54 protein-coding genes (2 of these 54 running past the window's edge) are annotated in these 55,648 nt (G+C 67.4%); 31 read left to right on the top strand and 23 right to left on the bottom strand.

Features of this window, described 5'->3' with window-relative positions; translation table 11 throughout:
• Positions 1–123 carry the 3' end of a response regulator transcription factor gene (locus DOM66_RS01245; RefSeq protein ID WP_110675183.1) on the top strand. Its footprint begins 639 nt before the window's first position, so 123 of the gene's 762 nt are visible here — the last part of the coding sequence; the start codon falls outside the window, past its left edge; its stop codon occupies positions 121–123.
• Positions 124–141: 18 nt separating this feature from the next.
• Here the strand turns inward: DOM66_RS01245 and acnA are convergent, their stop codons facing one another.
• Positions 142–2,904, bottom strand: coding sequence for an aconitate hydratase AcnA (gene acnA, locus DOM66_RS01240; protein ID WP_110689018.1), 2,763 nt, complete (start codon positions 2,902–2,904; stop codon positions 142–144).
• 220 nt (positions 2,905–3,124) lie between these two features.
• On the opposite strand from acnA, the gene DOM66_RS19410 reads away from it, so the two are divergent.
• The 4 genes from DOM66_RS19410 to trxB all read left to right on the top strand — a co-directional run bounded on the left by DOM66_RS19410 (position 3,125) and on the right by trxB (position 5,408).
• The gene (locus DOM66_RS19410; protein ID WP_157958957.1) at positions 3,125–3,280 is read left to right on the top strand and encodes a hypothetical protein; all 156 of its coding nucleotides are present in this window, start codon (positions 3,125–3,127) and stop codon (positions 3,278–3,280) included.
• Positions 3,281–3,301: 21 nt separating this feature from the next.
• The gene (locus DOM66_RS01235) at positions 3,302–3,508 is read left to right on the top strand and encodes a CPXCG motif-containing cysteine-rich protein (protein WP_106419440.1); all 207 of its coding nucleotides are present in this window, start codon (positions 3,302–3,304) and stop codon (positions 3,506–3,508) included.
• A 160-nt stretch (positions 3,509–3,668) separates the two neighbouring features.
• Positions 3,669–4,271 carry a peroxiredoxin gene (locus tag DOM66_RS01230; protein ID WP_110689017.1) on the top strand — a complete coding sequence of 201 codons (603 nt, stop codon included), beginning with the start codon at positions 3,669–3,671 and terminating at the stop codon, positions 4,269–4,271.
• A 183-nt stretch (positions 4,272–4,454) separates the two neighbouring features.
• Complete coding sequence (gene trxB, locus DOM66_RS01225) at positions 4,455–5,408, top strand: thioredoxin-disulfide reductase (protein ID WP_110675180.1); 954 nt, start codon at positions 4,455–4,457, stop codon at positions 5,406–5,408.
• A 133-nt stretch (positions 5,409–5,541) separates the two neighbouring features.
• On the opposite strand, the gene DOM66_RS01220 is transcribed toward trxB, so the two are convergent.
• Positions 5,542–5,817 carry a SlyX family protein gene (locus DOM66_RS01220; protein ID WP_110675179.1) on the bottom strand — a complete coding sequence of 92 codons (276 nt, stop codon included), beginning with the start codon at positions 5,815–5,817 and terminating at the stop codon, positions 5,542–5,544.
• Between the two features lie 301 nt (positions 5,818–6,118).
• On the opposite strand from DOM66_RS01220, the gene DOM66_RS19985 reads away from it, so the two are divergent.
• The gene (locus DOM66_RS19985; protein ID WP_035472481.1) at positions 6,119–6,601 is read left to right on the top strand and encodes a cold-shock protein; all 483 of its coding nucleotides are present in this window, start codon (positions 6,119–6,121) and stop codon (positions 6,599–6,601) included.
• 105 nt (positions 6,602–6,706) lie between these two features.
• Here DOM66_RS19985 and DOM66_RS01205 read toward each other — a convergent pair whose 3' ends face one another.
• The 7 genes from DOM66_RS01205 to map all read right to left on the bottom strand — a co-directional run bounded on the left by DOM66_RS01205 (position 6,707) and on the right by map (position 14,473).
• A complete protein-coding gene (locus tag DOM66_RS01205) occupies positions 6,707–7,678 on the bottom strand; it encodes a cation diffusion facilitator family transporter (protein WP_245392334.1) in 972 nt (323 codons plus the stop codon).
• A 163-nt stretch (positions 7,679–7,841) separates the two neighbouring features.
• Positions 7,842–8,234 (bottom strand): hypothetical protein, encoded by a 393-nt coding sequence (locus DOM66_RS01200; protein WP_110675178.1) that lies wholly within the window; start codon positions 8,232–8,234, stop codon positions 7,842–7,844.
• A 7-nt stretch (positions 8,235–8,241) separates the two neighbouring features.
• On the bottom strand, positions 8,242–9,399 hold the full coding sequence (dapE, locus tag DOM66_RS01195; protein ID WP_110689016.1) for a succinyl-diaminopimelate desuccinylase: 1,158 nt from the start codon (positions 9,397–9,399) through the stop codon (positions 8,242–8,244).
• A 16-nt stretch (positions 9,400–9,415) separates the two neighbouring features.
• Entirely contained in the window at positions 9,416–10,438 is a 1,023-nt protein-coding gene (gene dapD / locus DOM66_RS01190; RefSeq protein WP_110689015.1) for a 2,3,4,5-tetrahydropyridine-2,6-dicarboxylate N-succinyltransferase, read from the bottom strand.
• 73 nt (positions 10,439–10,511) lie between these two features.
• On the bottom strand, positions 10,512–10,859 hold the full coding sequence (locus DOM66_RS01185; protein WP_110689014.1) for an ArsC family reductase: 348 nt from the start codon (positions 10,857–10,859) through the stop codon (positions 10,512–10,514).
• 85 nt (positions 10,860–10,944) lie between these two features.
• Positions 10,945–13,617, bottom strand: a complete 2,673-nt coding sequence (locus tag DOM66_RS01180; RefSeq protein ID WP_110675174.1) for a [protein-PII] uridylyltransferase — start codon at positions 13,615–13,617, stop codon at positions 10,945–10,947.
• 64 nt (positions 13,618–13,681) lie between these two features.
• Complete coding sequence (gene map / locus DOM66_RS01175) at positions 13,682–14,473, bottom strand: type I methionyl aminopeptidase (RefSeq protein ID WP_110689013.1); 792 nt, start codon at positions 14,471–14,473, stop codon at positions 13,682–13,684.
• Between the two features lie 389 nt (positions 14,474–14,862).
• Between map and rpsB the strand changes: the two genes are divergently transcribed.
• The 18 genes from rpsB to tilS all read left to right on the top strand — a co-directional run bounded on the left by rpsB (position 14,863) and on the right by tilS (position 35,767).
• Entirely contained in the window at positions 14,863–15,597 is a 735-nt protein-coding gene (rpsB, locus tag DOM66_RS01170) for a 30S ribosomal protein S2 (protein ID WP_035472496.1), read from the top strand.
• A 166-nt stretch (positions 15,598–15,763) separates the two neighbouring features.
• Positions 15,764–16,630: a translation elongation factor Ts gene (tsf, locus tag DOM66_RS01165; protein WP_110689012.1), complete on the top strand. Its 867-nt coding sequence runs from the start codon at positions 15,764–15,766 to the stop codon at positions 16,628–16,630.
• A gap of 159 nt (positions 16,631–16,789) precedes the next feature.
• The gene (gene pyrH, locus DOM66_RS01160; protein ID WP_110675171.1) at positions 16,790–17,536 is read left to right on the top strand and encodes a UMP kinase; all 747 of its coding nucleotides are present in this window, start codon (positions 16,790–16,792) and stop codon (positions 17,534–17,536) included.
• A gap of 10 nt (positions 17,537–17,546) precedes the next feature.
• Positions 17,547–18,104 (top strand): ribosome recycling factor, encoded by a 558-nt coding sequence (gene frr, locus DOM66_RS01155; protein ID WP_106419449.1) that lies wholly within the window; start codon positions 17,547–17,549, stop codon positions 18,102–18,104.
• 63 nt (positions 18,105–18,167) lie between these two features.
• Positions 18,168–18,929 carry a polyprenyl diphosphate synthase gene (uppS, locus tag DOM66_RS01150; RefSeq protein ID WP_110689011.1) on the top strand — a complete coding sequence of 254 codons (762 nt, stop codon included), beginning with the start codon at positions 18,168–18,170 and terminating at the stop codon, positions 18,927–18,929.
• The gene (locus DOM66_RS01145) at positions 18,922–19,722 is read left to right on the top strand and encodes a phosphatidate cytidylyltransferase (protein ID WP_110675320.1); all 801 of its coding nucleotides are present in this window, start codon (positions 18,922–18,924) and stop codon (positions 19,720–19,722) included. The genes uppS and DOM66_RS01145 overlap by 8 nt, the downstream gene beginning before the upstream one ends.
• Positions 19,723–19,728: 6 nt before the next feature.
• Positions 19,729–20,928 (top strand): 1-deoxy-D-xylulose-5-phosphate reductoisomerase, encoded by a 1,200-nt coding sequence (gene ispC / locus DOM66_RS01140; RefSeq protein WP_110675169.1) that lies wholly within the window; start codon positions 19,729–19,731, stop codon positions 20,926–20,928.
• Between the two features lie 28 nt (positions 20,929–20,956).
• The gene (rseP, locus tag DOM66_RS01135; RefSeq protein WP_110689010.1) at positions 20,957–22,312 is read left to right on the top strand and encodes a sigma E protease regulator RseP; all 1,356 of its coding nucleotides are present in this window, start codon (positions 20,957–20,959) and stop codon (positions 22,310–22,312) included.
• Positions 22,313–22,460: 148 nt separating this feature from the next.
• Positions 22,461–24,797, top strand: a complete 2,337-nt coding sequence (gene bamA, locus DOM66_RS01130) for an outer membrane protein assembly factor BamA (protein ID WP_232825184.1) — start codon at positions 22,461–22,463, stop codon at positions 24,795–24,797.
• A gap of 203 nt (positions 24,798–25,000) precedes the next feature.
• On the top strand, positions 25,001–25,468 hold the full coding sequence (locus DOM66_RS01125; RefSeq protein ID WP_232825183.1) for an OmpH family outer membrane protein: 468 nt from the start codon (positions 25,001–25,003) through the stop codon (positions 25,466–25,468).
• Positions 25,469–25,490: 22 nt separating this feature from the next.
• On the top strand, positions 25,491–26,531 hold the full coding sequence (gene lpxD, locus DOM66_RS01120) for a UDP-3-O-(3-hydroxymyristoyl)glucosamine N-acyltransferase (protein ID WP_110675166.1): 1,041 nt from the start codon (positions 25,491–25,493) through the stop codon (positions 26,529–26,531).
• 149 nt (positions 26,532–26,680) lie between these two features.
• Positions 26,681–27,124, top strand: coding sequence for a 3-hydroxyacyl-ACP dehydratase FabZ (fabZ, locus tag DOM66_RS01115; protein ID WP_110675165.1), 444 nt, complete (start codon positions 26,681–26,683; stop codon positions 27,122–27,124).
• Positions 27,121–27,888, top strand: a complete 768-nt coding sequence (lpxA, locus tag DOM66_RS01110) for an acyl-ACP--UDP-N-acetylglucosamine O-acyltransferase (RefSeq protein ID WP_110675164.1) — start codon at positions 27,121–27,123, stop codon at positions 27,886–27,888. Before fabZ ends, lpxA begins: the two co-directional genes overlap by 4 nt.
• Before the next feature lie 16 nt (positions 27,889–27,904).
• Positions 27,905–29,071, top strand: coding sequence for a lipid-A-disaccharide synthase (lpxB, locus tag DOM66_RS01105; protein WP_110675163.1), 1,167 nt, complete (start codon positions 27,905–27,907; stop codon positions 29,069–29,071).
• Positions 29,072–29,081: 10 nt separating this feature from the next.
• On the top strand, positions 29,082–29,708 hold the full coding sequence (gene rnhB / locus DOM66_RS01100) for a ribonuclease HII (RefSeq protein ID WP_110675162.1): 627 nt from the start codon (positions 29,082–29,084) through the stop codon (positions 29,706–29,708).
• A 97-nt stretch (positions 29,709–29,805) separates the two neighbouring features.
• Positions 29,806–33,312, top strand: coding sequence for a DNA polymerase III subunit alpha (gene dnaE / locus DOM66_RS01095; protein WP_110675161.1), 3,507 nt, complete (start codon positions 29,806–29,808; stop codon positions 33,310–33,312).
• Positions 33,313–33,411: 99 nt separating this feature from the next.
• Positions 33,412–34,365, top strand: coding sequence for an acetyl-CoA carboxylase carboxyltransferase subunit alpha (locus tag DOM66_RS01090; RefSeq protein ID WP_110689009.1), 954 nt, complete (start codon positions 33,412–33,414; stop codon positions 34,363–34,365).
• 58 nt (positions 34,366–34,423) lie between these two features.
• Complete coding sequence (gene tilS, locus DOM66_RS01085) at positions 34,424–35,767, top strand: tRNA lysidine(34) synthetase TilS (protein WP_110689008.1); 1,344 nt, start codon at positions 34,424–34,426, stop codon at positions 35,765–35,767.
• 28 nt (positions 35,768–35,795) lie between these two features.
• Here tilS and DOM66_RS01080 read toward each other — a convergent pair whose 3' ends face one another.
• The gene (locus DOM66_RS01080) at positions 35,796–37,304 is read right to left on the bottom strand and encodes a Ppx/GppA phosphatase family protein (RefSeq protein ID WP_110689007.1); all 1,509 of its coding nucleotides are present in this window, start codon (positions 37,302–37,304) and stop codon (positions 35,796–35,798) included.
• 184 nt (positions 37,305–37,488) lie between these two features.
• Here DOM66_RS01080 and DOM66_RS01075 point away from each other — a divergent pair, with 184 nt between their 5' ends.
• From DOM66_RS01075 to folM, 5 genes are all read left to right on the top strand, one after another.
• The gene (locus DOM66_RS01075; RefSeq protein ID WP_157958814.1) at positions 37,489–37,818 is read left to right on the top strand and encodes a thioredoxin family protein; all 330 of its coding nucleotides are present in this window, start codon (positions 37,489–37,491) and stop codon (positions 37,816–37,818) included.
• A gap of 381 nt (positions 37,819–38,199) precedes the next feature.
• Entirely contained in the window at positions 38,200–39,459 is a 1,260-nt protein-coding gene (rho, locus tag DOM66_RS01070) for a transcription termination factor Rho (RefSeq protein WP_035472528.1), read from the top strand.
• 215 nt (positions 39,460–39,674) lie between these two features.
• The gene (gene ubiD / locus DOM66_RS01065) at positions 39,675–41,183 is read left to right on the top strand and encodes a 4-hydroxy-3-polyprenylbenzoate decarboxylase (protein WP_110689006.1); all 1,509 of its coding nucleotides are present in this window, start codon (positions 39,675–39,677) and stop codon (positions 41,181–41,183) included.
• A 121-nt stretch (positions 41,184–41,304) separates the two neighbouring features.
• Entirely contained in the window at positions 41,305–42,111 is an 807-nt protein-coding gene (locus DOM66_RS01060; protein WP_110675155.1) for an FAD-binding oxidoreductase, read from the top strand.
• Positions 42,108–42,794, top strand: coding sequence for a dihydromonapterin reductase (gene folM / locus DOM66_RS01055; RefSeq protein ID WP_110675154.1), 687 nt, complete (start codon positions 42,108–42,110; stop codon positions 42,792–42,794). The genes DOM66_RS01060 and folM overlap by 4 nt, the downstream gene beginning before the upstream one ends.
• Positions 42,795–42,877: 83 nt before the next feature.
• Here the strand turns inward: folM and DOM66_RS01050 are convergent, their stop codons facing one another.
• Both DOM66_RS01050 and DOM66_RS01045 read right to left on the bottom strand, forming a co-directional pair.
• Positions 42,878–43,585, bottom strand: a complete 708-nt coding sequence (locus DOM66_RS01050; protein WP_110675153.1) for an anti-sigma factor — start codon at positions 43,583–43,585, stop codon at positions 42,878–42,880.
• Positions 43,564–44,118, bottom strand: coding sequence for a sigma-70 family RNA polymerase sigma factor (locus DOM66_RS01045; protein ID WP_110675152.1), 555 nt, complete (start codon positions 44,116–44,118; stop codon positions 43,564–43,566). Before DOM66_RS01045 ends, DOM66_RS01050 begins: the two co-directional genes overlap by 22 nt.
• A gap of 185 nt (positions 44,119–44,303) precedes the next feature.
• Between DOM66_RS01045 and DOM66_RS19980 the strand changes: the two genes are divergently transcribed.
• Complete coding sequence (locus DOM66_RS19980; RefSeq protein ID WP_280951245.1) at positions 44,304–44,435, top strand: hypothetical protein; 132 nt, start codon at positions 44,304–44,306, stop codon at positions 44,433–44,435.
• Positions 44,436–44,548: 113 nt separating this feature from the next.
• Positions 44,549–45,613 carry a 3-deoxy-7-phosphoheptulonate synthase gene (locus tag DOM66_RS01040; protein WP_110689005.1) on the top strand — a complete coding sequence of 355 codons (1,065 nt, stop codon included), beginning with the start codon at positions 44,549–44,551 and terminating at the stop codon, positions 45,611–45,613.
• Between the two features lie 37 nt (positions 45,614–45,650).
• On the opposite strand, the gene DOM66_RS01035 is transcribed toward DOM66_RS01040, so the two are convergent.
• From DOM66_RS01035 to gspD, 11 genes are all read right to left on the bottom strand, one after another.
• Positions 45,651–46,379, bottom strand: coding sequence for a type II secretion system protein N (locus DOM66_RS01035; protein ID WP_110689004.1), 729 nt, complete (start codon positions 46,377–46,379; stop codon positions 45,651–45,653).
• Positions 46,379–46,897, bottom strand: a complete 519-nt coding sequence (locus tag DOM66_RS01030) for a hypothetical protein (RefSeq protein WP_110689003.1) — start codon at positions 46,895–46,897, stop codon at positions 46,379–46,381. The genes DOM66_RS01035 and DOM66_RS01030 overlap by 1 nt, the downstream gene beginning before the upstream one ends.
• On the bottom strand, positions 46,894–48,216 hold the full coding sequence (locus DOM66_RS01025; protein ID WP_110689002.1) for a type II secretion system protein GspL: 1,323 nt from the start codon (positions 48,214–48,216) through the stop codon (positions 46,894–46,896). Before DOM66_RS01025 ends, DOM66_RS01030 begins: the two co-directional genes overlap by 4 nt.
• Positions 48,216–49,307 (bottom strand): type II secretion system minor pseudopilin GspK, encoded by a 1,092-nt coding sequence (gspK, locus tag DOM66_RS01020; RefSeq protein ID WP_110689001.1) that lies wholly within the window; start codon positions 49,305–49,307, stop codon positions 48,216–48,218. The genes DOM66_RS01025 and gspK overlap by 1 nt, the downstream gene beginning before the upstream one ends.
• On the bottom strand, positions 49,304–49,912 hold the full coding sequence (locus DOM66_RS01015) for a prepilin-type N-terminal cleavage/methylation domain-containing protein (RefSeq protein ID WP_110689000.1): 609 nt from the start codon (positions 49,910–49,912) through the stop codon (positions 49,304–49,306). The genes gspK and DOM66_RS01015 overlap by 4 nt, the downstream gene beginning before the upstream one ends.
• Positions 49,909–50,283 carry a type II secretion system protein gene (locus tag DOM66_RS01010; protein WP_110688999.1) on the bottom strand — a complete coding sequence of 125 codons (375 nt, stop codon included), beginning with the start codon at positions 50,281–50,283 and terminating at the stop codon, positions 49,909–49,911. Before DOM66_RS01010 ends, DOM66_RS01015 begins: the two co-directional genes overlap by 4 nt.
• Positions 50,280–50,756: a GspH/FimT family pseudopilin gene (locus tag DOM66_RS01005; RefSeq protein ID WP_157958956.1), complete on the bottom strand. Its 477-nt coding sequence runs from the start codon at positions 50,754–50,756 to the stop codon at positions 50,280–50,282. Before DOM66_RS01005 ends, DOM66_RS01010 begins: the two co-directional genes overlap by 4 nt.
• Positions 50,753–51,193: a type II secretion system major pseudopilin GspG gene (gene gspG, locus DOM66_RS01000; protein WP_110675143.1), complete on the bottom strand. Its 441-nt coding sequence runs from the start codon at positions 51,191–51,193 to the stop codon at positions 50,753–50,755. The genes DOM66_RS01005 and gspG overlap by 4 nt, the downstream gene beginning before the upstream one ends.
• A 91-nt stretch (positions 51,194–51,284) precedes the next feature.
• Positions 51,285–52,490: a type II secretion system inner membrane protein GspF gene (gspF, locus tag DOM66_RS00995; RefSeq protein WP_110688997.1), complete on the bottom strand. Its 1,206-nt coding sequence runs from the start codon at positions 52,488–52,490 to the stop codon at positions 51,285–51,287.
• Positions 52,491–52,616: 126 nt separating this feature from the next.
• Complete coding sequence (locus DOM66_RS00990) at positions 52,617–54,128, bottom strand: GspE/PulE family protein (protein WP_110688996.1); 1,512 nt, start codon at positions 54,126–54,128, stop codon at positions 52,617–52,619.
• Positions 54,125–55,648, bottom strand: partial view of a type II secretion system secretin GspD gene (gene gspD, locus DOM66_RS00985; RefSeq protein ID WP_110688995.1) — the 3' portion only. 717 nt of this gene lie beyond the right edge of the window; 1,524 of the gene's 2,241 nt are visible here — the last part of the coding sequence; its start codon lies off the right edge, out of view; it ends in the stop codon at positions 54,125–54,127. The genes DOM66_RS00990 and gspD overlap by 4 nt, the downstream gene beginning before the upstream one ends.

The raw sequence follows: 55,648 nt of genomic DNA, 5'->3' as shown, positions 1-55,648 counted from the left end.
TCCACGCGTACGCTCAACCTGGAGAGGCTGGAGACCGCGCAGCACGATCTCGAGTGCTGGCTGGCCGCACGGCCTGCCGATGAAAAAGCCCCGCCGACCCAGGGGGCCGACGGGGCTCTGTAGCAGCGAGGCGTCAACGCCTCACAGCATGCTGCGCAGCACGTAGTGGAGGATGCCGCCGTGGCGGTAGTACTCCAGCTCGTTGGCGGTATCGATACGGCACAGGGCGTCGATCTTCTTGGTGCCCTTGTCGCTTTCGATGGTCACCTTGACGCTGCCACCCGGGCTCAGATCCGCCAGGCCCTCGACGGAGACGATCTCGTCACCGGTCATGCCCAGGGATTCGCGGCTTTCGCCCTCGGGGAACTGCAGCGGCAGCACGCCCATGCCGATCAGGTTGGAGCGGTGGATGCGCTCGTAGGACTCGGTGATGACCGCACGCACGCCGAGCAGGCGGGTGCCCTTGGCGGCCCAGTCGCGGGAGGAGCCGGTGCCGTACTCCTTGCCGGCGATCACCACCAGCGGGGTGTCGTCCTCGGCATACTTCATCGCCGCGTCGTAGATCGACATCTGTTCGCCGCTGGGCACGTGGCGGGTATAGCCGCCCTCGACGTCGTCGAGCATCTCGTTGCGGATACGCACGTTGGCGAAGGTGCCGCGCATCATGACTTCGTGATTGCCCCGGCGCGAACCGTAGGAGTTGAAGTCCTTCACCGCCACCCCGTGCTCCTGCAGGTACTTGCCGGCGGGGCTGTCGGGCTTGATCGAACCGGCCGGCGAGATGTGGTCGGTGGTCACCGAGTCACCCAGCTTGGCCAGAACGCGCGCACCCTGGATGTCCTCGACCGGCTTGGGCTCCTTGCCCATGTCCTCGAAGAACGGCGGATGCTGGATGTAGGTGGAGTCCTTCGACCAGGCGTAGACCTCGCTCTCCGGTACCTCGATCGACTGCCAGATCTCGTCGCCGTCGAAGACCTCGGCGTACTCCTTGCGGTACATCTCGGTCTTGACCTTCTCTACCGCCTCGGCGATCTCGGCCTGGGAGGGCCAGATATCCTTGAGGTAGACGTCATTGCCGTCCTGATCCTTGCCCAGCGGCTCCTTCGACAGATCCTTGCGCACGTTGCCGGCCAGGGCGTAGGCAACGACCAGGGGCGGCGAGGCGAGCCAGTTGGTCTTGACCAGCGGATGCACGCGGCCCTCGAAGTTGCGGTTGCCCGACAGCACCGAGGCCACGGTGAGATCGCCCTCGTTGACCGCTTTCTCGATCGGCTCGGGCAGCGGCCCGGAGTTGCCGATACAGGTGGTGCAGCCGTAGCCCACCAGGTTGAAGCCGAGCGCATTGAGATCGTCCTGCACGCCGCCTGCGGCCAGGTAGTCGGTGACCACCTTGGAGCCGGGGGCGAGCGAGGTCTTGACCCATGGCTTGGTGGTCAGCCCCTTCTCCTTGGCCTTCCGCGCCAGCAGGCCGGCGGCCATCATCACGCTGGGGTTGGACGTGTTGGTGCAGGAGGTGATCGCGGCGATCACCACGGCGCCGTGATTGAGCGAGAAGGTTTCGTCGTCGTAGGTCACCTCCTGGCTGTCACCGGTACGGTAATCGGCACCGCTGTTGTAGGCCTCGCCGTCGGCGGGCGGCGCGCCGATGGCGGTATCGCCGCCTTCGCCGGTCCACTTGGCTTTCTCTTCGTGGGAGGCATCCGGCTGCTCGCCGGCCATCAGGGATTCGAAGGTCGCCTTCATGTCGGAGAGCGCGACCCGGTCCTGCGGGCGCTTGGGTCCGGCCAGCGAGGCTTCGACCTCGCCCATGTCCAGGTGCAGGGTGTCGGTGAAGGTGGGCTCGGCGCCGGCTTCACGCCACAGCCCCTGAGCCTGGGTATAGGCCTTCACCAGTTCGATCTGATCTTCGTCACGGCCGGTCAGGCGCAGGTAGTTGAGGGTCTCCTCGTCGACCGGGAAGAAGCCACAGGTGGCGCCGTACTCGGGGGCCATGTTGGCGATGGTGGCGCGGTCGGCCAGCGGCAGATCCTTGAGGCCGTCGCCGTAGAACTCGACGAACTTGCCCACCACACCCTTCTTGCGCAGCATCTGGGTTACCGTCAGCACCAGGTCGGTGGCGGTGATGCCCTCATTGAGCTTGCCGGTCAGCTTGAAGCCGACCACCTCGGGGATCAGCATCGATACCGGCTGGCCGAGCATCGCCGCCTCGGCTTCGATGCCGCCGACGCCCCAGCCGAGCACGCCGAGACCGTTGATCATGGTGGTGTGGGAGTCGGTGCCCACCAGGGTGTCGGGGAAGGCGTAGGTCTTGCCGTCGACCTCCTTGGTCCACACCGTCTTGCCCAGGTACTCCAGGTTGACCTGGTGACAGATACCCGTGCCCGGCGGCACCACGCGGAAGTTGTCGAAGGCGTTCTGGCCCCAGCGCAGGAACTCGTAGCGCTCCTGGTTACGCTCCATCTCGATGGCGACGTTGTCCTTGAACGCGGACTTGTCGCCGAAGTGGTCGACCATCACCGAGTGGTCGATGACCAGATCCACCGGCGACAGCGGATTGATGCGTTCGGCCTTGGCGCCGAGCTTCTTCACCGCGTCGCGCATGGCGGCGAGATCGACAACGCCGGGCACACCGGTGAAGTCCTGCATCAGCACGCGGGCGGGGCGATAGCCGATCTCGCGGGTCGACTTGCCCGCTTTCAGCCACTCGGCGAGGGCGACGATATCCTCCGCGGCGACGCTCTCGTCGTCGGCATAGCGCAGCTGGTTCTCGAGCAGCACCTTGAGCGTCATCGGCAGCTTGTCGATGTTGCCGAGGCTCTCCGCCGCCTTGGGCAAACTGTAGTAGTGGAAGGTCTTGCCGTTGACGTCGAGGGACGTCAGCGTCTGGCCGGGGGCGTTAGACATGGATCATCCTCCTCATTGGGCGGCGCGGCCATGGATCTTTCGATGGCTGCCGGTCCGGTTCCTTAGCGACGGTCCGACGGCATCGTGGCCGTCGGGGGCTCCTGGCTGGCGGCCGTCTTGGCGGCGCGCTCTATACATTTTCCAATCTTTGCGTGGGGTCGTTTCTGCGACATGACGCGGTCGATACAAAGTTGTCGACAATAAGCATGGGCACCATAGCATGTCTTTTCAATCCCGCGCGCCTCTCGATCGTCTGCACGCCGATGGCAGTGGGGCCTTGAAAGTCGCGCCTGCCGACACCAATTCAAGCTTAGCTCAGCTCAGCGACGATGCAGCCCGCGACGATGGCGTCGGTGACGACGCGAAAGTGTCGTGATGGCATGGATGAGGAGGCGTGATGGCATATGAAGCGCTACGCGAATGGCCGGTGCACTGCCCCTACTGCGATGCGCCATTCACGCTGCTGCTCGACGTGAGTGCTGGCGGCCACGTGACCTGGGAAGATTGCGCGGTGTGCTGCCAGCCGATTCAATTGCGCGTCGACGTGGATGCCGAGGGGGAGCTGGAGACAGTCACCCTGGCCACCGACGATGACGTGCTATAGGTGACGGCGGTCGGCGACACGGACGCCGACGTCACATGATCGATAGTGATTGCCTATATCCTTGATTGTGGCAATTAAATTGAAGTATCAAGGAGTCAGTCGTTAGTCTAATCGGCTTCGATTTCTCTACTCCCCACCCACGCTACGACAGGAGAAGCCCATGAGTGTACTCGTAGGACGCCAAGCCCCGGATTTCGAAGCCGCTGCGGTCATGCCCGACGGTGCCATCAAGGACGATTTCCGGCTCTCCGAGACCAACGGCAAGCTGCGCGTGCTGTTCTTCTGGCCGCTGGACTTCACTTTTGTCTGCCCGTCCGAGATCATCGCGCACGACAACCGTCTGGCGCAGTTCAAGGAGCTCGGCGTGGAAGTGATCGGGGCCTCGATCGACTCCCAGTTCACCCACTACGCCTGGCGCAAGACCTCTCCGGACGCCGGTGGCATCGGCGAAGTCGGCTTCCCGGTGGTGGCTGACGTCAAGCACGAGATCTGCCAGGCCTACGGCATCGAGCATCCGGAAGCCGGCGTTGCCCTGCGCGCCTCCTTCCTGATCGACGAAGAGGGTGTGGTACAGCACCAGACGGTCAACAACCTGCCGCTGGGCCGCAACGTCGACGAGATGCTGCGCATGGTCAAGGCGCTCAAGTATCACCAGACCCACGGCGAAGTGTGCCCGGCGGGCTGGGAAGAGGGCCAGGAAGGTATGAAGGACACCGCCGAAGGCGTGGCCAAGTACCTCGGCGCCCACGCCGACCATCTGTAAGCAGTCACACGACGGAGGCGACCCAGCGGGTCGCCTCCGGCGTCTGGGCTCGCCGCGGCGAGTCCTCGATTGGCGTCCTGTGGCATGATTCGGTCAGCGGATCATCCCACAGGGCGTTTTGCCTTATCACGCCGACTGTATAGCGTACCCACCGTTCAACCGTTTCATTCAACCGAGGTAGCCATGAGCGACGCGCGTCACGAACGTCTGATCATCCTGGGATCCGGCCCGGCGGGCTACACCGCGGCCGTCTATGCGGCACGCGCCAATCTCAAGCCGCTGCTGATCACCGGCATGCAGGCGGGTGGTCAGTTGACCACCACCACCGACGTCGACAACTGGCCCGGCGATGATGCCGGGGTGCAGGGGCCGGAGCTGATGGAGCGCATGCGCAAGCATGCCGAGCGTTTCCAGACCGAGGTGCTGTTCGACCATATCCACGAGGTCGAGCTGCGCCAGCGCCCGTTCACGCTCAAGGGCGACAACGGCACCTATACCTGCGACGCGCTGATCATCGCCACCGGGGCCAGCGCCCGCTACCTGGGCCTGCCCTCCGAACAGCAGTTCATGGGGCAGGGCGTCTCGGCCTGTGCCACCTGCGACGGTTTCTTCTATCGCAACCAGGAAGTGGTGGTCGTGGGCGGTGGCAACACCGCGATGGAGGAGGCGCTCTATCTCTCCAACATCGCCTCCAAGGTCACCCTGGTGCACCGCCGCGACGGCCTGCGCGGCGAGAAGATCCTCCAGGATCGGCTGTTCGAGAAGGTCGAGAACGGCAACATGGCCGTCGAGTGGAACCACACCCTCGACGAGGTGCTGGGTGACGGCAGCGGTGTCACCGGGGTGCGTCTGCGCTCGACGCTGGATGGCGAGACCAAGCAGCTCGATGTCATGGGCGTGTTCATCGCCATCGGCCACACCCCCAACACCGGTATCTTCGAGGGCCAGCTCGAGATGGCCAACGGCTATATCCGTGTCCACTCGGGGCTCGAGGGCAATGCCACCGCCACCAGCGTGCCCGGTGTCTTCGCCGCCGGTGACGTCATGGATCACGTCTATCGCCAGGCGATCACCTCCGCCGGCAGCGGCTGCATGGCAGCGCTCGATGCCGAGCGCTATCTCGACGGCCTGGAGTGATGGCGCCGCTGCGCATGGCGCGGCGGTAAACGACAAGCGGCCCGGCATTTGCCGGGCCGCTTGCGTTAGATAGGGCACCCCGTCGGGGGACGACCGCTGCGAGCGCCGAGAGGCGCCCGCCTAGCCGCTGCGCTCAGTAGTGGGGTGGGCGCTCGTGGGCGCTCTCGCTGCCGCCGTCGAGGGCATCCAGGGCGCTGCGCTGTTCCCGCAGGCGCTGCTGCATCAGGGCGTTGATCCGGGTCAGCCGCTCGATCTCGGCGGACTGCTCACGCACCCGTGCATCCAGCGTTTCCAGCCAATCCTCCTGATAGGTCAGACGACTCTCCAGCGCCTCCAGGCGCGCCTCGGCCGACCTGAGCGAGGCGGGATTTGCCGTGTTAGACTTCGAAGGCTGTGTCTCATCATTCATTCACGGCACCTTTGGCATGTCTGTTCGAGGATCGTCAGCCGGCGCTATATGAGGCCGGTCATTGGTAATACAAGTAGTCAGTATCACAACCTTAGGAACCACTGCATAAATGCCTGCACGAGCGAATGGCTGCGTTGCGCGGTACTCGAAGGCTCGCCTAACCCCATGTTATGTCTCGCCTTCTGAGCTCCGTGCGCGTTGTCTTTCATCTCGCTCGGCGATTTATTCAGCGCTTCCCTTACCTGCCCGCCCCTGGGCGGTGCGCGTTCCGCTATCCCGACGTCTAGAGATATGAGAATCCATGAATAGCAAGGTCTTTCTACGCTGTACGTTGATCAGTCTACTCCTCTCCATTCCCTCGCCACTGCTGATCGGTCTGCTGATCACCCTGATCAGTAGCGTCCTGGCCACCGATCTCACCTGGTTTCTGAACGTCGAGGGTGTCTCGGCAATGTATGCGGCCACGGTCCTGGCGGTCTTCATTGTCCTGCTGCTGGCGACGCTGACGGTCTCGCTGTTGTCGCCGGCAACGCCCAAGGCGGTGACTGCCGCCATGCTGGCAGACGTCGAGAACGACGACCGCGAGCTGGGCGAAGTGAAGTGGTTCAACGTCAACAAGGGCTACGGCTTCATTACCCGCGCCAGCGGCGAAGACGTCTTCGTCCACTTCCGCGCCATTCGCGGCAAGGGCCACCGTACCCTCGCCGAGGGGCAGAAGGTGCGCTATCACGTGATCGAGAACGATCGCGGGCTGCAGGCCGACGACGTCACCGTCATCACCTGAGCACCAGCCACCATCTCAACGACCCCAACCGCCTCCGGCGCCTGACGTCGGGGGCGGTTTTTTTATGTCCGGCGGAGGGGTACGGCCCGGCGTGACGCCGCGGTATCAGCCGGCAGGGGCGGGCATCTCGCCACCGCCGCCGCCGGGCTTGTTCTCTTGCGCTCTGTTGTCCACCCCGGCGCGCGCCTCGGCCTCGACGAAGATGCGCTTGACCGCGTCATGGCGCTGCTTGATCTTGCGGTCGAGCTCGACAATGGTGCGTTCGATCTGCTCCGCCCGGGCGTTACGCGCGAAACGCACGCTCAGATTGACCAGGACGAAGTCCGGGCCCATGTGCATGGTCAGCACCTCGTTGACCTGCTCGATCCCTTCGGCGTCACGCGAAAGCTGGCGAATGTCGTCGACCACATGGCGGTTGGCCGCTTCGCCGATCAGTAGCCCCTTGGTCTCCATCGCCAGCCAGATCGCGGTGCCGCCGAGAATCAACCCGATGACCACCGAGGCGATGCCATCGAAGATGGCCAGCCCGGTCCACTGACTGAGGCCGATCCCGGCCATGGCGACCAGCAGGCCGAGCAGGGCGGCGGAGTCCTCGAACACTACCACGAACATCGACGGGTCCTTGCCGCGGTGGACCGCTTCGAGATAGCCCCACTTGCCCTTGGTCTTGCGAAAGGCGTGGAGCGCGAAGGCCCAGGAGGCGCCCTCGAAGAGAATGCCGAGGCCCAGGACGATGTAGTTGATCAGCGGGGATTCGATCGGCTCGGGGTGAATAATGTGCACCACCCCTTCGTAGAGCGAGACCCCGGAGCCCACCGCAAAGATCAGCAGCGCGACCACGAAGCTCCAGAAGTAGACCTCCTTGCCATGGCCGAACGGGAACTGCTCGCTGGGTGGCCGCTTGGCCCGCTGCATGCCGAGCAGCAGTAGGATCTGGTTGCCGGTGTCGACCACCGAGTGAATGCCTTCGGAGAGCATGGCCGAGCTGCCGGTGATGGCGGCGGCGACGAACTTTGTCACGGCGATGGCGAGGTTGCCGCCCATGGCCGCGAAGATGACCGCTTTGGATTCTGCCACGCGGGACCTCCTTGTCCTGATGTGGCCCGGTTATTGATGGGCCTGAACGCGAATGGGGCGCCGTCGCCGAGGTCACCGCTACGGGCGGGCCCGTGCGGCGCCATGGCGACAGCGCAGTGTGCGCAGTATAGAGGATGCCCGCGGCCCGGGACGGGCCTTGGGCTCACTGGCCGGGGTCGGGCCAGTCGATGGTGCCTTCCTGGCCTTCGGGCAGCACCTGCCAGAAACGGTCCGGGTCGTCGCCCGGCTGCCAGCCGCCGAGCGAACAGCGCGCTTCGCAGCCGAGCTGGGCCGCGGCGTCCCGGGCGCAATCGGTGTCGCGGGGCCAGGGCGTGGCGTCGCAGTCGAACCACAGGCTGGCGAAGTGATCGGCGGCGCGCTCCACCAGCATGATGTTGATCGGGCGCGCCTCGCGTGTCGCCTTGCCGCGCCAGATGCCCTTGCCGCTGCGTGCAAGCGTCAGGGCGTCGTCGTCCAGCGCCTCGCGCAGCCAGGCGGTGATGGCGTCGACGTCGGCCTGGGCCAGGTAGATCTCGATGTCGGGAAAACGCTGCATGGCTTCCTCAGGTGAACAGCCGCACCAGCGTCGCTTCATAGACGCGGCTCAGGATATCGAGGTCTTCGGCACGGATGCGTTCGTTGACCTGGTGGATGGTGGCGTTGACCGGGCCCAGTTCGATCACCTGGGTGCCCAGGGTGGCGATGAAGCGCCCGTCGGAAGTGCCCCCCGAGGTGGAGAGCGTCGGGGTGATGCCGGCTTCCTGTTCGCAGGCCGCCCGTGCGGCTTCGAGCAGCAGGCCGCCGGGGGTGAGGAAGGGCTTGCCGTTGAGCGTCCACTCCAACTGGTAGTCGAGGCCGTGGGCGTCGAGCAGGGCGGCGACGCGCTCGCGCAGTCCGGCCTGGGTGACCTCGGTGGAGTAGCGGAAGTTGAAGGTCACCTCCAGCTCTCCGGGCACCACGTTGGTCGCGCCGGTGCCGGCATGCAGGTTGGAGATCTGGAAACTGGTGGCGGGGAAGAACTCGTTGCCCGTGTCCCAGTGCTCGTCGACCAGTGCCTGCAGTGCCGCCAGCGCCTGATGGATCGGGTTGCGCGCCAGGTGCGGGTAGGCCACATGGCCTTGAATGCCGTGCACCCGCAGCAGGCCACCGAGGGAGCCGCGCCGGCCGTTCTTGATCACGTCACCCAGGGTGCGGGTCGAGGAGGGCTCGCCGACGATGCAGTAGTCGAGCGGTTCGGCGCGTTCGCGCAGACGCTCGACCACGGCCCGCGTGCCGTGGATCGCCGGACCCTCCTCGTCGGCGGTGATCAGAAAGGCGATACGTCCGGCGTGGTCGGGGTGGTCGGCGACGAAGCGCTCCACCGCGGTGACCATCGCCGCCAGGCTGCCCTTCATGTCGGCGGCACCGCGGCCGCACAGGAAGCCCTCGGCATCGATGCGTGGAGCGAACGGCGGATACTGCCAGGCGCCCTCCGGACCGCTGGGCACCACGTCGGTGTGGCCGGCGAAGGCCAGCACCGGGCCGTGCTGGCCGCGGGTAGCCCAGAAGTTGTCGATACCGCCGATGGTCATGCGCTCGACGTTGAAGCCGAGCCGCGCCAGGCGCTCGATCATCAGCGCCTGGCAGCCGTGGTCGTCCGGCGTGACCGACGGCCGCGCGAGCAGCTCGAGGGCCAGGGCCTGGGTGGCAGAGGGCGCGGTCGTCGATGGTGCGTCAGACATGGTGGCTCCGGCCGGATCAGTTATGGGCGTGCAGGGCTTCGTTGAGTGCCACGGCACTCTTGTTGGTCCGGCACTCCAGGCGCCCGCTCACCGAGTGGCGTACGAACAGCAGATCGCTCTGACCGGCGAGTTCGCGTGCGGCCACGGTCTCTACCGCCTCGCCCTGATCGTCGAGCACGGTCACCTTGGCGCCGGCGGTGACATAGAGCCCGGCCTCGATGGTGCAGCGGTCGCCGAGCGGGATGCCGAGGCCGGCATTGGCGCCGATCAGGCAGTTCTCGCCGATGCTGATGACCACGTTGCCGCCGCCGGAGAGGGTGCCCATGGTGGAGCAGCCGGCACCCAGGTCGGACCCCTTGCCGACGAATACGCCGGCGGAGATGCGGCCTTCGATCATGCCCGGCCCTTCGGCCCCGGCGTTGAAGTTGCAGAAGCCCTCGTGCATCACCGTGACACCCTCGCCCAGATAGGCGCCCAGGCGCACCCTCGCCGTGTCGCCGATGCGGATGCCCTTGGGCACCACGTAGTCGGTCATCTTGGGGAACTTGTCGACGCAGTCGACCGAGAGCGGGCGGCCGGCCAGGCGTGCCTGGAGACGGCGGGCGGGCAGCTCCTCGACATCAATGGCGCCTTCGCTGGTCCAGGCGACGTTCTTGAGCAGGCCGAACATGCCGTCGAGCTGGATCCCGTGCGGCTTGACCAGGCGGTGCGAGAGCAGATGCAGCTTGAGATAGACCTCGGGCACGCTCGCCGGCGCGTGGTCCTCTGCCAGGAACACCGCGACCAGCGGCCGCTGGGCCGTGGCGAACGCCTCGGCGACCTCCGCCTGCTCGGGTGCGCCGGCATCCCGCAGTGCCTGGGCCAGTTCGGCGCAATGCTCGGGCAGGAAGCTCACCACTTCATCCTCGCCGCCCTTCAGTGCCTGACGCGCGGCGCTGACCACGGCCTCGGCAGGCTGGTAGAGCGGTGCCGGGTAGTAGACCTCGAGCCAGTCGCCCTGGGTGTTCTGGGTGCCGGTTCCTAGTGCGAAGCTCAGCATCGCGAAATCCTCTTGATCATGAAGGCGGTGAGTGGGGTTGTGAGAGTGGCGATATCGGGTGGTATGGCGGCTGTCACGACCCCAGGGCGGCGTAGCGTGCCGAGTCGAAGCCGACGATCAGCCTCTCGTCCTGGGCCAGCAGCGGACGCTTGATCAGCGTGGGGTGGGCCAGCATCAGCTCGCGTGCTCGCACCGCGTCGACGTTCTGCTTGTCGCTATCGTCGAGCCCGCGCCAGGTGGTGCTGCGGGTGTTGAGCAGCGTCTGCCAGTCGGCCGCGGTGAGCAGGCGATCGAGCAGCTCGGCATCCAGGCCATCCTCGCGCAGGTCGTGATAGCGGTATTCGATGCCCTGGTCGGCGAGCTGGCGCCGCGCCTTGCGGCAGGTATCGCAGGTCTTGATGCCATACAGGGTGGTGGTCATGGTCGCCGGCCGCTCGCAGTGTCGCAAAGCCGCCGATTATAGGCGCCCCGGCACCACGGCTCAAACCGGGTCGTCATGACCCGGGTCAGACGTCGAGCGCCTCGCACAGGCGCTCGCGCAGGCGGCGCTGGGCTTCGGGGTCGGTCAGTTGGCGGCCCTGCTTGTCGGTAATGAAGAAGACGTCCTCGACGCGTTCGCCCAGGGTGGCGATCTTGGCCGCCGACAGCGCGATGTTCTGCTCCATGAAGATGCGCCCGACCCGCGCCAGCAGGCCTGGTCGGTCGGGGGCGATCAGCTCCAGCGAGGTGCGCTCGTTGGCCGGGTCCTGCTCGATGATCACCTCGATCGGCACCTTGAAGTGCTTGAGCTGGCGCGGCGTGTGACGGCTGACGATCTGCGGGTAGTCGTCGGGGTCGTCGAGCTCCTCCACCAGATAGCGGCGCACCTCCTCGAGTCGCGCCGGATCGCGGATCGCATCGCCGTCGTCGTCGAGCAGAATGAAGGTGTTGAGCGTCCAGTCGTCGCTGGAGGTGGCGATGCGTGCGTCGTGGATCGATAGCCCCAGCTGCTCCATCGCCGCGGCGGTGGCGGCGAACAGGTCGTCCACCGAGCGTGTGTGAATGAAGATCTTGGTGCCGCCTTCCGTCATGTCGGCGCTGGGGGCGCTGACCAGGATCAGCGGCAGCGCTTCCTGATGGGCGAGGATGCCCTGGGTCTGCCAGGCGATCTCGCTGGCGGTGTACTGCAGGAAGTAGTCCTCGCCGAAGGTCTGCCACAGCGCCTCGACCCGCTCGCTGTCGGCGCCGATGGCGCGCAGCAGGCCGAGCGCCTCCTCACGGGTTTCGCTGACCCAGCCCTGGCGGTCGATCGTGTTGTCGAGCCCGCGCCGCAGCACTCGCCGGGTCTCGGTGTAGAGCTGGCGCATCAGCGAGGCACGCCAGCCGTTCCACAGCGAGGGGTTGGTGGCGCTGATGTCGGCCACGGTGAGCACGTAGAGATAGTCGAGATGAACTTCGTCGCGCACGGTGCGGGCGAAGGCGTGGATCACGTCGGGGTCGGAGATGTCACGCTTCTGCGCGGTCTTCGACATCAGCAGATGGTGCTCTACCAGCCACGCCACCAGGCGCGTGTCCCAGGGCGACAGGTCATGGCGGGTGGCGAAGTCGGCGGCATCCACCGCGCCCAGTTGGGAGTGGTCACCGCCGCGGCCCTTGCCGATGTCGTGATAGAGCCCGGCGATCCACAGCAGCTCGAGCTTGGGCAGCTTCTGGATCACCTCGATGGCGACGCTGTACTCGTCACTGTCGCGGGCCTCGCGGAAGCGCTGCAGAAAGCTCAGCAGGCGCAGGGTATGGGCATCGACGGTATAGATGTGGAACAGGTCGTGCTGCATCAGCCCCACCGCCTCGCCGAACTCGGGCAGATATTTGCCCAGCACGCCGTAACGGTTCATCCGCGTCAATTGGGTGGGGACGTCGCCGCCGCTGCGCAGCAGCTCCATGAACAGGCTCTGGTGGCGCAGGTCCTGACGGAAGGCGTCGTCGATCAGGTGGCGATGGTCGCGGATCTGGCGGATGGTGTCGGCACGCACGCCCTCGATCTCGGGGTGCTGGGCCATCACCAGGAACAGCTCGAGCAGCGCCCCCGGGCGGCGCACGAAGACGTTGGGGTGGCGCAGCTGGATATAGCCGCCCTTGGTCTCGAAGCGTGGGTTGATCGGCTTCACCTCGAGCGCTTCACCGGCGCGCAGGATCACTTCGTCGAAGTGCTGCAGCAGCATGTCGTTGAGGCCGGCCAGGGCGGTGACGTGGCGGTAGTAAGCCTTCATGAACTGCTCCACCGCCAGCCGCTCGCGGGTGTCGACATAGCCGAACAGCGCTGCCAGGGCGCGCTGATGGTCGAACAGCAGGCGATCCTCGGCGCGCCCGGTGAGCATGTGCAGGGCGTAGCGCACCTGCCACAGGAAGGCCTGACCCTGGCTCAGGATGCGCAGCTCGGCATCGTTCATGAAGCCCTGGGCGACCACGTCCTCGTAGCGCAGCGGGCCGAAGTGGCGCTTGGCGACCCAGCCGATCATCTGGATGTCGCGCAGCCCGCCCGGGGCGCTCTTGATATTGGGCTCGAGGTGATACTCGGAGTTGTTGTGCTTGTAGTGGCGGCTGATCTGCTCCTGCCACTTGCCCTCGAAGAACGCCGCCGACGACCACATGTGGCGCGCCGACAGACGCTCGCGCATGGCCCCGCGCAGCCGCTCGGGGCCGGCCAGGGTGCGGGTCTCGAGCAGGTTGGTGATGACCGTGATATCGGCGCGGGCCTCGCGCTCGCAGTCGTTGAGCGAGCGCACGCTCTGGCCGATCTCCAGGCCGATGTCCCATAGAAAGGTGATGAAGCCGGTCAGCGACTCGCGATAGGGGGTGTCGTCGTCGTGCTCGAGCAGCAGCAGCAGGTCGATGTCGGAGTAGGGGTGCAGCTCGCCGCGGCCATAGCCGCCCACCGCGAGCAGGGCGATGCCGTCGTCGGGCCAGTCGAAGCGTTCCCAGGCCACCTCGAGCAGCCGGTCCAGGCACCAGGCGCGGCCGTGAACCAGGTCGCGGATATCGCTGCCCTGGCGGAAGCGCGCATCGAGACGTTGGTGGAGAGTCGCCAGGGCCTGCTTGAACGCCGGGATGGGCTGGCGCTCACGGGCGAGCTCGGCACGGAACGCGGCGACGTCGAACAGGGACTCGTCGGGCTGGAACCGGTAGTGATGCAGCAGCATGAACGCGAGCGCTCCCGATCAATGAAGGGGGTCGCCAGGCGACCCCCGGGCGGGCAGGGGCCGGTCAGGCGGAGAGGAAACTCAGGTCTTCGTCGGCGCGGGCGGTGAGCACCTCGACGCCCGTGTCGGTGACCAGCAGGGTGTGCTCCCACTGTGCCGACAGGCTCTTGTCCTTGGTCACTGCGGTCCAGCCGTCACGCAGCACCTTGGTGCGATAGCCACCGGCGTTGAGCATCGGCTCGATGGTCAGGCACATGCCGGGCGCCAGCTCGGCGTCGGCCTCGGGCGCATAGCCGTCATAGTGCAGCACCTGAGGCTCCTCGTGGAAGCCGGCGCCGATGCCGTGGCCGCAGAAGTCACGCACCACCGAATAGCCGAAGCCTTCGGCGTGGGCCTGGATCACCCGGGCGATGGTGGAGAGGCGCACACCCGGGCGCACCTCGGCCATGGCCTTGTAGAGGCACTCCTGGGTCACTCGGCAGAGGCGCTCGCCCTGGATCGTCTCGCCGATCACGAACATCACACTGCTGTCGCCGTGATAGCCGTCGGCGGTCTTCACGGTGATGTCGATGTTCATGATGTCGCCATGCTTTAGCTTCTTGTCGAAATCGGGGATGCCATGGCAGACGACGTGGTTGAGAGAGGTGCAGATCGACTTGGGGAAGCCGTGGTAGTTGAGCGGTGCCGGGGTCGAGCCGAGTTCCTTGACGATGAAGTCGTGGCACAGGCGGTCGAGCTCGCCGGTGGAGACGCCGGCGACGACGTGGGGGGTGATCATGTCGAACACGGCGGCGGCCTGACGGCCGGCTTCGCGCATTTTTTCGATTTCGTCGGGTGTCTTGCGTGGAATGTTCATGCGCTCTCGCAGCGGAGTTCGGTGGGTGTCGCAGGCCGTGGTGAAGAGACGACGGAGACGGCGTCGAGGCAGTGGCTTCGACGACCGGCGACTTCATCTTGCGTGGGTTCTATGGTATAAAGCCGCGCGCTCGACTGCAATTCCCGTCCTGACGCGGCACGAGATAGAAGATGCCTCATGCCCCAGGGACGCGAAGCGACCCCACTGCCTATAAGGCGAGTGCGGTACGTGCGGTCGACGCGACAGTGGCGGTGAACGCACTCGTCTGGGGGCGTCACCGGAAAAAACACACACGCACCGACACATGGTCCCGGGTGCCGTGACGGCAACGCCGAACGGTCGGATCCATGGGGTGTGTGGAGGCCCAACCCGATTCTTCAGGAGTCACCATGGCACAAGTCAACATGCGCGACCTGCTCAAGGCAGGTGCACACTTCGGTCACCAGACCCGTTACTGGAACCCGAAGATGGGTCAGTACATCTTTGGCGCGCGTAACAAGATTCACATCATCAACCTCGAACATACCCTGCCGGCGCTGCTCGAAGCCACTGGCGTGGTCGAGAAGATGGCCGCTTCCAACAACAAGATCCTGTTCGTCGGTACCAAGCGTTCCGCCAGCAAGATCATCAAGGAAGAGGCGAATCGTGTCGGTCAGCCGTTCGTCAACCACCGCTGGCTGGGCGGCATGCTGACGAACTACAAGACCATCCGTCAGTCGATCAAGCGTCTGCGTGAACTCGAGACCATGCGTGAAGATGGCACCTTCGAGAAGCTGACCAAGAAAGAGGTCCTGATGGCGACCCGCGAGCAGGAGAAGCTCGAGCGTTCCATCGGCGGTATCAAGGAGATGGGTGGCCTGCCCGACGCGCTGTTCGTGATCGATGTCGACCACGAGCGCATCGCGATCAACGAAGCCAACAAGCTGGGCATCCCGGTCATCGGTGTGGTCGACACCAACTCCAACCCGGACGGCGTCGACTACGTCATCCCGGGTAACGACGACTCCATCCGCGCGATCCAGATCTACGTGCAGGCGATCGCCGATGCCTGCGCCAAGGCGAAGGAAGGTCGTCCGGACGAGTTCGTCGAAGTCAGCGAGACCAGCGACGCCGCGGCCGAGTAACGCCGCAGGCATCGCGTCTGCGTTGAGCGTGCTCCCGCAGGGCGGTCACCGGATCGCCGACATCAGCGCAGACACAGGGGGCTATCGAGCCCCCTTTTTACACCCGCAGCGGTGCCCCCGCGGGCGCCGTTCGTCAGACGAAACAGCGATTCTCAGAGGGACTCACATGGCAGCTATCAGCGCTTCTCTAGTCAAGGAACTGCGTGAGCGTACCGGTCTCGGCATGATGGAGTGCAAGAAGGCACTCACCGAAGCCGAGGGCGACATCGAGCGTGCGATCGAAGATCTGCGCAAGAACTCTGGCCTCAAGGCAGCCAAGAAGGCCGGCCGTACCGCCGCCGAAGGCGCCATCCTCACCCGTGTGGCCGCCGACGGCAGCTACGGTGCGATGCTCGAAGTCAACTCCGAGACCGACTTCGTGTCCCGCGACGATAACTTCAAGAGCTTCGCCGACAAGGTGCTGGCCAAGGTGTTCGAGGCCAAGTCCGAAGACATCGCCGCGATCATGGACGGTGAGCTGGAAGACGCCCGCAACCAGCTGGTGCAGAAGATCGGCGAGAACATCTCCGTGCGCCGCGCGGTGATCGTCGACGCGCCGGAAGGTGGCGTGGTCGGTGCCTACGTCCACGGCGACCGTATCGGTGTGCTGACCGTGCTCAAGGGTGGCAACGCCGAGGTGGCCAAGGACATCGCCATGCACGTGGCCGCGATCAACCCGGTCGTCGCCCGTCCGGAAGAGATGCCGCAGGAGCAGCTCGACCAGGAAAAAGCGATCATCCTGGCGCAGCCGGACATGGCCGGCAAGCCGAGCGAAATCGCCGAGAAGATGGTCCAGGGCCGTCTGAAGAAGTACCTGGCCGAGAACAGCCTGACCGAGCAGCCGTTCGTCAAGGACCCGAACCAGTCCGTGGCCGAATACGCCAAGACTGCTGGCGGCGAAGTCGTCGGCTTCACGCGCTTCGAGGTCGGCGAGGGCATCGAGAAGGAAGAGGTCGATTTCGCCAAGGAAGTCATGGAACAGGCTCGCCGCTGAGCCCCATGCTTTCTGTCGGGAGCGGTGGTCGCCAGGCGTCCGCTCATGCTCCCTGTGATGGCGTGCGCGAGAGCGCACGCCTTCGCGTATCCGCTGGATGAGAATCGCGCTCCTCCATCGGTCCTGCCGACACGCCCCGCAATCACCAGGAGAGACCCCATGTCCGACGTCGTCGATCGCTCGAACAAGCCCACCGAAAAGTCGAAGTACAAGCGCATCCTGCTCAAGCTTTCCGGCGAGGCGCTGACCGGAGAGCAGGAGTTCGGTATCGATCCCAAGGTGCTCGACCGCATGGCACTGGAGATCGGCCAGCTGGTGGGGATCGGCGTACAGGTGGGCATGGTGATCGGCGGCGGCAACCTGTTCCGCGGCGCGGCACTGCATGCCGCCGGCATGGAGCGGGTCACCGGCGACCATATGGGGATGCTGGCGACGGTGATGAACGCGCTGGCGATGCGTGATGCGCTGGAGCGCTCCAACATCCGCTCGCGGGTGATGTCGGCGATTCCCATGAGCGGCGTGGTCGAGCACTACGATCGCCGCACCGCGATTCGCTATCTCACCTCCGGCGACGTGGTGATCTTCTCCGCGGGCACCGGTAACCCCTTCTTCACCACCGACTCCGCTGCCTGTCTGCGTGGCATCGAGATCGATGCCAACGTGGTGGTCAAGGCCACCAAGGTCGACGGCGTCTACGACAAGGATCCGGTCAAGCACCCGGATGCCATCAAGTACGAGCGCCTGGGGTATGATGACGTCCTCGACCAGAAGCTCGGTGTGATGGATTTGACCGCCATCTGTCTGGTGCGTGACCATGACATGCCGGTTCGCGTCTTCGACATGACCAAGCCTGGCGCGCTGTTGAATCTGGTGGTCGGTGGACGAGAAGGCACGCTGATTGATTGAGGTTTAGGACATGATCGACGATATCAAGAAAGACGCCGAAGGGCGCATGAAGAAGAGCCTGGAGTCGCTCCAGACCAACTTCCACAAGATTCGTACCGGGCGCGCCCACCCCAGCATTCTGGATGCGGTGATGGTCGAGTACTACGGCAGCGACGTGCCGCTCAATCAGGTCGCCAACGTCAACGTCGAGGACGCGCGTACGCTCGCCGTCACGCCGTGGGAACGCACCATGGTGCAGAAGATCGAGAAGGCGATCATGACTTCCGATCTGGGCTTGAATCCGGCCACTGCGGGTACTGTCATCCGCGTGCCGATGCCGCCGCTGACCGAAGAGACGCGCCGCAACTACATCAAGCAGGCCCGCGCCGAGGCCGAGAACGCCCGCGTGGCGGTGCGTAACGTGCGCCGCGACGCCAACAGCGACCTCAAGTCCCTGCTCAAGGACAAGGAGATCACCGAGGACGACGAGCGTCGCGGTGAAGAGGAGGTCCAGAAGCTGACAGACAAGTACGTCAGCGAGATCGACAAGCTTCTGGAAACCAAGGAACACGACCTGATGCAGGTGTAAGGTTCGACGGCGGCACGGGCATGAGGCGCGTGTCGCCGCCGCCCATCCGGCTTGCGAGATATCATGACAGACATGCAGTCGCGTGACGCTTTAGCGACGTCGTCGGTGCCTCGCCATGTGGCGATCATCATGGACGGCAACAATCGCTGGGCGCGCGCCCGGGGGCTCTCCAGTGCGCAGGGACATCGCGCTGGGGTCGAGTCGTTGCGCAGTGTGATCCGCCGGGCGGCGGAGCTCGGCATCGGCACCCTCACACTGTTCGCCTTCTCCAGCGAGAACTGGCGCCGGCCCTCGGCCGAAGTCAGTGCCTTGATGGAGCTCTTCATGCTCGTGCTCAAGCGCGAGGTCAAGAAGCTCGACGACAACGGCATCCGGCTGTCGATCATCGGCGACCGCCGGCGCTTCTCCAGTTCGCTGCAGAAGCAGATGGCGCGTGCCGAGGCGCAGACCCGTGACAATCCGGGATTGCACTTGGTGGTGGCGGCCAACTACGGCGGCCGCTGGGACATCGCCCAGGCCTCGCGCCGGCTGGCCCGGCGGGTGGCTGACGGCGAGCTGGCCCCGGAAGAGATCGACGAGACGCTGCTCGATAGCGAAATCTGCCTGGCTGGCGAGCCGGCGGTGGATCTGTGCATCCGTACCAGCGGCGAGCAGCGCATCTCCAACTTCCTGCTGTGGCAGCTGGCCTACGCTGAACTGGTGTTTTCGCCGCAGCTATGGCCCGATTTCGACGCCGCCGCGTTCGATGCCGCGCTGGGTGATTTTCGCCAGCGCCAGCGCCGCTTCGGCATGAGCCAACAGCAAGTCGAGGCGAATGGTGCTTAGGCAACGGATTCTCACCGCACTGATACTGGCGCCGCTGGCGCTGGCTGGCCTGTTCGGACTCGACGGCGGCGCCTTCGCGCTGTTCACCGCCCTGGTGCTGCTGCTCGGCGCCTGGGAGTGGGCACGTCTCGCTGGCTTCGCCGCTACCGCTCCGCGCCTGGCCTACACGGCCGCGCTGGCGCTGCTGCTGCTGCTGGCGTGGTTTGCCGGCTGGGCATCCGCCCACTGGCCACTCTGGCTGGGCGTGCTCGGCTGGTTGGCCAATGCCCGCTGGGTCATCCGCTATCCCGATGCCACCCAGGAGTGGCAGCGCCCCGGCGTGCGTCTGGCGATGGGAGTGTGGGTACTGTTCCCGTGCTGGGTCGGTTTCTATCAGCTGCGCCAGGAGGGCAGTGAGTGGCTGCTGTTCGTGCTGCTGCTGGTGTGGCTGGCGGATATCGGCGCCTACTTCTCCGGACGCCGCTTCGGTCGTCGCAAGTTGGCCCGGCACGTCAGCCCCGGCAAATCCTGGGAAGGGGTCTACGGCGGCTGGGTGGCGGTGGCGCTGCTGGCGCTCGCCTACGCGCTGTGGCTGCCCTTCGATCTGGGGCAGGCCCTAGGGCTTTTGTTGCTGGCACTGCTGGTGGCAATGGTCTCGGTGGTGGGCGATCTGTTCGAGAGCATGCTCAAGCGCTTCAGTGGCCTCAAGGACTCCAGCCATCTGCTCCCCGGGCATGGCGGTATCCTCGATCGCATCGACAGCCTGACAGCGGCAGTGCCGCTGTTCGCGCTGATTAGCCCCTGGCTGGGATAACCCCGCATGACCGTATCCTCCCCCCTGAAGGTCAGCGTGCTCGGCGCGACCGGCTCCATCGGGCGCAGCACCCTGGACGTGCTGGCGCGTCATCCCGAGCGCTACCGGCTGCACGCGGTGACTGCTCAGCGCTCCCGCGAGGCGCTGCGCGACCTGTGTCTGGCGTGGTCGCCGGCGCGTGCGGTGATCGGCAGCGCCGCGGACGCCGAGTGGCTGCGCGCCGAACTGGGCGCTGCCGGCCATGTCGCCACCGAGGTGAGCAGCGGCGAGCAGGCGCTGATCGAGGTCGCCGGTGATCCCGATGCCGACGTGGTAATGGCGGCGATCGTCGGCGCCGCGGGACTGCTGCCGACGCTGGCGGCGGTGGAGGCGGGCAAGCGCGTGCTGCTCGCCAACAAGGAAGCGCTGGTGATGTCCGGCAGTCTGTTCATGCAGGCGGTGGCGCGCGCCGGGGCGACACTTTTACCGATCGATTCGGAACATAATGCGATCTATCAGTGTCTTCCTATGCAGCATCGCGGCGGGCTCGAGCGCCTTGGCGTCTCGCGCCTGCTGCTGACCGCCTCCGGTGGCCCTTTCCGCGAGTGGGCCAGTGCCGACCTGGCCGAGGTGACGCCGGCCCAGGCTTGCGCTCACCCCAACTGGTCGATGGGGCAGAAGATTTCGGTCGACAGTGCCACCCTGATGAACAAGGGGCTGGAACTGATCGAGGCGTGCTGGTTGTTCGATGCCACCCCGGCCCAGGTCGAGGTGGTGGTGCACCCCCAGAGCATCGTTCATTCGATGGTGGGCTACAGCGACGGCTCGGTGCTGGCGCAGTTGGGGAATCCCGACATGCGTACGCCGATCGCCTACGGACTGGCCTGGCCCGAGCGTATCGATGCCGGGGTCGCAGCGCTCGATCTGTTCACGGTCGGGCGGCTCGACTTCGAGCCGCCCGACGAGCAGCGCTTTCCCTGCCTGCGCCTGGCGCGCCAGGCGATGGCGGCGGGCGGCACCGCGCCGGCGGTGCTCAACGCCGCCAACGAGGTCGCAGTGCAGGCGTTTCTCGCCGGCCGGCTGTCGTTTCCGGGGATCGCCAGGGTGGTGGCGGCGACCCTCGAGGCGCTCGAGGTGCACGCGGCCGATTCGCTCGACGTGATAATGTGCGAGGATGCACGCGCCCGGCGTACCGCCGAGGCGCTGCTGCAACAACGATCCGGCTGACCGGATCCTTCTAGAGGGGGCGGGCGTGATGGATGCGCTCCAGAATGTGCTGGCCGTCATCGTCGTGCTCGGCCTGTTGATCACCTTTCACGAGTTCGGCCACTTCTGGGTCGCGCGTCGCTGCGGGGTCAAGGTGCTGCGCTTTTCGGTCGGTTTCGGCAAGCCGCTGTGGTCGCGCCGCGATCGCCATGGCACCGAGTTCGCGCTGGCCGCGATTCCGCTCGGCGGCTACGTCAAGATGCTCGACGAGCGCGAGGGGCCGGTGGACCCGGCCGAGCGCGAGCACGCCTTCAATCGCAAGAGCGTGTGGGCGCGGATCGCTATCGTCGCCGCCGGCCCGATCGCCAATCTGCTGCTGGCGGTGGTCGCCTACTGGGCGCTGTTCGTCTACGGCACGACCACGGTGGCACCGGTGGTGGGCGAGGTGGTGCCCGGGTCGCCGGCGGCCGAGGGCGGGCTGCGTCAGGGCCAGGAGATCGTCAGCGTGCAGGGCGAGTCGACGCCCTCCTGGAACGACGTCAATCTGCAGCTGATTGCGGCGATCGGCGCCGATGGGGCGCTGAGCGTGACCACCCGTGAACGCGCCGAAGGCCCGACCCATGTCCATCGCGTGCCGGTCAGCGGCTGGCTGGTGCGCCAGGATCCGCCGCAGCCGCTGGCCACCCTCGGCGTGGTGCCGTTCCGGCCCACCGCGCCGGCGGTGCTGGGGCAGGTGCTCGAGAACGGCCCGGCGGCCAAGGCCGGGCTCCAGGCCGGCGACCGCCTACTGCGCGTCGACGGGCATGAGCTCGACGACTGGACGGGCTTCGTCGACGCGGTGCGCGCACACCCGGGCCGGCCGCTGCAGGTGACCCTGTCGCGGGGTGGCGAGACGCGCACCCTGACCCTCACCCCGGCGGTTCGCGAGGGTGAGGATGGCGAGCGCATCGGCTATGTCGGCGCGGCTTCCGAGCGCGTCACCTGGCCGGCGGAGTATCGCCGTGAGATTCGTTACGGGCCACTGGCCGCGGTCGGTCAGGCGCTCGAGAAGACCGGCGAGATGACCTGGCTCACTGCCGATTCGATCCGCAAGATGGTAGTGGGCTGGATTTCGCCCTCGAATCTCTCCGGGCCGATCACCATCGCGCGTATCGCCGGCGACTCGGCGCGCAGCGGGGTCGAGACCTTCGTCGGCTTCCTCGCCTACCTGTCGATCAGCCTGGGGGTGCTCAACCTGCTGCCGATCCCGGTGCTCGATGGCGGTCATCTGGTCTACTACCTGATCGAGCTGGTGCGCGGGCGGCCGGTGTCGGAGAATGCCCAGGCCATGGGGCTCAAGATCGGCGTGGCGCTGGTCGGCTGTCTGATGGTAATGGCCCTCTATTTCGATCTGATGCGGCTCTAGCAGGCAGGGCTGTGCCCGCCGAGGGATGACGACGGGCGGCGAAGGAAAGACCTCGGTGATCGGCGGGCCTGGCCTTGTCAGTCACTGGGGGAAATGTATAAGGTGCCTGTTCGATACGCGGGCGGACCCCAGAGAAGCGACTGATTGCATGAAACTCAAGACCATCGGATTGGCAGGACTGTTGCTGGCCAGCTCGCCTGTGGCGCTGGCTGCACCATTCGAGATTTCGGATATTCGCGTGGAGGGGCTGCAGCGCGTTTCGGCGGCATCGGTATTCAACGCCTTTCCCGTCAGCGCCGACCAGCGGGTCGACGATCAGCAACTGGGCGACGCCGCGCAGAAACTGTTCCAGACCGGGCTTTTCGACGACATCCGTCTCTCGCGCGACGGCGACGTCCTGATCATCAACGTGGTCGAGCGTCCCTCGATCGCCGAGATCAACATCGAGGGCAACTCGCAGATATCCGACGACGACCTGCGCAAGGGGCTGCGTGACGCCGGCATCGCCGAAGGGCAGGTGCTGCAGCGCTCCACTCTCGAGGAGATGCAGCGCGAACTCGAGCGCCTCTATCAGTCTCAGGGCCGTTACAGCTCCAACATCGAGACCTCGGTCGAGCAGCTCGAGCGCAACCGCGTACGCGTCAATATCAATATCAACGAGGGTGAAGTCGCCAAGATTCGCCAGATCAACGTGGTCGGCAATCAGGCCTACGACGACGATACCCTGCGCGATCTGTTCAAGCTGGAGGACAAGCCGGGCTGGTTCTTCGGCTGGTTCTCCGACGACAAGTACTCCCGCGAGGCGCTCTCCGGTGACCTGGAGACGCTGCGCTCCTGGTATCTCGATCGCGGCTACGTCAACTTCCGCATCACCTCGACCCAGGTCTCGATCAGCCCCGACAAGTCGCGCATCTTCGTTACCATCAACGTCGACGAGGGCAAGCGCTACAAGCTCGACCAGATCCGTTTCGACGGCGATCTCAAGATGGACGAGTCGGTGGCGCGCTCGCTGGTGACCGCCAAGCCCGGCGAGTATTTCTCCCAGAGCAAGCTCACCGCCTCCTCCGAGGCGCTGCGCCAGAAGCTCGGCGCCGAGGGCTTCGCCTTCGCCGACATCAAGGCGGTGCCCACGGTGCACGAGAGCAGCGACACCGTCGACGTGACCTTCCGCGTCGATCCGGGCCGTCGCGCCTACGTGCGTCGGATCAACTTCGAGGGCAACACCACCACCCAGGACGAGGTGCTGCGCCGCGAGATGGTGCAGATGGAAGGGGCGCCGGCCTCCACCGACCAGATCTCGCAGTCGCGTCAGCGGCTCGAGCGGCTCGGTTTCTTCAAGCAGGTCGACGTCGACACCCGTCCGGTCGCCGGCGAGCCGGACCAGCTCGATGTCACCTACAACGTCCAGGAGCAGCCCTCCGGGTCGATTTCGGCCAGCGTCGGCTTCTCCCAGAGCGCCGGGGTGATCTATGGCGCGGCACTGGCCCAGAACAACTTCCTGGGGACCGGCAACCGCGTCAACATCGGCGCCCAGCGCAGTGACACCTTCACCAATATCAACTTCGGCTATACCGATCCGTACTGGACGCTGGATGGTATCTCGCGCGGCTACAACGTCTTCTACCGCGAGACCAACTACGAAGACTCCGACATCTCGACCTACTCCACCGACTCCTACGGCGGCAACATCAACTTCGGCTATCCGATCAACGATCTGTCGCGGTTGAACTTCGGTGTCGGCCTCGAAAGTCTGTCGATCGATACCTACGACGACACCCCGGCCGAGATCGTGCAGTACGTCGATGACCAGGGTTCGGACTTCCTCAACTACAAGCTGACCGCGAGCTGGACCCGCAACAACCTGAACCGGGGCATCATGCCCACCGCGGGCAGCTATCAGCGCGTCTCGCTGGAGACCGCGGTGCCCGGCTCCGACGCCGAGTACTACAAGCTGCGCTATCGTGGCCAGAAACTGTTCGAGCTCAACCCGGACTGGTCGCTCAAGTTCAGCAGCAACCTGGGCTACGCCGACACTCTGGGCTCCAACGACCCCTATCCGTTCTACGAGAACTTCTACGCCGGCGGCCTGGGCTCGGTGCGCGGTTACACCGGCAACACGCTGGGACCGAAGACCACCAAGCGCGGCAATGGCGATGACGATACCCTGGGCGGCAACGTGCTGGTCGAGGGCTCGGCGGAGCTGATCTACCCGTTCCCGTGGGTCGAAGATCGGCGCTCGCTGCAGACCAGTATCTTCCTGGACGGGGGCAACACCTTCCTGACCGACTGCTACGACGTGCCCGAGGGCATGACCTCCAGCTGCAAGAGCGGCGTCGACCTGGGCGATCTGCGCTACAGCGTCGGCCTGGGGCTCTCCTGGCTGACGCCGGTGGGGCCGCTGACCTTCAGCGTGGCCAAGCCGCTCAACGAGAAGGATGGCGACGACCCGCAGGTATTCCAGTTCTCGCTGGGTCAGACCTTCTGACGGGAGGCTTTCGCCGATCGACGCCCCCGGTGGCGCCCCGTAACGGGCGCCGCCAGGGGGCAGGGCGACTCCCGCGAAGCGCCACGGCAGTCTCTGCCGGGGCGAGATGTACCAAGCTCCACTCATCAAGCTCCATTCATCGAGAGCGTAGGCTCAAGGAGGCGCGGATGCGCAAGGTAATAGGTGCCCTCGGGCTAGGGCTCATGACGATGGTTTCCCTGCCGGCGATGGCCACCGACGTTGGCGTGCTCGACTGGCGCCAGGCGCTGATGTCCTCACAGTCGGCACAGGCATCGATGAACCAGCTGAAGAATCGCATCGGGCCGCAGCAGAAGCAGGCCGAGGCGCTCGGTCAGCAGCTGCAGCAGCTGCAGGAGAAGCTGCAGAAGAACGGTGACGTGATGTCCGAGTCCGAGCGCAACTCGGTGACGCAGCAGCTGCGTCAGAAGGGCAGCCAGTTCCAGCAGCTGCGCGGCCAGATCGCCCAGGCTCAGCAGCAGGCCGAACAGCAGTATCTGAAGAGCGCCAAGCCCAAGCTCGACCAGGCAATCCAGCGTGTGGTCAAGCAGCGTGGGCTCGACATGGTCGTGGATCGCGACGCGGTGGTCTACTCCGGCGACAGCCTGGACATCACCAACGAAGTGACCAAGATCTTCAACTCACTCAACTGACGATCGAGAACGGCCCCCGTTCATGAAGAGTGCTGCCCCCGCTTCCTACACGCTCGGCGAACTCGCCGAGCGCATCGAGGCTCGTCTGGTCGGTGATCCCGACCTCCGCGTCAGCGGCCTGGCGACCCTGACCGATGCCGCTCCGGGCGATCTGGCGTTTCTCGCCAATCGCGCCTATCTCAAGTATCTGGCCGATACCCGGGCCAGTGCGGTGCTGGTGCACCCGGCCCACGGCGAGACCTGCCCGTGCCCGCGCCTGGAGCTCGACAATCCCTATCTGGGCTACGCGAAGCTGTCGCGGCTGTTCGACCCGCTGACCAACCGCGACCCGCAGGGCGTCCACCCCAGCGCGGTGGTCTCCCCCGATGCGGTGATCGGGGCGCGGGTCGAGATCGGCGCGCACTGCGTGATCGAGGCCGGGGTCGAGATCGCCGATGACTGCGTGATCGGTGCCGGCAGCTTCATCGGTGCCGACACTACCCTGGGCCAGGGCTCGCGTCTGCACGCCAATGTCACCCTCTATCACGGCGTCAGCGTGGGACAGCGGGCGATTCTCCACAGCGGCTGCGTGATCGGCGGCGATGGCTTCGGCTTCGCCCACGACGGCGCCCACTGGGAGAAGATCGCTCAGCTCGGTGGAGTGTGTCTGGGGGACGACGTCGAGGTGGGCAGCTGTTCGAGCATCGACCGCGGCGCGCTGGGTGACACCCTGATCGGTAACGGGGTCAAGATCGACTCCCAGGTGCAGATCGCCCACAACGTGCAGATCGGCGATCACAGCGCGCTGGCCGGTTGTGTCGGCATCGCCGGCTCGACCAAGGTCGGCCGTCACTGTCTGCTGGGCGGCGGGGTGGGGCTCTCGGGCCATCTGACCCTGGCCGACGGGGTCCAGGTGACGGGCATGAGTCTGGTCACCAATTCGATTCTCGAGCCGGGTGTCTACTCCTCCGGCACGGGCTCGATGTCGAATAGTCAGTGGCGCAAGAACGCGGTACGCTTCAAGCAGTTGGACGAGATCGCCAAGCGTCTGACACGACTCGAGCGTGGCCGACGCGATGCGTGAACGGGGGCAGAACGGCAACCGGCGCGGGGGTGAAAGACTGGCAGCCATGTAGTGCGCCTGTATAATGCCCGCCCACATGGGTGAACGCCGCTTTACCTCCGTGTGCCTGCCTTTATGGCAGGCATTTCGTTATTTCAGAGGTCGTATTGATGATAATGGACATCAACCAGATTCGTGAGTATCTACCGCATCGTTATCCGTTTCTGCTGGTAGATCGCGTGATGGAGATCACGCTGGGCGAATCGATCGTGGCGTACAAGAACGTCAGCATCAACGAACCCTTCTTCAACGGCCACTTCCCCCATCATCCGATCATGCCGGGTGTGCTGATCATCGAGGCGCTGGCCCAGGCCTGCGGTATCCTCGGCTTCAAGACGGTCAACAAGTTGCCCGCCGACGGTTACGTCTACTACCTCGTGGGCAGCGACAACATGCGCTTCAAGCGCCCGGTGATGCCGGGCGACCAGCTCAAGCTCGAAGCCGACGTGATCAAGGGCAAGCGCGGCATCTGGAAGTTCGCCTGTCGCGCCAGCGTCGACGGCGAGCTGGCCTGCGAGGGCGAAATCATCTGTGCCGAGAGGAAAATCGCTTGATTCATCCCACCGCCATCGTCGATCCCTCTGCGCGTCTGGCCGCTGACGTCGAGGTCGGCCCGTACAGTGTGATCGGTCCCGATGTCGAGATCGATGCGGGCTGCGTGATCGGCCCGCACGTGGTGATCAAGGGGCCGACACGCCTGGGCCAGCGCAATCGCATCTTCCAGTTCGCCTCCGTGGGCGAGGAGTGCCAGGACAAGAAGTACGCCGGTGAACCCACCCGCCTGGAGGTGGGTGACGACAACGTCATCCGCGAGAGCGTGACCATCCACCGTGGCACGATGCAGGATCGTGGCGTCACCACCATCGGCAGCCGCAATCTGTTCATGGCCTACTCCCACGTCGGCCACGACTGCCTGATCGGCGACGACTGCATCCTGGCCAACCAGGCCACCCTGGCCGGCCACGTCACCCTGGGGAACCACTCCATCCTGGGCGGGCTGTCGGCGATCCACCAGTTCTGCCACATGGGCGAGCACGCCATGGTCGGCGGTTGCTCGGCGATCACCAAGGATATCCCGGCCTTCATCATGGTCAGCGGCAATCCGGCCGCGCCCCACGGGCTCAATTCGATCGGACTCAAGCGCCGTGGCTTCTCCGCCGAGGCGATCAAGGCCCTCGGTGAGGGGTACCGGCTGGTCTACCGCAAGGGGCTGACCCTGGAGCAGGCGATCGCCGAGATCGAGAGCCGCTTCGCGCTCGAGGAGACCCAGCGCTTCGTCGATTCGCTCAAGGTCTCCCAGCGCGGCATCATCCGCTAGCCGGTCCGGGGGCAGGATGCGTGTCTATCTGGTGGCCGGCGAACTCTCCGGCGACATCCTCGGTGCCGGGCTGATGCAGGCGCTGCGTCAGCGCCGCCCCGACGTCGAGTTCCGCGGCATCGGCGGCCCGCGCATGCAGGCCCAGGGGCTCGAGTCCCTCTATCCGCTGGAGACTCTGTCGGTGATGGGGCTGGTCGAGGTGCTCAAGCACCTGCCGGGGCTGATCAAGGTGCGCCGCCATCTGAAGCGCGATGCACTCGCCTGGCGGCCCGACGTGATGATCGGCATCGACGCCCCGGACTTCAATCTCGGCCTCGAGCTTCAGCTGCGCCAACGCGGCATCCGCACCGCCCACTATGTCAGCCCCTCGGTCTGGGCCTGGCGTCAGGGCCGGGTCAAGAAGATCGCGCGGGCGGTCGATGCCATGCTCACCTTTCTGCCGTTCGAGGCCGCGTTCTACGCCGAGCATCGGGTGCCGGTGGCCTATGTCGGCCATCCGCTGGCCGACGAGCTGCCGCTGGTCAACGATCGCGGCGCCGCGCGCGAGGCGCTGGGGCTCGACCCGGTCACGCCGACCCTGGCGCTGCTGCCTGGTTCGCGCAGCAACGAGGTGCGCTTCCAGGGCGAGATCTTCCTGCGCGCCGCCGCCGCGTTGCGCGAGCGCTTGGGTGAGTTGCAGGTGGTGATCCCCGCGGCCTCGCCGCAGCGTCGGCGCGAGCTCGAGGCACTGCTCGAACGTTTTCCGCCGCTGGCCGACCGGGTCACGCTCTGCGATGGCCGCTCGCGCGAGGCGATGACCGCCGCCGACGCGGTGCTGCTGACGTCGGGCACCGCGGCGCTGGAGACCATGCTGTGTCACCGTGCCATGGTGGTCGCCTATCGCATGGCGCCGGCCACTTACTGGCTGGCTCAGCGGTTGGTCAAGACACGCTGGATCTCGCTGCCCAATCTGATCGCCCAGGAGGGGCTGGTGCCGGAGCTGATTCAGGACGCGGTCGATGCCGAGCGCCTGGTCGAGACACTGACGCCCTGGTTCGAGGAGAGTGCCCGGCGTGAGGCGCTGGAGACGCGCTTCGCCGAGCTGCATGCCGGACTGCAACGCGGTGCCAGCGAGCGCGCCGCCAGTGCGGTGCTCGAACTGGTCGAGCAGGGTGCGCTCAGCGTCACCGCCACCTCCGCCTGAGAGACCAGCCATGCCCGCCAAGCGCGCCCCCCGGACCTATCCCGAACTGGTGATCGACTACCATGGCGAGCGTCTCGCCGGCGTCGACGAAGTCGGTCGCGGCCCGCTGGTGGGCGCGGTGGTGGCGGCCGCGGTGATCCTCGATCCGGCGCGCCCCATCGATGGGCTGACCGACTCCAAGCGGTTGAGTGCGGCCCGTCGCGAGGCGCTGGATCTACGCATCCGCGAGCAGGCGCTGGCGTTCGCGGTGGCCGAGGCCTCGCCGGAGGAGATCGACCAGCTCAATATCTATCACGCCACGCATCTGGCGATGCGCCGCGCCATCGATGCGCTGCCGCTGGCGGCGGAGTATCTGCTGGTCGACGGCAACCGCCTGCCGGGCCACGTCTGTCCGGGGCAGGCGGTGGTCAAGGGCGATCTGCGCCACCCCGCGATCAGCGCCGCGTCGATTCTGGCCAAGGTGGCACGCGACGCCCAGATGACCGAGCTGGATGCGCGTCATCCCGAGTATGGCTTCGCCCGCCACAAGGGCTACCCCACCCGCGAGCACCTGGATGCGCTCGTCCGCTGGGGGCCGCTCGCGGCGCATCGGCGCTCGTTCGCCCCGGTACGCGAGCAGCTGGCACTGTTCTCCTGACCCTTGGCCGGTCCTATTCCCGGGAGTCTCTGCTTGCCCGGGGCCAAGCTGGTATCCTGTCGCGGTCACTCATTCGCCGCCCGATCTCGAGTTCGTCATGACTACACCTTTCGTTCATCTCCGTGTTCACAGCGAGTACTCCCTGGTCGACGGCCTGGTTCGCCTCAAGCCGCTGATCAATGCCAGCGTGGAGGCCGGCATGCCGGCCGTGGCGGTCACCGACGACACCAACCTGTTTGGCCTGGTGAAGGTCTACAAGGCGGCCCAGGGGGCCGGCCTGAAGCCGGTCATCGGCGCCGACTTCTGGCTCCACAACGCCCACGACGAGAGCCACCCCTACCGGCTCACGCTGCTGGCGATGAACGACACCGGCTACCGCAATCTGACCGAGCTGATCTCGCGCGCCTGGACCGACGGCCAGCGCCAGAACCAGGCGATCCTCGACAAGCAGTGGGTGTTCGAACAGAGCGAAGGGCTGATCGCGCTCTCCGGGGCGCGCGAGGGCGAGATCGGGCGCTTTCTGATCGCCGAGCACGTCGATACCGCGCGCACCCTGCTGGCGGAGTGGAACCAGCACTTCCCCGGGCGCTTCTATCTCGAGCTGCAGCGCACCGGGCGGCAGTACGACGAGGAGTGCGTCTACCACTCCGTGCGCCTGGCCAGCGAGACCGGTACCCCGGTGGTGGCCACCAACGACGTGCGCTTCCTCGCCCGCGAGGACTTCTGGGCCCACGAGACCCGAGTCTCGATCGGCGAGGGCAAGGCGCTGGAGGATCCGCGGCGCGAGCGCAAGTACACCGAGGAGCAGTATCTCAAGACCCCGGAGGAGATGGCGGCGCTGTTCGCCGATATCCCCGAGGCGCTGGAGAACAGTGTGCTGATCGCGGCGCGCTGCAACGCCACGGTGCGCCTGGGGGAGATCTTCCTGCCGGAGTATCCGATTCCCGAGGGCATGACCCAGGACACCTTCTTCCGCAAGATCTCCCATGACGGTCTCAGCCAGCGCCTGCAGCAGCTGTTCGAGGGCGACAACCCGATCTATCCCGGCCGCGTGCTCGCCGAGTACGAGCCCGAGTACCGCAAGCGCCTCGACTTCGAACTCGACATCATTCTCAAGATGGGCTTCCCCGGCTACTTCCTGATCGTGATGGACTTCATTCAGTGGGCCAAGGACAACGACATCCCGGTGGGGCCGGGGCGTGGTTCCGGGGCCGGCTCGCTGGTCGCCTACGCGCTCAAGATCACCGATCTCGATCCGCTGGAGTACGACCTGCTGTTCGAGCGCTTCCTCAACCCCGAGCGTGTCTCGATGCCCGACTTCGATGTCGACTTCTGCATGGAGAAGCGCGACCGGGTGATCGACTACGTGGCCGACCGCTACGGCCGCAACGCGGTATCGCAGATCGTCACCTTCGGCACCATGGCGGCCAAGGCGGTGGTGCGCGACGTGGCACGCGCCCAGGGCAAGCCCTACTCGATGGGCGACAAGCTCTCCAAGCTGATCCCGTTCGAGGTCGGCATGACCCTGGCCAAGGCGATCGAGCAGGAGCCGCAGCTCAAGGAGTACCTCGAGTTCGACGAGGAGGCCGCCGAGATCTGGGAGATGGCGCTCAAGCTCGAGGGCATCACCCGCGGTACCGGCAAGCACGCCGGCGGGGTGGTGATCGCGCCGACCAAGCTCACCGACTTCTCGCCGCTGCTGTGCGAGCCGGACGGCTCCGGGCTGGTGGTGCAGTTCGACAAGAACGATGTCGAGGACGCCGGGCTGGTCAAGTTCGACTTCCTCGGCCTGCGCACGCTCACCATCATCGACTGGGCGCTGGAGATGGTCGATGTGGTGCGCGGCCGCGAGGGCCAGGGGCCGCTGGATATCGGCACCATCCCGCTCGACGACAAGCCGACCTTCGACATGCTCAAGAAGGCCGAGACCACGGCGGTGTTCCAGCTCGAATCCCGCGGCATGAAGGAGCTGATCAAGCGCCTGCAGCCCGACTCGCTGGAGGACATGATCGCCCTCGTCGCACTGTTCCGCCCGGGGCCGCTGCAGTCGGGCATGGTGGATGACTTCATCAACCGTAAGCACGGCCGTGCCGAGCTGGCCTATCCCCACCCGGACTACCAGCACGAGTTATTGAAGCCGGTTCTCGAACCCACCTACGGCATCATCCTCTACCAGGAGCAGGTGATGCAGATCGCCCAGGTCCTGGCCGGCTACACCCTGGGGCAGGCGGACATGCTGCGCCGCGCCATGGGCAAGAAGAAGCCGGAGGAGATGGCCAAGCAGCGCGCCGGCTTCATGGAGGGGTGTGCCAACAACGGCATCGATGCCGACCTCGCCGGCAACCTGTTCGACCTGGTGGAGAAGTTCGCCGGCTACGGCTTCAACAAGTCACACTCGGCGGCTTACGGGCTGGTCTCCTATCAGACCGCCTGGCTCAAGGCGCACTACCCGGGGCCGTTCATGGCCGCGGTGCTCTCCACTGAGATGGACAACCTCGACAAGGTGGTGCCGCTGATCGAGGAGTGTCGCCATATCGGACTGACGGTGACCCCGCCGGACGTCAATGTCGGCGCCTACAAGTTCACCGTCGATGACAACGCCCGGGTGGTCTATGGCCTGGGGGCGATCCGCGGCGTGGGCGAGGGCCCGATCGCGGCGATCGTCGAGGCTCGTCAGGCCGAAGGGCCGTTCACCGATCTGTTCGACTTCTGCCGCCGCATCGACGGCAAGCGCATGAACAAGCGCACCCTCGAGGCGCTGATCCGCTCCGGCGCGCTCGACAACCTGGGGCCGTCGCGGGCGGTGATGGCGGCCTCGCTGGACGCCGCACTCAAGGCCGCGTCGCAGAACCAGACCAACCAGAATCTGGGCATGATCGACATGTTCGGCGAGGCCTTCGTCGATACCGCCGATGGCGACGTCTATGCCGACTATCGTCACGCCCGCGACTGGAGCGACAAGGAGCGCCTGGCCGGTGAGAAGGATACCCTCGGGCTCTATCTCACCGGCCACCCGATCGACGAGTACGAGCACGAGCTCAAGCGCTTCGTGGCCACCCGGATCGTCGATCTCAAGCCGTCGCGGGAGCCGCAGCGCGTGGCCGGGCTGGTGGTGGCGATGCGTACCATGAAATCCAAGCGCGGCGACACCATGGCCTTCGTCACCCTCGACGACCGCACCGGGCGCATCGAGGCGTCGCTGTTCGGCGAACTGTTCGATCAGGTGCGCGGCCAGCTCAACGCCGACCAGGTGCTGATCATCGAGGGCGAAGTCTCCAGCGACGACTACTCCGGCGGTCTGCGTCTGCGCAGCAAGGAGGTCACGCTGATGGCGGACGCCCGCGCCCGCTTCGGCGAAGCGATCGAGCTCAGCGTCGACGGCGCGCGTCTCAACGGCCGCTTCTCGCGCTCGCTCCACGACAGCCTGACGCCGTGGCTGAGTGAGCGCGGGCTGCCGGTGCGGGTGCGCTATCGCAACGCCAGTGCCAGCGGCTGCTTCGAGCTCGCCGAGGCGTGGCGGGTATCGCCCAGCGATGAGCTGATCACCGCGCTGCGCGACGTCGAGGGCCACGAATCGGTCGCCCTGCGCTACCGCGGCGGTTGACGGCGGTTGCTAACACTCGTGAGGGTGCGATAATGACGCGTTTTCGCCGCAGCGTACGCCGCACGCTTCAGGTTGCCAGGACATCACAGTAGACGCCCTATGAATCCCAACTATCTGGACTTTGAACAGCCGATTGCCGAACTTCAGGCCAAGATCGAAGAACTGCGCCTGGTCGGGAACGACAGCCGCATCAGCCTGAGCGACGAGATCGGCAAGCTCGAAGAGAAGAGCCGCAAGCTCACCGAGCAGATCTTCCGTGACCTGACCGCCTGGCAGGTGACGCAGCTGTCGCGGCATCCGCAGCGCCCCTATACGCTGGACTATCTCGACAGCATCTTCACCGAGTTCGACGAGCTGCACGGTGACCGCAACTTCGCCGACGACGCCGCCCTGGTCGGCGGCGTGGCGCGGCTCGATGGCAAGCCGGTGATGGTGATCGGTCATCAGAAGGGGCGCGACGTCAAGGAGAAGGTGCGCCGCAACTTCGGCATGCCGCGCCCGGAAGGCTACCGCAAGGCGTGCCGTCTGATGGAGATGGCCGAGCGCTTCAGGATGCCGGTGCTGACCTTCATCGACACCCCGGGTGCCTATCCGGGGATCGACGCCGAGGAGCGCGGCCAGTCGGAAGCGATCGCTTATAACCTGGCAGTGATGTCGCGGCTCAAGACGCCGATCATCGCCACCGTGATCGGCGAGGGCGGTTCCGGCGGGGCGCTGGCCATCGGCGTCTGCGACGAGCTGCAGATGCTGCAGTACTCCACCTACTCGGTCATCTCCCCCGAAGGCTGCGCCTCGATCCTGTGGAAGAGCGCCGAAAAAGCCTCCGAAGCGGCCCATGCGATGGGGATCACCGCCGAGCGGCTGAAGGAGCTGGGTTTCGTCGATACCCTGATCGACGAGCCGCTGGGCGGCGCCCACCGTCAGCCCCAGAAGACCGCGGAAAGCGTGCGTGAGGCGCTGCTCGGCAGTCTCGACCGGCTGCAGGGAATGGACACCGACGCGCTGTTGGCGCGCCGCTATGAGCGCCTGATGTCCTACGGCGCCCCGCAGTAAGATCACGCCTGGCCGCGTCACGCTCTCCTTTGCCGAGACGCGCTCAGGAGGTCCACCGGTGGCCGACTCTCTCTCCTCTGTCGACGTTCTCGATGCCCTCATCACTGAAGCCCTGGCGCCACTGGCCCCGGGGCGACGGCTGTGGGTGGCGCTCTCCGGCGGTCTCGATTCGTCACTGCTGCTGAACCGGGCGGCGCCGGCGGCGCGCGCGCGCGGCATGGCGCTGCAGGCGATCCATGTCGACCACGGCCTGCAGCCCGCGGCGACGACCTTCGTGGATCACTGCCGGGCACTGTGTGCGGCACTCGAGGTGCCGCTGAGCGTGGTGCCGGTCACGGTGACGCCGGCAGGGCAGGGGCTCGAAGCGGCTGCGCGGGAGGCACGCTATGCCGCGTTCGCCGCCACCCTGGCGGCGGGCGACGTGCTGTGGCTGGCCCAGCATGCTGACGATCAGCTCGAAACCTTCCTGCTCGCCGCGCTGCGCGGCAGCGGCGTGACCGGGCTCGCCGGGATGCCGTTGCGGCGGCACTGGCGTGGCCTCGAGGTCGTGCGTCCCTGGCTCGGCGAGGCGCGGACGACGCTGCGTGCCGCCGCCGAGCAGTGTGATCTCGCCTGGTGCGAAGATCCCTCCAATCAAGCACTCCAGCAAGATCGCAACTTCCTGCGCCACCGGGTCGCGCCGCCGCTGGCCGAGCGCTGGCCCGGGGCGGCCGCGGCGGTGGGGCGCAGTACCGCCTGGCTGGCGGAGGCGGATGAACTGCTCGCCGAGCTGGCCGAGAGCGATCTCGCCCGCGCCGGTGGCGACCCGGGGTGTCTGCCGCTGGTATCGCTGATGACGCTGAGCCCCGCGCGCCAGCGTCTGCTGGTGCGTCACGCCCTGGCCCGCCTGGCGCTGCCGACACCGCCCGCGGCGCGCCTGGCCGAACTGCGGCGACAGTGGCAGGCCGGCCACGATCGCGCGGTCAGGGTCGTCTGGCCAGGGGCGGAGGCGCGGGTATGGCGCGGGTCGCTCTATCTGCTGGCGATGCTGACACCGGTGGACCCACAGTGGTGCGCCAACTGGGATGGCCGCGGGGCGCTGGCCACGCCCTGGGGAACCTACCGCTACCAGTTGATGCCCACTGCCGACGCCGCCGGCGGCAGCGTGGGTGAGACAGATCGCGCCGGGGCGGCAGATAGCACCGCGGTTGCGCTGCGGGTGACCCTGCGCCGCGGCGGCGAGCGCCTGTGCCTGGCCTCTCGCGGTCATCGCGACGTCAAGCGGCTGCTGCAGGAGGCGGGCCTGCCGCCGTGGGTGCGGGAACGGGTGCCGCTGGTGTGGCACAGCGAGACGCTGGTGGCGGTGCTTGGAGTGGCGAGCGCCGCGGGCTGGCGGCAGGTGCCGCTGCCCGCGACCGCATGAGCGAACGCGATATCGCGAGCGCGCGGCGCTACTCGTTGTAGCGCAGCGTCAGCCCGACGCTGCGCTGATAGCTGGCTTCCTCTTCGAGGTCGTTGAGCACAAGCGGGTGCAGGCGCGCCGCCGGTAGCGTCAGCGTCAGGGTCTCGCCCTGGGCGTCGAGCTGGAAGTCGTCGACTGCCTGCTCCGGTCGCGAGTGGTTGAGCAGTACCGCCAGGCGCAGCAGTCGGGCCAGCCGGGCGTAGGCCGGGCGCGTCGCCTCGGGCAGTGCCTCGAGCTCCTTGTGCGGAAACTTGCGCCGGTGGGCGCGTACCAGGAACGCCAGCGCCTGCTGCTCCGGACGCGAGAAACCGGGCATGTCGGAGTACTCCAGCAGATAGGCGCCGTGGCGATGGAACTGGCTGTGCGAGATGGCCAGGCCGATCTCGCACAGGCGTGCCGCCCAGGCCAGGAACAGGCGCTGCTCGGCGTTGAGTCCCCACGCCTTGCGCACCTGATCGAAGGCGTGCAGCGCGCTGCGCTCGACGTTGTCGGCGTGAGTCAGATCGACGCTGTAGCGGCGCATCATCTGTTCGACGCTGTGGCGGCGCGAATCCTCCGGCGTGTTGCGCCCGACCAGATCGTAGAGCACCCCTTCACGCAGGGCGCCGTCGGAGTAGCGCATGCGTTCGAGATCGAAGGCCTCGAACACCGCGCAGAGAATCGCGATCCCGGCCGGGAACACCCGCGCCCGATCCTCCTTGAGCCCCTCCATGGTGACCTTGTCCAGGTGGCCGCAATTGATCAGCCGCTTGCGCAGTGCCAGCAGGGCGTCACGCTCGATGACCCCGGCATCGCCCTCGCCGTTGGCGGCGATGACCGCGGCCGCGGCCTTGATCGTGCCGCTGGAGCCGATCGGGTCCTGCCAGCCCAGACGGCGGTAGCCATTCTGGATGTTGGCGAGCTCGGAAAGCGCCGCCATCTCGGCGCGGCGGAAGCGTTTCTCGCTGATGTCGCCGTTGGCGAAGAAGGCGCCGGTATAGGCGACGCAGCCCATGTGCAGGCTCTCCAGCGCCTGGGGCTCGAAATCCTCGCCGATGATGAACTCGGTGGAGCCGCCGCCGATGTCGACGATCAGCCGCCGGCCGTGTACTTCGGCCAAAGCGTGGGCGGCCCCCAGATAGATCAGGCGCGCCTCCTCGCGGCCGCCGATGATCTCGATCGGATGGCCGATCAGCGCCTCGGCGCGTTCGATCAGGGCGTGGGCATTGTGGGCGGCGCGCAGGGCGTTGGTACCCACGATACGCAGGTCGCCCGGCGCGACCTCGGCGAGGAAGGGGGCAAAGCGCTCGAGACAGCCCAGGGCGCGCTCCATCGCTGCCGGGGTAAAGTTCTCGTCGGCATCCAGGCCGGCGGCGAGCTGCACCTTCTCGCCCATCTTGGCGACCACCTGCAGACGGCCATCCTGATAGTTGGCGACCAGCAGGTGGAAACTGTTGGAGCCGAGATCGATGGCTGCCAGGCGACGGGTGGTCTCGGGGGCGGTCGGCTTCCCGCTCATGGCGTGGCGTCCTCGACGGCGAACTGAACAAGGCGCGGGACGTCGCTGTCGGCGCCCTCGGGGCCGGCCGCCGGCGTCCCGCGGCGGAAAAAGGTGAGTGCAAGGTTGCGTTGCCCTCTCGGGCTTGTCAATCGGCGCGCCGCTCTGCATGCTGCGTTCAGAGACCCCCTTCAGGCAGGCAGTCATGACGCAGAGACTCAAGCTCGACGGCGACACCTTCGACGCCTGGCGCGAGCGTCCCGGCGGGGCGCGGCTGGCGGTGTTCGTGGCCGCCTGGTGTGAACCCTGCGAAAGCCTGCTGGCAACGCTTGCGACGAGCGGCGACGGGTTGCCGCTCGACCAGCCGGTGGGGGTGGTCGACGTCGACCGTGAGCCAGTCCTGGCCGAGCGCTACGGGGTACGTGGCACGCCCACGCTGACGCTGTTCGTCAACGGCGAGGCGCGCACTTCGCGGGTGGGGGCGCTCTCCCGGAGCCAGCTCGCGCAGCTTTGCGACGAGGCTGCGCGGAGCTGAACGCCGTGCGGCATCTGCCACCATCGAATGACTTGCGTTCGCCGGACAGCTTGTCTACCATCGGGACGTTCGCCTGTTCCGAATGCTTCTCGACCGCCTCGCGGTCCCCCAAGTCGTCAGTCACCCCAGTTCCGATCACCGGATCGACATTGCGTCTTTCGGACGACCGTCCGAGAGATCACAGGCGAATCGAACCGCTCTCCCGGCATCTTTGGCCAACCGGTCTATCAACGTCACGGTGACCGGCCATCCAGACGAACAGCCCGGCTTCTGGGACGACTGAACGCGCCGCGCGGCGTATGCATTGACCGCCTCTTGTCCTTTCTTTCTTCATCCGGCAACCGCCATTGCCTGCGACACGAGCCATTTCTGACCGAACTCATGAATCTAACCGAACTCAAGCAAAAATCCGTTCCTGAGCTGCTGGATATCGCCCGGGAAATGGGCATCGATAATCTTGCCCGTTCGCGCAAGCAGGACATCATCTTCGCGATCCTGAAGAAGCACGCCAAGAGCGGTGAAGATATCTATGGAGATGGGGTTCTGGAGATTCTCCAGGACGGTTTCGGTTTCCTGCGCAGCGCCGACTCTTCGTATCTCGCCGGCCCGGACGATATCTACGTCTCGCCGTCGCAGATCCGGCGCTTCAACCTGCGCAAGGGCGACTCCATCTCCGGCAAGATCCGGCCGCCGAAAGAGGGTGAGCGCTATTTCGCGCTGCTCAAGGTCAACGAGATCAATTTCGACAAGCCGGAAAACGCCAAGCACAAGATCCTGTTCGAGAATCTGACGCCGCTGTTCCCGCAGGAGCGGCTGGTGATGGAGATCGGCAACGGCTCCACCGAGGACATCACCGCCCGTGTGATCGACCTCACCGCACCGATCGGCAAGGGCCAGCGTGGTCTGATCGTGTCGCCGCCCAAGGCGGGTAAGACGCTGATGCTGCAGAACATCGCCACCTCGATCACGCGCAACAACCCCGAGTGCCACATGATCGTGCTGCTGATCGACGAGCGCCCGGAAGAGGTGACCGAGATGTCGCGCACCGTGCGCGGCGAGGTGGTGGCGTCTACCTTCGACGAGCCTCCGGCACGCCACGTGCAGGTCGCCGAGATGGTGATCGAGAAGGCCAAGCGCCTGGTCGAGCACAAGAAGGACGTGGTCATTCTGCTCGACTCCATCACCCGCCTGGCGCGCGCCTACAACACCGTGGTGCCCTCCTCCGGCAAGGTGCTCACCGGTGGTGTCGACGCCCACGCGCTGGAGAAGCCCAAGCGCTTCTTCGGGGCTGCGCGTAACATCGAAGAGGGCGGCAGCCTGACCATCATCGCCACGGCGCTGGTGGACACCGGCTCCAAGATGGACGAGGTGATCTTCGAGGAGTTCAAGGGGACCGGCAACATGGAGGCGCACCTGGACCGCAAGCTGGCCGAGCGCCGCGTCTACCCGGCCCTCAATATCCGCCGCTCCGGTACCCGGCGCGAGGATCTGATCGCCTCCGAGGATGAGATGCAGCGCATGTGGATCCTGCGCAAGCTGCTCAATCCGATGGACGACGTGGCGGCCACCGAGTTCCTGATCGATCGGTTGAAAGATACCAAGACCAATCTGGAATTTTTCGAGGCCATGAAGCGCAGATAACATCGGTCTGCGCTCGGCATTACGGTGTTGAACGCCGACTTGCCATGCTCATGACGCAAGTAAACGCCGTTGGCTCGTCGTCCGCCTTGCCATCGCTCGATCCGATACCAGGCCGCGACGGGTCGGTATTGGGACATTGAGCAGAGATGCAATGAAAGGGCAGCATGTTATGCTGCCCTTTTTGCGTTCTTGACCAGCAGGATGCGGGCAACAGCATGAAATATCACGATTTGCGCGACTTCATCGCGGCGCTGGAAGCGCGCGGCGAGCTCAAGCGCGTCAGCGTCGAGGTGGATCCCTACCTCGAGATCACCGAGATCTGCGACCGCACCCTGCGGGCCGGCGGGCCGGCGCTGTTGTTCGAGAACGTCAAGGGCAGCCGCATGCCGGTGCTGGGCAATCTGTTCGGCACCCCGCAGCGGGTCGCCTTCGGCATGGGCCAGGAGAGCGTCGAGGCGCTGCGCGAGGTGGGCAAGCTGCTCGCCTTCCTCAAGGAGCCGGACCCGCCCAAAGGGCTGCGTGACGCCTGGGACAAGCTGCCGATCTTCAAGCAGGTCATGAGCATGGGGCCGAAGACGCGGCGCTCGGCGCCGTGCCAGGAGGTGGTGCTCGAGGGCGATGCGGTGGATCTCGATCAGCTGCCGATTCAGCACTGCTGGCCGGGGGACGTGGCGCCGCTGGTGACCTGGGCGCTGGTGGTGACCAAGGGGCCGCACAAGTCGCGCCAGAACCTGGGGATCTACCGCCAGCAGAAGCTGGGGCGCAACCGGCTGATCATGCGCTGGCTCTCCCACCGCGGCGGGGCGCTCGATTTCCGCGAATGGCAGCAGGTGCATCCCGGTGAGCCGTTCCCGGTGGCGGTGGCCCTGGGCGCCGATCCGGCGACCATTCTCGGCGCGGTGACCCCGGTGCCCGACACCCTCTCCGAGTACGCCTTCGCCGGGCTGCTCAGAGGCTCGCGCACCGAGCTGGTCAAGTGCGGTCACGCCGATCTGGAGGTGCCGGCCTCCAGCGAGATCGTGCTCGAGGGCTACATCTACCCCGACGACATGGCGCCGGAGGGGCCGTTTGGTGACCACACCGGCTACTACAACGAGGTCGAGCAGTTCCCGGTCTTCACCGTCGAGCGGCTGACCCATCGCCGCGATCCGATCTATCATTCGACCTATACCGGGCGTCCGCCGGACGAGCCGGCGATTCTGGGGCTGGCACTCAACGAGGTGTTCGTGCCGATCCTGCGCAAGCAGTTTCCGGAGATCGTCGACTTCTATCTGCCGCCGGAGGGGTGCTCCTACCGCATGGCGGTGGTGACCATGAAGAAGCAGTATCCGGGGCACGCCAAGCGGGTGATGATGGGGGTGTGGAGCTTCCTGCGTCAGTTCATGTACACCAAGTTCGTGATCGTCCTCGACGACGACGTCGACGCGCGCAACTGGGAGGACGTGATCTGGGCCATCACCACGCGCATGGACCCGGCGCGGGATACGGTGATGGTGGAGAACACCCCGATCGACTATCTCGATTTCGCCTCGCCGACCGCAGGGCTGGGGTCCAAGATGGGCCTGGATGCCACCAACAAGTGGCCCGGAGAGACCACCCGCGAGTGGGGCGAGCCGATCGTCATGGATCCGGCAGTCAAGACGCGGGTCGACGCGCGCTGGGACGAGTACGGGATCGATATCGCGCCACCCGCGGCGCGTGCGGGCAAGACGCCCGACGCCTGAGGTCGGGGTTCGGCGTCGACGCCGAGGCGGCGTCCCGACCAGGGTACAGGGCCTGCGGGCAAGCAGTGGGCAGTCGAACAATCGGCATTCGAACAGTGGGCATGCGAACAGAGAGGTGAACATGACGGTCAGAACCCTGACCTGCCAGGTGGAATCGGTCGAGGATCTGACTCCCGACGTGTTCCGGGTGATGCTCGAGGGGCGGGCCGAGGCGATCGCCCACGCCCCGGGCCAGTATCTGGAGCTGGCGGTGGACGACGACACCTGGGTGCCGTTCTCGATCGCCTGTGCCGAGAACGGCGAAGGGCGCCTGGAACTGCATATCCAGCACTGGCCCGAGCGTACGCACTCCTCGCGCCTGCGCGAGATGCTGACCCACCGTGCGCGGCTCTCGGTACGGCTGCCCCATGGTGAGTGCACGCTGCCGGCGCAGAGCAGCGCGCCGCTGCTGCTGATCGGTGCCGGTACCGGCTTTGCCCAGTTGAAGGCGATCGCCGAGGCCGCGCTGGCGGAGAATCCCACGCGTGCGCTGTCGCTGTGGTGGGCGGTGCGCGAGCGCCGCGATCTCTACGCCGAGAGCCTTGCCCGGGCCTGGGCCAGCGACCATCCCAACGTCAATTTCCACGCCGTGGTGGAGAATCTCGATAACGCGCCCGAGACGCTCAGCGGGGTGACCTGGCACGCCGGGCGTATCGATGCGGTGCTGGCCGCCGAGATCCAGACCCTCGACGGCGTCGAGATCTATCTGGCCGGCTCTCCCGGCATGGTGTACGCCTGCGTCGACACCCTGGCGCCGCTGGGGCTGGTGGCCGAGCAGGTCCACTCCGACGTCTTCAGCTACGCCCCCCGCGTGCCCTTCCTGCCACTGCCGGAAGCCGACCCGGAGGCGGCGCCGCTCAGCCCCGGCGAGGAGAACGAGCGCCCGTGAGCCAGTCGCCGATCCTGATCACCGGCGGCGCCCAGCGCCTGGGCCTGCACTGCGCCGAGCGCCTGCTCGACGATGGCCATCCGGTGATCGTCACTTACCGCCGCGAGCGCGAGGCGGTGGCGGCGCTGCGTGCCCGCGGCGTGCTCACCCTGCAGGCAGACTTCGCTACCCGCGCCGGGACCGAAGATTTCATCGCCAGGCTCAAGGCGCAGGTGAGCAGCCTGCGCGCGGTGGTGCACAACGCCAGCGAATGGCTGGCAGACCCCGGCCCCGAGGCCGCGGGGGAGACCTTCGAGCGGCTGTTTCAGGTGCACATGCAGGCGCCGTATCTGATCAACCTGGCGGTGCGCGAGCTGCTCGAGGCGTGTCAGGAGCCGCAGCGCGACATCGTCCATATCACCGACAGCGTGGTGCGCCGCGGAGCCGCCGAGCAGGCCGCCTACGCCGCCAGCAAGGCCGGGCTGGAGAGTCTGACACTCTCCTTCGCCGCGCGTTTCGCCCCGCATATCCAGGTCAACGCCATCGCCCCGGGACTGGTGATGCTCGGCGAGGCCACGCACCCCAACCGACGGGTGCCGGGCCCCGGGGTGATCTATCAGACCCTGCGCTATCTGCTCGACAACGACTATGTCACCGGTACCGTGATGGTGGTGGATGGCGGGGAGTCCTTGGGCGCGGACTAAGCGTACGCACGATCGTCGCCCGGCGGCGTGTCGTGACTCCCGGCGCGCCGCCGCGCATTTCTGCTGTGCCGTTCGGACCGCCCCTAGAGCGAGAATGGCTCGCTGCGCATCGGCACCAGCTTGCCGTGATCGAGCATGGTCCCGCTGGGCTTGCCCGCCGGAGCGCCGCTGCGCGGCTCCAGGCTGACCGCCAGGTCGGCGCTGCGCAACTGGGCGCGCATCGGCTCGGGCAAGCGCATGCTTTTCTGCCCGCTGCTCGGCAGCATGCCCAGCGATACCGGCTTGCCGTTGTCCATCATCCACAGCTCGCACGCCATGCCCGCCGGCATCGGGCCCGGGGCCAGGGTCTGGATGCGCATCTCGCCGCTGTCGGAAGCGCTGACCAGCCAGCCCGGACGGCCACCCTCGGCGTTGGCGACGAACACATAGTCGCCATCCATCATTGGCGGCGCGGGGGCGGCGATCAGCAGTGCCGCCAATGCCAGGGCGGCCAGGGTGGAGAGGGCGCTGATCCCCTGCCACAGCCCCAGACGCCGCCACCAGCGGCGCTCCAGCCCGGCCCGGGCGGCGATCTGCGGCCATAGCGCGGCGGGTGGCTCGACCGGTGTCAGCCGGGCGTTGAACGACTGCAGCCGCTCGCGCCACGCCGCGACACTCTGCTGCAGGTCGGGGCTGACCGCGAGCAGCGCCTCGAACTCGGCCTGTTGGCGCCGTGTCAGGGTCCCCAGCACGTACTCACCGGCCGCCAGCTCGCGGGCCTCGGGATCGCTCAAGCGAAGCGTGTCATGCATGACTTCAACCTCTCCAGCCCGCGGCGGACCCAGCTCTTGACCGTGCCCAGCGGTGCCGTCAGCTGCTGGGCGAGCTCGTGATGCGTCATGCCTTCGAAATAGGCCAGCTCCAGCGCCTGGCGCTGCTGCGGCGTGAGCTCGTCGAGGCAGGCATTGAGCGAGTCTGCCTGGCCCGCGATATCGCTGGCGTGCTCGATGTCATCCTCGCTGGGCAGCGCTTCGATCAGGGCCTCGCTGTCCGGCGCCTGCGGTCGCTGGCGGCGTAGCCAGTCGATGCCGGCGTTGCGTGCCAGCGTCGACAGCCAGGTCATCGGCTGGGCGCGGCTCGCGTCATAACGGCCAGCGGCCTGCCACACGCGCAGATAGACCTGCTGCAGGCAGTCCTGGGCCGCTGCCTCCTGACGAACGATACGCAGCAGCTGCGCATAGAGATGCGGGCTGGTGGCACGATAGAGCTTGGCGAAGGCGCGGTCGTCGCCGCGGGCGCACGCGGCGAGCTGGCTGGCCAGCGTGTCGGGGGGCGGGTAGGTCATCGTTATCCTTTGATTTTTCTGGCGCGTGCGATCCCTGCCCGGGGTTTACCACAGATTCACGCACGGTGTCTTGCCCGCTCCGCCCGAGGCCCGTCCGCAGCGCGGTGCGGGACTCGCTCACACGCGGTGCTTGTCAAATGTCAGCGAGACGTTAGGATAGAGGCACGATCTACGCGAGAGAGCCCATGACCCCCAACCCCGCCATCCACGCTGCCGCTGCTGCCGATCTCTTCGGCGGTGTCGTCGCGTATGCGGGTTTTGGTTTCGGTTATGGCTATTGGTTTAGGACTGGCGTGCCCGTCGGTCGGTCGACATGACCTGAACCCGCGAGGCACGCCCCACCAGGGCTGCCTTCCGCGTATCGAGAACCCCCGGAGCAGCCCTCCGGGGGTTCTCGCGTTTCAGGCCCCAACCCTGGAATGAGATGATGATGAACGCCGTGACATCTGCCCTGAAGCCCGCCGCCGAGAGCGCCCCGCGCCGGCGTGAACTGACCCTGCCCAGCGCCGCCGAGCTGCGCGCAGCGATCCCCCTGGAACCCATGCTGGCTGTCCGCGTCGCGCGTCAGCGCGAGGCCATCCGCGCGGTGCTCGACGGCCGCGACGAGCGCCTGCTGGTGGTGGTCGGCCCGTGCTCGATCCACGACCCCGACGCCGCGCTGGAGTACGCCGAGCGTCTGGCCGCGCTGCAGGCCAGCGTGGACGATCGCCTGCTGCTGGTGATGCGCGTCTACGTCGAGAAGCCGCGCACCACGGTGGGTTGGAAAGGGCTGGCCTACGACCCGCACCTGGATGGCAGCGACGACATGGCGGCGGGCCTGGCCAGCGCGCGCCGGCTGATGCGCGATGTCGCCGCGCTGGGCCTGCCGGTGGCCACCGAGCTGCTGCAGCCGATGGCCGCGGCCTACTTCGATGATCTGCTGAGCTGGGTCGCGATCGGCGCGCGCACCACCGAGTCGCAGATCCACCGCGAGCTGGCCAGTGGGCTCGACGCCTGTGTCGGCTTCAAGAACGGCACCCAGGGCAATGTGGACGTGGCGGTGGCGGCGATGCAGTCGGCGGCGCATGCGCATCGCCACTTCGGGGTCACCGCCGAGGGCACGCCGGCGATGATCGAGACCCCCGGCAACCCCTTCACCCATCTGGTGCTGCGCGGCGGCCAGGCCGGACCCAATCACGATGCCGCCAGTATCGCCGCCAGTCGCCGTGCGCTGGAGCAGGCCGGGCTGACGCCGCGGCTGATGGTCGACTGCAGCCACGCCAATTCGCGCAAGGATCACCGCCGCCAGACCGAGGTGCTGCACAGCGTGGTCGACCAGCGTCTGGCCGGTGAGCATTCGCTGATGGGGGTGATGCTCGAAAGTCACCTCTTCGAGGGCAAGCAGCCGCTCAATCCGGCGGTGCTGCGCTACGGTGTCTCGATCACCGATGCCTGCCTGGGCTGGGAGACCACTGAGCAGCAGCTCATCCGGGCTGCCGAACGGCTACGCGGCTGACGAGCCTGCGGTTCACGCAGGCGTTATCCAGAGACCGCTACCAGCGGAAATGGCGCTCCAGGCGTTCGCCGCTGGCGCTGGGGTCCAGGCGTCGACGCCACTCGGCCAGCGGATGGCTGTCGGCGATGCGGCCGCGCAGCTCGCCCTGGCCGCCGTTGGCGCCAGGCGTCAGCGTCAGCGAGAGTGCCAGATCCTGACCCTGTTCCAGGTTCAACCGCAGCTGGGGCGCACCGCCACGGCACGCGAACTGCAGCCGGGCATGGCCCAGCGCGACCCGGGTCGGGGTGAGCAACACGACATCCGATGCCGTCAGCGCGCCGTGACTGGCGAGACAGCGCGTGCCGCGCAGGGTGATATCGAGCTGCCCCTCCCAGCGCGCCGCCAGCGCCAGTGGCAGACGCGAGAGATCGAGCGCATCGAGGTCGCCACCGGTGATCGTCCAGCGGGTGTCGAGACCATGCCAGGCGCCGCGGGCGTGCCAGGCACCGTCGCCTTCACCGAGGGTCAGCGCGAGTTGCCCGGGCCAGGCCAGTTTCCAGTCGAGGGGCCCAAGGGCCAGCGGCCAGCCATCGGCGCGCCAGGCGACGCGCGCCACGCGGCCCGCCGCCAGCGTCCCCGAGGGGGCGATCAGGGTGACGTCACGCGCTATCGCTGCCCGCGGGCCGAAGGTCGTCAGCGGCCAGTCCAAAGGCAGCGTCAGGACGAAGGTGAGGGCGATGGTCAGCCCAGCGCCGAGCGTGCCCAGCATAGCGATACCGCGTCTCATCAGGGGCTCCCCGTCGCTGTGGTGTCCAGCGCCGCCTTTCCCGGCCCCGGCCCTGACTCTGGCCCCGAACCCGGTCTTTCGAGCTGACTACGCCAGCGCGCCTCCAGCGCCAGGCTGCGCCCATCGCGGCGTTCGAGCTGCCACGCCACCGCCCACCAGCCGCGCTGCGCCGCCCAGCGTGCGAACTCGCTGAGCGCCTCGGGCGAGGTCGCCTCACCGCGGGTCACGACGCTGTCGTCATGCGTTTCGATACGGGTCAGTGCCAGGCCATGTTCCACCGCGGCGCTGCGCCAGTGCTCGACGTTCACCGCTTCGATCGGCGGCAGCCGCAGCAGGCTCGGGTCCGGTCTCGCTGCGGTGAATGGCTCGCCCCCGGCGGGCAGATGTGTCAGCACGGCGTGGCCGGCGTAGGCCAGCACACCGACCAGCGCCAGTATCAGCAGACCCTTCTCCCGCCCCGAGCGCGCCATCCACAGCGGCGCCAGTCGGGCGGGCAGGCGCAAGGTGAATCGGCTCATGGGCTAGGCTCCAGGGCGTTGGCGGACAGGGTCAGCGCCAGGCTCAGCTCGCCTGGCCCTGGCTGCCATTGCGGCTCGCCCAGGGCAGCCAGCCGCTGACGGGCGCGGGTTACCACCACCGGCGCCGGCGGCTCGGGGTAGCGCCAGGAAAGCGTTGCCTGGTTCCCGTTGACTGCCAGCCGGGATAGCTGCCAGGGCGTGGCGGCGAGCTGTGCCGTGGCCTGTGCCAGCGCCTCGCTGAGTTGGCGGTTGCGCTGCGCCAGGGCCTCGATGGCCGCTTCACGCCGGGCCAAGGCGGCCTGGGCATCGGCCGGCGTGGCCATGGTGAAGCGGGCGGCCAGCGCTGCCGCCTGTTGCTGCCCGGCCGCGGCCTCTGCGCGCCAGGTCGTGGCCAGCCACAGGGAGGCGTCGAGCAGTGCCAGCAGTGCGATGGACCCCGCCAGCCAGCGCGTGCGCCGTGGCGGCCGCCAGGTAGCCCCGGGCCAGCGCGGACCGCTGGTGTCTGCAAAGGGCAGCGCGGCGGGGGGGCTCGCCGCCAACCAGGTGAGGCTGCAGCGCCGGGCCTGCTCGGCGGCCGCTTCGCCGCCAGCGTTCCTGTCGTCCTCTCTTTCGGCATCGTCATCGCCATCGCCTCGGTGGTCGTCGCACTGTCGCGGCTGGCCGGTGTCGCCATTGGGCTCGATGGCGCCATCGACCACCTGGCAGTCGCACTCGCGCCAGGCCGGCGGCAGCGGCCAGTCGCGTGGCCACGCCAGCCACTGGACGGTCTCCGGGGCGCCCGGCGCCGCGGGTGGGGCCAATCCCTGGCACAGCCGGTGGCTGCCGTCATCGAGGAGGGTGACCTGATCCGGTGTTGCCGGCCGCGGCAGCGCCAGGAAGGCGCAGCTCCAGCCCGCCGGGGCCAGGCCGAGGCGTTGCGCCCAGGCGTGCCAGGCGGCGAGCTCGGCGCTCGGCAGGGCGATCAACTCCAGGTGGCCGCGGCCGCGCTGCAGCGGATGCAGATGGAGCTGATCCACCGCATCGCTGGTTACCGTCTCCAGCAGCAGCGGCCACTCGCGGCGCTTGAGCCCGCGCGGGGCGGCGAGATGGAAGTGGCTGACCGCGTCCGCCGGCAGCAGCAGGGTGACCGGGTGAGTGACGGCCAGCCGCGTCAGTGCCTGCCAGGCTTCGGGGGGGCTGGCGGCGCTCAGCGTCTGTGGGGTGGCGCCTTCGAGGCACCAGTCGATACAGGCCAGGGTGTCGTCGCCGGGGGCGAGGCGCTCGTGTGGGGCGACGAGCAGGCGGGCGGCGGCGCGCGCCGGGCGTCCGGGTCGGCGCATCAGGGCTGCTCCTGGGTGAAGAGATTATCCGCCGCCGGATCGGCGGCGTACGGGGATGTGGCGGTGAGCCGGTCGCTGGGGTAGCCGCTGCGGCGGCTCAGCACCCGCACCCGCGCGGCCGGCTGCAGCGGGTAGAAGGCGCTGGTGCCCTCGGCCAACAGCAGGCGCTGGAAGTCATAGTGCTGACCCGCCAGGCGGATGCGGATATCCAGCGCCACATAGTCCGGGGTCAGCCGCAGGCGGCCGCCGTAGCGGTCGAGCCAGGGCGCATCGCCGCCGAGCACCTGGCGTACCGCGTCGAGACTGGTGTAGCCCCCCGGCGGGCGGTCGCGCAGCAGCGTGGCCAGGGCGCCGCGATCGACCTGGCCCTCGAACAGCGCATCCAGCAGCGGCAGGTCGCCGGGCCCGAGGGCGTTGAGATCGAGCCGCCAGGGGCCGTCGTCGGGCAGGGTGCAGAGCTCGCCGAAGCGGCCGACGCGGCGGCTGTCCAGAGGCGCGAGCCAGTTGATCTCGCTGGGATCGCGGAGCCAGGTGTCGGCGCTCGTCCGGGGTGGGTCGAGGCGCGCATAGTCGGCGCCATCCATGCCGCCGACGCGGGAGAGGTTGTCGGCATCGATCCAGTCGGCGAGACGGGCAACGAACTCGCCCGGGTTCATGTCGGTAAGGCGCTCGCCGGCGTAGTTGGCCACCCAGTAGAGCAGCTGGCGCTGGGCCAGTGCGGCCTGGCTGCCGCTGAGGGCGTTGAGGTTGAAGCAGGTGCGCAGGTCGTGCACCACCAGGTGCAGCTCGCCGGCGTCGGTGGGGTAGCGCAGCGGGCGCCCGGCCAGGGTCTGCCACCACAGATCGGCGTGACGCACCGCAGCGTCGGTGAGCGCGCGGCGGGCGATGATCTCCGCGCCGCGGGCGTAGAACTCGGCCTGGGTCTCCTGCTGCAGCAGTTCGAGACGGGTCAGCTCGTGCCGGCCCTGCAGGGTCAGTGCGCTCAGGGTGACGCTCACCAGCGCCAGCGCCAGCAGCACCATCAGCAGCGCGGCCCCGGTCTGGCACGGTGCACCCGGGGAGCCGCGGCGGGCGCTCGACGGCAGGGTCATGGCAGCAGCTCCGGCAGTATCGCGGTGGTGGTCACCGGCCGGCCGTGGCGCTGCCACTGCACGCGCACGCCCTGGGCGATCCCGTTCGGTGGCGGGGCGGCGAGCCAGCGCCCGGCGGCGAAGAATTCCAGCGTCAGCGCAGTGACGTCGTCGAGTGCCGCCACCCGCTGCCACTCGGGCTCACCGGCGGCGTCGAGCAGCCCGCTGGAGTCGAGCGTCAGGGTGGCGCCGTCGCGATCCCACTGCAGGCGCTGGCGGCGCAGGCGGGTGTAGAAGTCGCCCACCGGCAGCGCTGCCGCGCCCAGCGAGACCCACTCCAGCCGTGACAGGTCGGCGCGATAGGCGAGCGGCAGGTTGAACAGCACCAGACCGCGTTCGTGCACCGGGCGCTGTACCAGCGCCTCCAGGCGCCGCGTGAGCAGACGGCTGAAGTCGATCTCCGTTGCCAGCGGCGGCGGCTCGGCGAAGCGCTCGCGGACCGTCACCAGCTGGTTGACCAGTGCCGCCACGCCGATGCCGACCAGCGCGGTCAGGGCGATGGCGATCATCACCTCGAGCAGGGTGAAGCCGCGCTGGCGCGGCGACGACTCGGCTGGCGGTCTCATGGCGGTGCCAGATAAAGGGTGAAGGTGAGTACCGGGTTCTCACGGGCCGGGTCGTCGTAGAGCGCCAGGCGCCCCTGACGCAGGCGCTGGATCGGCGTGGCGGTCACCGTCAGGCGCCACCAGCAGGTGTGTCCCGCCTGGCTCAGTTCGCCCTGCTGGGTGCCCAGGCGCGGCCAGTAGTGGTCGAGCGCCGCGCGGCTCTCGAACTCCCGCGCGCACAGCAGCAGCGGCGCACGACGCGCCGCACTCTCGGCGATGCGCACGCGCTGCTGCACGCCCTGGGCGACGATCACCGCGATCAGCGCCAGGATGAACAGTGCCACCACCACCTCGAGCAGAGTGAAGCCGCGCTGGGCGTGCCTGACACTCATTGCCCACTGCCTGTCACGCTGACCCCGAGCGCATCCACCGCCAGGGTACGGCTGGCGCCATCGCCCGCCAGGCGGATATGCGCGCCCACCACCTCGCCGTCGGGCAGCCACACCAGCCAGGGCGTGGTGGTGTCGGCGGCCGGCGGCTGACGGCTGGGCTGCAGCGGCGGGTTCCAGCGCTGGGGGTCGAGCCCCAGGCGTTCGCCGAAGGGTTGCCAGCCGTGGCCGGGCTGCCAGCTGACGAAGCGGTAGCCCTCGGCCAGCGGCTGCCAGCCGATCACCCGCTGGCGCGCCCGGGCGACATCCGCGGCCAGGCGGAATGCGCCGGCCAGTTCGCGGGCCTCGCGGTCGAGCCGCTCGCCGGGGTGCGTACCCGCCAGCCAGGCCACGGCGAGGCTCGAGCCCAGGGCGATGATCACGATCACCACCAGCAGTTCGATCAGCGAGAAGCCCCGGGCGCCACGAGACCTCACAGCATCCAGTTGCCGATGTCGGCATCGATGCCCTCACCACCGGGCTGGTTGTCGGCGCCCAGGCTGTAGAGGTCGACCCGGCCATGCTGGCCGGGGCTGGCGTAGTGATAGGGGTGGCCCCAGGGGTCCTCCGGCAGTCGCCGGATATAGCCGTCTTCGCGGTAGTTCTCGGCCAGCGGTGCGACCTGGGGCGGAGTGATCAGCGCCGCCAGGCCCTGTTCGGTGGTGGGGTAGCGGTAGTTGTCGAGACGATACATGTCGAGGGCCTGCTCGAGGGTCGAGATATCGGCGCGCGCCTTCTGCTGCATGGCATCGTCCTGATTGCTCAGCACATTGGGGGCGACGATCGCCACCAGCAGACCGATGATGAAGATCACCACCATGATCTCGAGCAGGGTGAAGCCGGACTGGTGGCCGGGGCGGGGAGGGCGTGTCATGGCGTTTCCTCTCTTATGGCATGCGGGCTAATGATTGCCGATGGACTAATGGCGGATGGGCGCTGATGGCGTCGGCGCGGCGCGCTGGGCGTCACAGCGCCACGCTGCTGTTGAGCTGCATGATCGGCAGCAGGATGGCGAGCACCACGGTCAGCACCACCGCGCCCATGACCAGGATCATCAGCGGCTCGAACAGCGCCAGGGCCATGTCGACACGGCGGTTGAAGGTGCTCTCCTGGGCATCGGCGATGCGCTCGAGCATGCTGTCCAGGGTGCCGCTGGCCTCGCCACTGGCGACCATGTGCAGAAGCGAGGGCGAGAAGCGTCCCGACTCCTGCATCGCCCGGTGCAGGCTGACCCCGCTCTCGACCCGCTGTTCGATCAGCGCCACCGCCTCGCGCATGCCATGGTTGCCCAGGGTGTCGCGGCTCACCCGCAGCGCCTCCAGCAGGGCGATGCCGCTGCGGGTGAGGATCGCCAGGGTGCGGGTCAGGCGCCCGGTGTCGAGCAGCCGGATCAGTTCGCCCAGGCGTGGCAGGCGCAGCAGCAGGGCATCGAGCCGTGCCCGCGGCGCCGGACGGCGCAGCACGCGTAGCGCCAGCGGCAGGCCCAGCAGCAGGAGGGCGAACAGCCACGGCCCCAGACTCAGCGTCAGTTGGGAGAGACCGATCATCAGCCGGGTCAGCCACGGCAGCGCCATGTCGGAGCGCTCGAACTGCTGCGCCAGGCGTGGCACCACCCAGGTCATCAGCCCGCTCACCACCGCCAGCGACACCCCCGCCAGCACCAGCGGATAGACCAGCGCGGTGCGCGCCTTCTGACGCTGCGCCTGGACCCGTTCCAGATGGTCGGCCAGGCGTTCGAGCACCAGCGCCAGGCGCCCGGCACGCTCGCCGGCGGCGACCAGCGAGCGGTAGAGCAGGTCGAAGCTCGAGTGGGGGCGCAGGCTGTCGGCCAGCGAGTGGCCCTCGCGCACCCGGTTGCCCACCGCCAGCAGCAGCGCGCGTTCGCGCTGGCGCTCGGCCTGGCGGGTGAGGGCGTCGAGGGCGTCGCTGAGCGGAATGCCCGCCTCCACCAGGGTCGCCAACTGGCGCGTGAGCAGCGCCAGGCTGGTGGGATCGAGGCGCCCGCGACCCGGTCGCCCCGGGGCGCCGGCATCGCGCACCAGCGCCAGCCGGCGCGGGAACAGGCCACGCTCGTGCAGCAGTTGGCGCGCCTGGCGCTCGCTCTCGGCCTGCAGCACGTCGCGCTGGCGGCGGCCGTCGGGGCTCAGGGCCAGATAGCGATAGGTGGGCATCGACTCTCCCCAGTAGCGATGTCGATATGGCACCCGTCACGCATCGCGACGGTCATGACGGGCGTAGATGGCGACGTAGTCTGACCCACGGACAATGGCAGTTTGAGGTCAGCGCTAGGGGCAAGCTCAGCGGTGGATCGCACGCAGCACCTCGTCGAGGGCGGTCTCGCCCGCCGCCAGCCGCGCCAGCGCCGCCTGCGCCAGACTCTGGGCGCAGGCCTGGCCGAAGGCGTACTCGGCCAGCGCCGCCTCGGGGGCGCGCTCATGGATCAGGCCGGCCAGTCGGGCGTCGATGGGGATGAACTCGTAAAGCCCCAGACGGCCGCGGTAGCCGCTGTGGTCGCAGTGGTCGCAGCCCTGGGGTTCGGCCAGCCGCGACAGCGTCTCGATGCCGGGCAGCCACTGGGCGTCATCGGCCCGGCGCGGGCGCCACTCGCAGCACGCCGGGCACAGCCGACGCACCAGGCGCTGCGCCATCACTCCCTTGAGGCTGGTCGCCAGCAGAAACGGCTCGATGCCCATGTCGCGCAGGCGCGCGATCGCTCCCAGCGCACTGTTGGTGTGCAGGGTCGAGAGCACCAGGTGGCCGGTGAGACTCGACTGCACCGCGGTGGCGGCGGTCTCCAGATCGCGGATCTCGCCGATCATGATCACATCCGGGTCCTGGCGCAGGATGGCGCGCAGACCGCGGGCGAAGGTCAGCCCGGCATGGGGGTTGACCGGGGTCTGGCCGATACCCGGAATGGCGTACTCCACCGGGTCCTCGACGGTGAGAATGTTGCGGCTGCGGTCGTTGAGCGCATTGAGGCTGGCGTAGAGGGTGGTGGTCTTGCCCGAGCCGGTGGGCCCGGTGTTGAGCAGGATGCCGTTGGGCTGCTCGAGTACCCGGCGGTAGCGCTCGAGCACGGCCGGCGGCATGCCCAGGCGGTCGAGGTCGAGCAGCGCGGCGTGCTTGTCGAGCAGACGCATCACCACCCGCTCGCCGTGGATGCCGGGCAGGGTAGAGACGCGGATATCGACGTCGCGGCCGGCGGCGCGTACGGTGATGCGGCCATCCTGGGGCTGGCGCTTCTCGGCGATGTCGAGCCGCGCCATCACCTTGATCCGCGAAATCAGCACCGGTGCCAGCACCCGTGGCGGACGCAGCGCCTCGCGCATGGTGCCATCCACCCGCAGCCGGATCACCAGCTCGCGCTCGAACGGCTCGACGTGGATGTCCGAGGCGGCCAGGCGCAGGGCTTCGGAGAAGACGCCGTTGATCAGCCGGATCACCGGCGCCTCGTTCTCGCTCTCGAGTAGATCCTCGGCGCGTGGCAGCTCCTGCATCAGGCTGTCGAGGTCGACGTGCTCGGCCAGGCCCTCCAGCAGCGCTGCGTTGTCGGCGCGCTCACCATCGTGTAGCGCGGCCAGACGCGCCTCGAAGGTGTCGCCGTCGAGCCACTCGCAGCCCTCGGCGCGGCCCAGGCGGCGCTGAATATCCTGCAGCACCTCGAGCTGCAGCGGCGAGGTGGTGTCGCGGCACAGCAGGCGGTAGCCGTGGGCGCCCGGGGCCAGCGCCACCCCGGCACGCTTGGCCAGCCGATAGGGCAGCGGTGCGACGCTATCGTCGTTGGCGGAGAGGCTCGGTGTCGCGGTCATGGCGCCAGGCTCCCCAGGCGGCTGCGCTGATCGGGGAACAGCGCGCTCCAGCGCGGCTGCCCCGGCGCGCTCGGCGCCGCGCCATCCCTTCTCGCACCCTCCATTCCCGCGGCAGCCGAAGACATGCCGCCGACGGCCGTGTTCGCCGCCGTCCAGGGCGCCAGCGCCTGGTCGTCGTCGAATCCGGCGAGCAGCTGCTGGGCGCGCATGTAGCGGTACTTTTCAGCCGTGGCACTGTCCATCTGGGCGGCATCACGCAGCACCCGGGCGCGGATGAACACCATCAGGTTGCGCTTTTCGCGATCGTCGCGGTTGTACTGGAACAGCTTGCCGAGCAGCGGGATATCGCCCAGCAGCGGTACCCGCGCCGAGCTCGAGTTGCCGGCGTTGCTGATCAGCCCGCCGAGCACCACGATGCCGCCGTCGCGGGTGATCACCGAGGTCTCGATCTCGCGCTTGTTGGTGACCACGTCGGAGGCCTGGACGTTGGGGTCGATCGACGACACCTCCTGGACGATGTCCATGCGGATGGTGTTGTCGGAGCTGATCGAGGGGCGGATGCGCAGGCTGACCCCGATATCCTCGCGCTGGATGATCTGGTAGGGGTTCTCGTTGAAGGTGGTGGAGCCGGTGACGAAAGGGACCTCCTGGCCCACCAGGATATAGGCCTGGGCGTTGTCGAGGGTGGTCAGCGAGGGGGTCGACAGCAGGTTGGTCTCGCTGTCGCTCTGCAGCGCACCGAGCAGGGCGGCGAAGCTCACCCCGCTGTCGCTGATTCGGCCGACCCCGGCGCTGGCCCCGGTGATGCTGCCGAGCAGCCGCGCCAGCTGACTGGTGTCGTTGCGTGCGGCGGCACCGGCGATGGCATTGATCCCCGGCTGGCCGTTGGCGGCGTAGTTGAAACCGCCCACCGGCACGGTGCCGCTGCCGGAGAGATCGCCGAACAGCCACTGCACGCCGAGGCGCTTGGCGCGGGACTCGGTGATCTCGGCGATGATCGCTTCCACCGCCACCTGGGCGCGGCGGATGTCGAGCTGCTTGATGATGCTGGCGTAGGCGTCGAGCCGCGCCGGCGGACCGATCAGCACCAGGGCGTTGGTCGAAGGGTGGACGGCGAAGCCGACCGCTTCGTCGCCGGCGCCGAGGGTACCGGCGACGGCGGCGTTGCGGCTGGTGGCATCCGGCAGCGCGGGCAGACCGCTGCCGCCGGTGTCACCCATGGCGCCGAGGCGGCCGCCCTGCAGCGCGCTATCGCCGCCGCTGGCGCGCTGGAGCAGCTGCTGCACCTGGTTTCTGGAGTCGGTGCCCCCCGCGCTCTGGGAGCGCTCGCCGGTCAGCCCGCCGAGCACCGCGACCACCGATTCGGCGCTGACGTTGTTGAGATAGATCACCCGGGTGTTGCGCTGCTGGGCCTGGGCCTGGGGCGCATCCAGAGAGGCGACGAGCTGGCGCACCCGGGCCAGCCCGGCGGGGTCGCCGTAGGCCACCAGGGCGTTGGCACGCGGGTTGGCCACCACCTT

It is taken from the genome of Salinicola endophyticus (genome assembly GCF_003206575.1).
In the GTDB taxonomy this organism is placed as follows: Bacteria; Pseudomonadota; Gammaproteobacteria; order Pseudomonadales; family Halomonadaceae; genus Salinicola; species Salinicola endophyticus.
Note: the sequence above shows the minus strand (reverse complement) of the source record. Positions and strands in the feature narration are given on the sequence as shown.

Excerpts from the sequence above, each read along its gene's own strand:
- acnA (WP_110689018.1), bottom strand. The coding sequence starts at position 2,904 with ATGTCTAACGCCCCCGGCCAGACGCTGACGTCCCTCGACGTCAACGGC.
- DOM66_RS19410 (WP_157958957.1), top strand. The coding sequence starts at position 3,125 with ATGTCTTTTCAATCCCGCGCGCCTCTCGATCGTCTGCACGCCGATGGC.
- DOM66_RS01235 (WP_106419440.1), top strand. The coding sequence starts at position 3,302 with ATGGCATATGAAGCGCTACGCGAATGGCCGGTGCACTGCCCCTACTGC.
- DOM66_RS01230 (WP_110689017.1), top strand. The coding sequence starts at position 3,669 with ATGAGTGTACTCGTAGGACGCCAAGCCCCGGATTTCGAAGCCGCTGCG.
- trxB (WP_110675180.1), top strand. The coding sequence starts at position 4,455 with ATGAGCGACGCGCGTCACGAACGTCTGATCATCCTGGGATCCGGCCCG.
- DOM66_RS01220 (WP_110675179.1), bottom strand. The coding sequence starts at position 5,817 with ATGAATGATGAGACACAGCCTTCGAAGTCTAACACGGCAAATCCCGCC.
- DOM66_RS19985 (WP_035472481.1), top strand. The coding sequence starts at position 6,119 with ATGAATAGCAAGGTCTTTCTACGCTGTACGTTGATCAGTCTACTCCTC.
- DOM66_RS01200 (WP_110675178.1), bottom strand. The coding sequence starts at position 8,234 with ATGCAGCGTTTTCCCGACATCGAGATCTACCTGGCCCAGGCCGACGTC.
- dapE (WP_110689016.1), bottom strand. The coding sequence starts at position 9,399 with ATGTCTGACGCACCATCGACGACCGCGCCCTCTGCCACCCAGGCCCTG.
- dapD (WP_110689015.1), bottom strand. The coding sequence starts at position 10,438 with ATGCTGAGCTTCGCACTAGGAACCGGCACCCAGAACACCCAGGGCGAC.
- DOM66_RS01185 (WP_110689014.1), bottom strand. The coding sequence starts at position 10,859 with ATGACCACCACCCTGTATGGCATCAAGACCTGCGATACCTGCCGCAAG.
- DOM66_RS01180 (WP_110675174.1), bottom strand. The coding sequence starts at position 13,617 with ATGCTGCTGCATCACTACCGGTTCCAGCCCGACGAGTCCCTGTTCGAC.
- map (WP_110689013.1), bottom strand. The coding sequence starts at position 14,473 with ATGAACATTCCACGCAAGACACCCGACGAAATCGAAAAAATGCGCGAA.
- rpsB (WP_035472496.1), top strand. The coding sequence starts at position 14,863 with ATGGCACAAGTCAACATGCGCGACCTGCTCAAGGCAGGTGCACACTTC.
- tsf (WP_110689012.1), top strand. The coding sequence starts at position 15,764 with ATGGCAGCTATCAGCGCTTCTCTAGTCAAGGAACTGCGTGAGCGTACC.
- pyrH (WP_110675171.1), top strand. The coding sequence starts at position 16,790 with ATGTCCGACGTCGTCGATCGCTCGAACAAGCCCACCGAAAAGTCGAAG.
- frr (WP_106419449.1), top strand. The coding sequence starts at position 17,547 with ATGATCGACGATATCAAGAAAGACGCCGAAGGGCGCATGAAGAAGAGC.
- uppS (WP_110689011.1), top strand. The coding sequence starts at position 18,168 with ATGACAGACATGCAGTCGCGTGACGCTTTAGCGACGTCGTCGGTGCCT.
- ispC (WP_110675169.1), top strand. The coding sequence starts at position 19,729 with ATGACCGTATCCTCCCCCCTGAAGGTCAGCGTGCTCGGCGCGACCGGC.
- rseP (WP_110689010.1), top strand. The coding sequence starts at position 20,957 with ATGGATGCGCTCCAGAATGTGCTGGCCGTCATCGTCGTGCTCGGCCTG.
- bamA (WP_232825184.1), top strand. The coding sequence starts at position 22,461 with ATGAAACTCAAGACCATCGGATTGGCAGGACTGTTGCTGGCCAGCTCG.
- DOM66_RS01125 (WP_232825183.1), top strand. The coding sequence starts at position 25,001 with ATGACGATGGTTTCCCTGCCGGCGATGGCCACCGACGTTGGCGTGCTC.
- lpxD (WP_110675166.1), top strand. The coding sequence starts at position 25,491 with ATGAAGAGTGCTGCCCCCGCTTCCTACACGCTCGGCGAACTCGCCGAG.
- fabZ (WP_110675165.1), top strand. The coding sequence starts at position 26,681 with ATGATAATGGACATCAACCAGATTCGTGAGTATCTACCGCATCGTTAT.
- lpxB (WP_110675163.1), top strand. The coding sequence starts at position 27,905 with ATGCGTGTCTATCTGGTGGCCGGCGAACTCTCCGGCGACATCCTCGGT.
- rnhB (WP_110675162.1), top strand. The coding sequence starts at position 29,082 with ATGCCCGCCAAGCGCGCCCCCCGGACCTATCCCGAACTGGTGATCGAC.
- dnaE (WP_110675161.1), top strand. The coding sequence starts at position 29,806 with ATGACTACACCTTTCGTTCATCTCCGTGTTCACAGCGAGTACTCCCTG.
- DOM66_RS01090 (WP_110689009.1), top strand. The coding sequence starts at position 33,412 with ATGAATCCCAACTATCTGGACTTTGAACAGCCGATTGCCGAACTTCAG.
- DOM66_RS01080 (WP_110689007.1), bottom strand. The coding sequence starts at position 37,304 with ATGAGCGGGAAGCCGACCGCCCCCGAGACCACCCGTCGCCTGGCAGCC.
- DOM66_RS01075 (WP_157958814.1), top strand. The coding sequence starts at position 37,489 with ATGACGCAGAGACTCAAGCTCGACGGCGACACCTTCGACGCCTGGCGC.
- rho (WP_035472528.1), top strand. The coding sequence starts at position 38,200 with ATGAATCTAACCGAACTCAAGCAAAAATCCGTTCCTGAGCTGCTGGAT.
- ubiD (WP_110689006.1), top strand. The coding sequence starts at position 39,675 with ATGAAATATCACGATTTGCGCGACTTCATCGCGGCGCTGGAAGCGCGC.
- DOM66_RS01060 (WP_110675155.1), top strand. The coding sequence starts at position 41,305 with ATGACGGTCAGAACCCTGACCTGCCAGGTGGAATCGGTCGAGGATCTG.
- DOM66_RS01050 (WP_110675153.1), bottom strand. The coding sequence starts at position 43,585 with ATGCATGACACGCTTCGCTTGAGCGATCCCGAGGCCCGCGAGCTGGCG.
- DOM66_RS01045 (WP_110675152.1), bottom strand. The coding sequence starts at position 44,118 with ATGACCTACCCGCCCCCCGACACGCTGGCCAGCCAGCTCGCCGCGTGC.
- DOM66_RS19980 (WP_280951245.1), top strand. The coding sequence starts at position 44,304 with ATGACCCCCAACCCCGCCATCCACGCTGCCGCTGCTGCCGATCTCTTC.
- DOM66_RS01040 (WP_110689005.1), top strand. The coding sequence starts at position 44,549 with ATGAACGCCGTGACATCTGCCCTGAAGCCCGCCGCCGAGAGCGCCCCG.
- DOM66_RS01035 (WP_110689004.1), bottom strand. The coding sequence starts at position 46,379 with ATGAGACGCGGTATCGCTATGCTGGGCACGCTCGGCGCTGGGCTGACC.
- DOM66_RS01030 (WP_110689003.1), bottom strand. The coding sequence starts at position 46,897 with ATGAGCCGATTCACCTTGCGCCTGCCCGCCCGACTGGCGCCGCTGTGG.
- DOM66_RS01025 (WP_110689002.1), bottom strand. The coding sequence starts at position 48,216 with ATGCGCCGACCCGGACGCCCGGCGCGCGCCGCCGCCCGCCTGCTCGTC.
- gspK (WP_110689001.1), bottom strand. The coding sequence starts at position 49,307 with ATGACCCTGCCGTCGAGCGCCCGCCGCGGCTCCCCGGGTGCACCGTGC.
- DOM66_RS01015 (WP_110689000.1), bottom strand. The coding sequence starts at position 49,912 with ATGAGACCGCCAGCCGAGTCGTCGCCGCGCCAGCGCGGCTTCACCCTG.
- DOM66_RS01010 (WP_110688999.1), bottom strand. The coding sequence starts at position 50,283 with ATGAGTGTCAGGCACGCCCAGCGCGGCTTCACTCTGCTCGAGGTGGTG.
- gspG (WP_110675143.1), bottom strand. The coding sequence starts at position 51,193 with ATGACACGCCCTCCCCGCCCCGGCCACCAGTCCGGCTTCACCCTGCTC.
- gspF (WP_110688997.1), bottom strand. The coding sequence starts at position 52,490 with ATGCCCACCTATCGCTATCTGGCCCTGAGCCCCGACGGCCGCCGCCAG.
- DOM66_RS00990 (WP_110688996.1), bottom strand. The coding sequence starts at position 54,128 with ATGACCGCGACACCGAGCCTCTCCGCCAACGACGATAGCGTCGCACCG.